The organism is Nocardioides mangrovi, from assembly GCF_020073815.1.
Classification (GTDB): Bacteria; Actinomycetota; Actinomycetes; order Propionibacteriales; family Nocardioidaceae; genus Nocardioides; species Nocardioides mangrovi.
Genome location: NZ_JAIQZJ010000020.1, coordinates 1 through 55,265 on the forward strand (window position 1 = coordinate 1; position 55,265 = coordinate 55,265).

The following is a 55,265-nucleotide window of genomic DNA, read 5'->3' on the forward strand; positions in this document are numbered from 1 at the left end:
GGACTGTTCATCGACACCGCCCTCGTCGACCGCTACCGCGCCTGGATCCGCGCCGCTTGACACCCATAGGAGCTTCACTGAGATGCTCAGAACCCTTGTTTTGACCGGGATGTGGACAACTGTCGAGATCGTTACCTTGAGGTGTGCGCCGATTCGCCGACAGTCCCGTGACGCACACCAGACGCCGCCCGGCTCACCGGGTTTCGAGGCTCGGCGCTGGCGCGCCTCACACCTCAACCAGCGGACATCGGATGGCGCGCCTCACACCTCAACCAGCGGACATCGGTTGGCGCGCCTCGCACCTCAACCAACGGACGTCGACACCGAGCACTGGCAGGGTGGGGGCATGGGAGACCTGGAGGAGCGCGTCGCACGGCTGCCGGTGGAGCGGAAGGTGCGGCTGCTGACGGGCGCGAGCATGTTCACGTTGCGCGGGGACGACGAGATCGGGCTGCGGGAGATGGCCTTCTCGGACGGGCCGACGGGGGTGCGCGGGCTCGACTTCACGGGCGGGCCGCTGACCTGCCTCTTCCCCAACGCGACCCTGCTGGCGTCGTCGTGGCGCACCGAGACGGCCGAGGAGGTGGGTCGGCTGCTGGCCGAGGAGGCGGAGCGGCAGGAGATCCACGTCGTGCTCGGCCCGACGGTCAACCTCCACCGCACCCCGCTCGGCGGGCGGCTCTTCGAGGCCTACTCCGAGGACCCGTTGCTCACCGGCCACCTGGCGGCGGCGTACGTCAGAGGCCTGCAGGCACAGGGGATCGGCGCCTGCGTGAAGCACCTCGTCGCCAACGAGGCGGAGACCGAGCGACACACGGTCGACAGCGTCGTGGACGAGCGGACCCTGCGCGAGCTCTACCTGCTGCCCTTCGAGATCGCCGTCGAGGACGCCGACCCGTGGTCGGTGATGGCGGCGTACAACGACGTCAACGGCGTGCCCGCCACCGAGCACCAGCACGTCAACAACGAGGTCCTCAAGCAGGAGTGGGGCTGGGACGGGCTGCTGATGTCGGACTGGTTCGCCACGAAGTCGGCCGGCCCCGCCGCCAACGGCGGCCTCGACCTCGTCATGCCCGGCCCCGTCGGCCCCTGGGGGCCGGCCCTCACCGCAGCCGTCGAGAGCGGCGAGGTCGCCGAGGCGACGGTCGACGACCACCTCCGACGGCTCCTCGGCCTCGCCCAGAAGGTCGGCGCGCTCGACAGCACCCGGACGTGGCGCACCGACCTCCCCGCGCCGGACAGCGACGTACGCCGCGAGCAGCTCACCCGCCTCGCCGCCGAGGGCATGACCGTGCTCAGCAACGACGGCACCCTCCCGCTCACCCCGGACCGGACGGCGGTCCTGATCGGACGCCCCGTCCGCGAGACCACCTGCATGGGCGGCGGGTCCGCGTCGGTGCGCGCGCCGCACCAGGTGAGCATCGCCGACGCGATGCCGGAGGTGACGGTCGTCGACGGCGTCGCCGTCCGCGCTCGCCCCCGGGCCGGCCGGACGACCATGCGCGTGCAGCGGTACGGCGCCTCCGGGGCCCAGCTCTCCGACGAGGTCTCGGCCGAGGCGAAGACCGTGGGCGCGATGCCGGACCAGGAGCTCGCCGAGCCCGTGACCCGGGTCGTCATGTCCACCGAGGTCCCCGCGGGCGCGATGCGCGTGGGCTTCCTCGGCGTCGGCACCGCCACCCTCTCCATCGGCGACGAGCGGCACGAGGTCACCCTCGGGTCCGAGTCCGACGACATCGGCGGCGACTTCCTGCGGCCGCCGGGCTGGCAGACCGACGTCGTCCTCGACCACCCGACCGAGCTGGCCGTCGACATCACCCTGGGCGCGTGGTCCGGCCTCGGGCTCGTCGTCGAGCCGACCCCGCCGACCGACGACGAGGCGATCGCGGCCGCCGCCGCCGCAGCCGCGGCCGCCGACGTCGCCGTGGTGGTCGTCGGGCTCACCGAGGAGCAGGAGACCGAGGCCTTCGACAAGTCCACGCTCGCGCTGCCCGGCCGCCAGGACGAGCTGGTCTCCGCGGTCGCCGCTGCGGCCCGCCGCACCGTCGTGGTCGTCAACGCCGCCACCCCGGTCCTGATGCCGTGGCGCGACGAGGTCGCCGCGATCCTGTGGGCCGGCCTGCCCGGCCAGGAGGGCGGCCACGCCGTCGCCGCCGCGCTGCGCGGCGAGGTCGAGCCCGCGGGCCGGCTGGTCACCAGCTTCCCCGTCGCCGACGGGGCCTCCCCCGCCTGGGACGTCGTCCCGACCGACGGCCGCCTCTCGTACGACGAGGGCGTCTTCGTCGGCTACCGCGGCTACGCCGCCCGCAAGGCCCCCGCGCCGGCGTACTGGTTCGGCCACGGGCTCGGCTACGGCGAGTGGGAGTACGGCGACGCCGCCCTCGACGGCGACACGCTGACCGCAGACCTCACCAACGTCGGCGCCCGTCCGTCCCGCGAGGTCGTGCAGGTCTACCTGCAGCCCGACGACACCGACGAGCCGATCCGCCTGGTCGGCCGGACGACCGCCGACCTCGCTCCCGGAGAGCGGCGCCGGGTGGACGTGACCCTCGACCGGCGCGCGATGCGCACCTGGACGGACGCGGGCTGGCGTCCGATCACGAGCGGCACGCTCCACGTCGCGCGCGGGCTCGGCGACCTCCGCGGCGAGGTGCGGCTCACGCCACCGAGCCGGTGAGCGTCCCGATCCCCTCGACCTCCATGGTGACCACGTCGCCGGGCTCGAGGGGCGGCGGGACCTGGGCGCCCGCGCGACCCCAGAGCTCGGCGAGGCACCCACCGCCGCCGGTGGTGCCGGAGGCGAGGAGGTCGCCGGGCACGACGACGGAGTCGCGCGAGGCGTAGGCGATCATCTCGGCGAACGACCAGTGCATGTGCGAGAGCCGGTCCGAGCCAACGGGCACACCGTTGACCGACACGCGGCAGAGCAGGTCGAGCGACGGGAGCTCGTCGGCGGTGACGATCCACGGCCCGATCGAGGTCGCGAAGTCCTTGCCCTTCGCGGGCCCCAGCCCCACCTGCATCTCGCGCGACTGGAGGTCGCGGGCCGACCAGTCGTTGACGATCGTGTAGCCGAAGATGGCGTCCGCGGCCTCGGTCACCGACAGCGACGACCCGCCCGAGCCGAGCACCACGCCGACCTCGAGCTCGAAGTCCAGCGCCCGACAGGTGGCGGGCCGCGGGATCGCGGCGCCCGGGCCGTAGAGGGCGTGCGGGTTGGTGAAGTAGAAGGTGGGCGCGTCGTACCACGCCGCCGGCACGCCGCTCGCGTTGTCGACGCTGCGGCGCACGCCCTCGACGTGCGACTCGAAGGTGACGAAGTCCCGGACCGCCGGCGGCTTGTAGGGCAGCAGCAGGTCGGCCTCGGCGTACGGCGTCGACGGGTCGAGCAGCGCCGCCGACCCCACCTCGAGGGCGCGCGGCAGTCCCAGCGCGATCAGCTCGTCGAGCGGCATCGGCAGCGGGTGGGCGCCGTCCTCGGAGAGCACGACCGCCCCCTGGGGCAGCGTCGCGAACCTCACGCCGTCGCCTCCGGCGGTCGCGTCGCGTCGGCGATCCGCTTGTGGGTGACGTGCGCGGCCATGCCGCCGTCGATGACGATCTCGGCGCCGTTGTAGTACGACGAGTCGTCGGAGACGAGGAAGACGATCGTCGGCGCGATGTCCGCCGGCGTCCCCACCCGCGCGAGCGGGATCTCGGCCAGCGCGGCGTCGAAGAACGCCGGCGGCGCCGACTCCATCAGCGGGGTGTCGACAAGCCCGGGCATCACCGCGTTGACCCGGATGCCACGCGTCGACCCGAGCTCCAGCGAGGCCGACCGGGTCAGCCCGCGCAGCGCCCACTTCGAGGCGGTGTACGCCGCGGCTGCGTGACCCGAGACCGCCGCGACCGAGCAGATGTTGACGATCGAGGATCCCGGGGGCATCAGCGGCACCAGCGCCTGGATACCGAGCATCGGCCCGGTGACGTTGATGTCGAAGGTCCGCTGCCACACGTCGAGCGACACGTGCGGCAGCCGTTCGCGGGCGGCCACGCCGGCGTTGTTGACCAGCGCGTGCACCGCGCCGTACTCGTCCCGGAGCGAGGCGGCCAGGGCCGCCCAGTCCTCCGGCGACGTCACGTCGAGGTGCCGGCCCTCCCCGTCGGGGAAGGGCAGCACGTCGGTCGCGACGACCGTCGCCCCCGCCGTCCGGAGCGCCTCGGCCTCGGCCGCGCCCTGGCCGCGGGCCGCGCCGGTGACGACGACGACCTTGCCCGTGAGATCCCGCATGTCAGACGGGCGGTGCGACGAAGAGGCCCTTGTCGGGGTCGTTGAAGGAGTCGCGCGCGATGAACTCGCTCATCGGGTCGGCGGTGCCCCACAGGTCCTGGGTCATCGGGTCGGCGATGTCGTAGACGCTCGGGTGCCACTCGTCGGTGGTGAGCCGCTCGAGCTCCGTCGTGTACTCCATCGTGTTGCCCGACGGGTCGAGGAAGTAGGTGAAGGTGTTGTTGCCCGCGTGGTGACGGCCCGGGCCCCAGATCTTCTTGATGCCGGCGCGCATCACGCGACCGGTGCCGTACATGTACTCGTCCAGGCCGCGCATCTCGAAGGAGACGTGATGGACCGACGTGTGCGGGCCGCGCGCGATCGCCAGGCTGTGGTGCCAGTCGTTGCACCGCATGAAGTGCATCATCTCGCCCATGTGCTCGCCCCAGAGCGTGTCGGAGAGCTTGAAGCCGAGCACGTTGGCGTACCAGTCGCGGGTGCGGTTGGGGTCCTGGGAGTTCATCACCGCGTGCGAGAGGCGGACCGGGATGGCCTCCTTCTCCTCGATCTCGCGGTGCTGGCGGGTCTCGACGTCGCTGGAGAGCTCGACGGTGCGGCCGTCCACGTCGAAGAAGCGGAAGCCGTAGCCGCCGCCCGCGGTCTGGAGCTCGCCGGGCTCGCTGACCAGCTGGACACCGGCCGAGCCGAGCTTCTGGGCGAAGGCGTCGACGGCGGCCGCGTCGGTCATGCCGAAGGCGAGCAGGTCGAGACGCTTCTCCTCGGACTCGCGCAGCCGCACGATGTACTGCTCGGGAGAGCCCTCGGCGGCGAAGTAGGAGACGTTGCCGTCCTTGCCCTGCTCCGTCAGGCCCCAGGTGTCCTTGTAGAACGACCGCTGGACCTCGAAGTCCGGCACCGCGAGGTCGACGTGGCGCAGGTGGGTGATCCCGTGCTCGTTGAGGTGACTCATGTGCTCTCTCCTTTGCTCAACCGAGGACGGACGCGCCGCCGTCGATGACGATGTTGGTGCCGCTGATCCACGCCGACTCGTCGGAGGCGAGGAAGACCGCCGCGTTGACGACGTCCTCGGGCCGGCCGTGGCGACCGAGCGGGATCCGGTCGAGGACGACCTTCCGCATCCGCTCGGGCGGGTCCGCCAGCAGCGGGGCGGTGTTGGGGGTCTCGGTCATGCCGGGGCTGATCACGTTGGCGCGGATGCCGTGCGGCCCGCCCTCGACGACCAGCTGCAGGGTCAGCGAGATGACGCCGCCCTTGGCCGTGCTGTGCGCGTTCTGCGCCATGAACTCCACGCCGCGCAGCGCCGCGATCGAGCCCACGTTGATGATCGAGCCGCCGCCGTGGTTCTTCAGGTGTGGCCACGCGGCCTTCACCGTGTAGAAGACGAGGTCGAGCTCGTTGCGCATGGTGAAGTCCCAGTCCGCCACCGACAGCTCCTCGAGCGGCGCGAAGCGCTGGGTCGAGGCGTTGTTGTAGAGGACGTCGATGCCGTCGTACGTCGCGACCGCGGCGTCGACCCACGCACGGGCAGCGTCCGCGTCGCCGAGGTCGACCCCGCCGAAGCAGGAGATCTCGCCGCCCTCGGCGCGGACCAGCTCCTCGGTCTCCTTCGCGCCCGCGTCGTGGAGGTCGCAGCCGACGACCTTGGCGCCCTCGGCCGCGAAGCGTCGCGCTGCCGTGACACCCATGCCGCCGCCGACGCCGGTGATCAGCGCGATCTTGCCGTCCAGCCGTCCGGTCATCGCACGGCCGCCGTCCGGTCGAGGAGCTCGACGAGGTTGCCCTCGGGGTCGGCGACGTAGGCCATCCGCACCCCCGGCTCCGGCGAGGGGCGCGGCGACATCCGGTCCTCGGCGCCGAGCGCCACCAGGGCGTCGTACGCCGCGTCCACGTCGGGGACGTCGAGCGCGAGGTGGCCGAAGCCGCGGGTCAGCGCCGCCTCGACCGGGTTGGCCGCCTGGAGGCCCGGCTGCGAGTCGGGTCGACGGAGAAGCTCGAGCCGCCAGCCGTCCGACGACCTGAGCATCGCGCCGCGGAAGTCGACGTGCTCCAGGGCGAACTCGAACTCGATGGCGAGGTCGAGCGCCTTGCAGTACCAGGCCGACATGGCGTCGAGGTCGGCGACGTTGAGACCGACGTGGTCGAAGTTCATGCGACCACCATGGTCCGGACGTTGGTGAACTCGCGCACGCCCTCGGCGGAGAGCTCGCGGCCGTAGCCGCTGCGGCCGGTGCCACCGAAGGGGAGCCGGGGGTCGGAGGCGACCATCGCGTTGACGAAGAGGGCTCCGGACCTGATCCGCCGGCCGACCGCGAGCGCGTGGCCGGGCGCACCCCAGACCGAGGCACCGAGCCCGAAGGTGGTGGCGTTGGCGAGCTCGACGGCGTGGTCGTCGTCGCGGGCCACGGTGATGGTCGCGACCGGACCGAAGGTCTCCTCGTCGAACGCGGTCATCCCCGGCTCGACGTCGACCAGCAGCGTCGGCTCCATGTGCCAGCCCGGCGCGTCGATCGCGCGGCCGCCGGTCACGAGCCGGGCGCCCTGCGCGACGGTGGCCTCGACCTGGCGGACGATCTGGTCGCGGAGGTCCTCGCGGGCCATCGGCGCGACCTCGAGCAGGCTCATGTGGTCCACGAAGCGCGCGGTGAACTCCTCGGCGACGTCGGCATGGACGACGAACCGCTTCGCGCACACGCACGACTGGCCGGTGTTGGTGAACCGCGCCTTCACCGCGGTCGCCGCGGCGGCCTCGACGTCGGCGTCGGCGAGCACCACGAACGGGTCGGACCCGCCGAGCTCGAGGACGGTCTTCTTGATCGCGGCACCGGCGGCCGCGGCGATCGAGGCACCGGCGCGCTCGCTGCCGGTCAGCGTGACCGCGGCGACCCGCGGGTCCGCGACGATCCGCCGGGAGACGTCGGCGACGTCCTCGGCGGCGATCACCAGCGACCGGAAGAGCCCGTCGGGTGCGCCGGTCATCTCTCCGGCGTCGGCGAAGAGCTGCTCGATCGCGAGCGCGGAGCCGGTCACGTCGGGACTGTGCTTGAGGAGGGCCGCGTTGCCGGCCGCCAGCGCGGCCGAGGCGAAGCGGAGCACCTGCCAGAAGGGGAAGTTCCACGGCATCACCGCGAAGACCACGCCGAGCGGCTCGTAGGACAGCCACGACCGCGCGGCGTCGGAGGCGATCTCGTGGTCGGCCAGCCAGCCGGGCGCGAGGTCGGCGACGACGTCGCAGTTCCACGCGCACTTGTCGACCTCGCCCAGCGCCTCGGCGAGCGGCTTGCCCATCTCGGCGGTGATCAGCGCGGCGTACTCCTCACGCCGCTCGGTCAGCAGCTTCCCGACCGACCGCAGCAGGCCCAGCCGCTCCGCGAGCGGCGTGGCGGCCCAGACCTGCGCGGCGGCGTACGTCGCCGCCAGCGCGGCCTCGACGCCCGCCTCGTCGTGCGCGGCGTACGACGCGAGCACCTCGCCCGTGGCGGGGTCGCGGGTGACGACCTCCCCGGACGACAGCGCGGTCATGCCGACGCCTCGAGCCGGGAGCGGCGACGGGCGGGGGCGACCGGCGCCACCGACTCCTCGCGCGGGCCGACGGTGTTGCGGATCGTGCCGAGCCGCTCGATGGTCATCTCCACGACGTCGCCGACCTGCAGCGGCGGCGGGGTCAGCGACCCGTTGCGACCCCACGACTCGGCCAGCGACCCGGTCGAGCAGGTCCCGGACGCGAGCACCTCGCCTGCCTTGACCCAGGACGCCCGGGACGCGTGGGAGACCAGCTGCTCGAAGGACCAGCCCATGTTGCCGGACCGGTCGGTGCCGACCTCGACGCCGTTGACCTTCACGCTCATCTTCAGGTCGAGGAACCCGTCCGCGTCGCGGCAGTCCTCGAGCTCGTCGGGGGTGACCACCCATGGTCCGATCGTGGTGGCGAAGTCCTTGCCCTTCGAAGGTCCGAGCTTGAGGCTCATCTCCTTGCCCTGCACGTCGCGCGCGGACCAGTCGTTCATCACGCAGTAGCCGCCGATCGCGGACCGGGCCTCCTGCGGGGTGACGTCCGAGACGTCGCGCACGACGATCGCGGCGACCTCGAGCTCGAAGTCCAGCCGCTCGGTGTCGGGCGGCATCGCGACGTCGTCGTACGGCCCGGTCACCGCGTGCGGCGCCATGAAGAGGAAGACCGGCGCGTCGTACCAGGCGTCCGGGACCCCGGGGCTGCCGTGCCCGCGCTCCATGCCGTCGACGTGCGCCTCGAAGGTGAGGAAGTCGCGCATCGCGACCGGGTAGACCGGCGGCAGCAGCAGGATCTCGTCGAGCGCGAGCCCGTCGCCGGCGGCGGCGACGTCGGCCTGCGAGTCCCGCCACTCGGCCGACTCGGCGAGCAGCTCGACGAGGTCGAAGCCGGCGTCGAACGGGTGCACGCGGACGTGGTCACCCTGCCCGAGGACGAGGCCGACCCGACGGACGTGCGACTCGTCGTCGCGCCCACGGAAGGTGGCGAGACGCACGATCAGCCGCCGATCGTCTCGTAGAAGGCGCGCTCACGGGAGGCCAGCACCGGGATCGCCTGCTCGAGGGCGTACTGCTTGAAGTGCTCGGAGGCCCAGTGCGCGTCCGCGGCGTCCTGGTCGTCGTAGATCTCGAACAGGCGGAAGACGAGCGGCTCCTCGGGGTCCTGGAACGCCTGGTAGACCCGGTTGCCCGGCTCCTCGCGCGAGAGCGGCCCGAGCTTCTCGATCGCGTCGAGCACGACGCCCTCCTGACCGGGCTCGGCGGTCCAGACGGCGCTGACGACAAAGGCCATGGAAGGCTCCTCAGAATGGTTCGCGGGTGGTTCGTGAGTGGTTCGGGCACGGTGGTTCGTGACGGTCCTCTCACGCTAGGCGCGAGGGACAGCCCCGGGGAAAGCACAGGATCCGATGGCTGGCATCAGGTCCCATGAGGCGTCAACCCCGGGCTCGGCGACGGATCCCGAGATAGGTCGAGAAGCCGACCGCGACGAGCAGGGCGGCGCCGTTGAAGACGTACTGGACGGCCGAGTCGACGCCCGAGAGCGTCAGGCCGCTGACCGAGAACGACACGAAGAGGACCCCGATCATGGTCCCGACGACGTTGAAGAACCCGGGGCGGATCGCGGTCGCGCCCAGGAAGACGGCGGCGAGGGCGGGGAAGAGCAGCGAGGTGCCGGAGTCGGAGGTCGCGCTGCCCTGGACGGCGAGGCGCAGGAGCCCGGCCGCGCCGGCGATCGTGCCGCCGAGGACGAAGGTCAGCATCACGTTGCGCCGCACCGGGAGGCCCACGAGCTTGGCGGACTCGGGGTTCGACCCGATCGCGTAGAGCGAGCGACCGAAGGGCGTCTGCGCGAGCAGGTACCACGCCACCACGGCGATCACGACGACGATGGCGGTGACCTGGGGCAGCCCGGCGATCTTGGAGTAGCTGAAGTCGGTCAGGGTGGTCGAGATGCCTTGGTAGATGGTCTGGCCACCGGTGTACCACTGGATGACACCGCCGAGCAGGGTGGCGACACCCAGGGTGGTCACGAAGGGGTCGAGCCGGAAGCGCGTCACCATCACGCCGTTGAACAGCCCGACCAGAGCGCCGAAGGCCACGCACACCACCACGCAGACGAGCAGGGGCGTGCCGTGGTTGGACATCAGGCCGGCCGAGAGCACCATGGACGACGCGCAGGTCGCCCCGAGCGAGAAGTCGATGTTGCCGGTCACCAGCGGGAAGACGGCGGCCAGGGCGATCATCGCGACCGCGGTCTGCCCGCGCAGCACCGCGTTGACGTTGTTCATCGACGCGAAGACGTCGCCGCTGGTCGGGTTGAGCGTGAAGACGATGCAGATCAGCACGAAGAGACCCAGCAACGCGTAGCGCTCGGCGAACCCGAGGAACGAGTGGGAGCTCGGTCGGTGTCGACCGGTGCTCGTCGCGGCGCTCTCGGCCGGGGTGCTCTGCTCGGTGTTCGTCATCGCCGCCGCCTCCTGGGTCACGGGCTCGTTGGTGATGCTCATGCGGTCTCGTCCTCCTGACGCACGCTCGTGGCGCGCAGCAGCTTGCGGGTGAGGTCATCGGGGTCGAGGGTCTCGGCGTCGAGGTCCTCGTCCACCCGGCCCTCGCGGATGATCACGATGCGGTCGCACAGGGCCAGCAGCTCGCTCGCGTCCGAGGAGGCGACGAGGACGGCCGTGCCGCGGCGCGCGGCCTCGCGGACGGTGCGGTAGATGTCGACCCGGGACATCACGTCCACGCCCTGGGTCGGCTCGTCGAGGAGAAGGACCGCCGGGTCCCGCTGGAGCCAGCGGGCCAGGATCACCTTCTGCTGGTTGCCGCCCGACATCGAGGTGAACGGTGCGGCCGGGCCGGAGGCCTTGACCCTGAAGTCGGAGATCAGCCGGCGGCTGACGTCCTGCTCGGCCCGCGCGTTCATCCCGCGCCACGACCAGTAGGTGCGCAGTCGCGTCATCGACAGGTTGTCGGCGATGGTCAGGTCGGCGAACGCCGCCTCGCGACCGCGGTCCTCCGGCACGAGGGCGACGCCGTCGCGCATCGCGCCGGCGACGTCCCGGGGTACGTGCGGGCGGCCGTTGATGCTCATGGTGCCGGCGCGCGGGCTGAGGTCGCCGAAGATCGTGCGCAGCAACGAGCTGCGGCCCGAGCCGACCAGGCCGGCGACGCCGACGATCTCGCCGCGGCGGGCCTGGAGGTCGATGCCGGCGAGCGGGCCGCTGACCAGGCCGCGGACCTCGAGGCGCAGCTCGTCGGCGGCGCTGCTGGCGGCGACCGGCCGGAGCGCGTCGACCGCGCGGCCGGCCATGAGCTCGACCAGCTCGTCCTCGGTCGGCGAGGCGTCGACCAGGGTCGCGACGGTCCGCCCGTCGCGGAAGATCGTGAAGTCGTCGGCCACGGAGAGCACCTCGCTCATCCGGTGGCTGACCAGGACGACGGTCTGACCCTGGTCGGCGAGGCGCCGGATCCGGGCCAGCAGCAGGGCCGACTCGTGCTGGGCGAGCGAGGCTGTCGGCTCGTCCAGCACGAGGATCAGGGACTCGCCGTCGGCGCTGGTGTCGGCGTCCTGGAGGGCGCGCGCGATGGCGACCATGGTGCGGTCGGCCGGCCGCAGCTCGTTGATCGGCGTCCGCGGGTCGACGTGCAGCTCGTAGGAGTCGAGCACGCTCGTGACCCGCTCATGCAGGTGGGCCCACCGGATCCGGGTGCCCGCCTGCAGAGGGAAGCCGGCGTCCAGGGCGAAGTTCTCGGCGATCGACAGGCCGTCGAAGAGGCCGAGGTCCTGGTGGACGAACCGCAGGCCGGCGGCCCGCGCGTCCACGGAGTCGAAGGAGCGCAGGTCGTACTCCCGACCTCCCACCGTGAGCTGACCGGCGTCGGCCTGGTGAACGGCCGCGAGCACCTTGATCGACGTGCTCTTCCCCGAGCCGTTGCCGCCCAGCAGGGCGTGCACGGTTCCGGGTCGGACGGCGAGCGAGGCCTCGTCGAGGGCCAGCGTGGCCCCGAAGCGCTTGGTCAGCCCCGAGATCGAGAGCGCCGTGGCGCCCTCGGTCACGGTCGGGAGGTCGGGAGCGGCCGTCATGTCAGCTGACTCCCCAGGTCTTGAGGTAGTCGGCCTTGAAGTCGACGCCGCCGCCGACGTAGTCACCCTCGGCCGGCATGTTGTGGTCGGCGTCGACCATCTGGAAGCCATCGCCCTCGACGACCGGGTCCTCGCCGTTCAGCACGCGGATCGCCTCGTCGACCGAGCCGTAGGATCCCCACTCGGTCGCGTAGCCGAGGGCGGCGTTCAGGCCGCCGTCCGAGCGGATCAGGTCCATCGTCGACGCGTCGCCGAAGCCGGAGGCGACCACCATGTCGTTCGCGCGCCCGCTGGCCTTGACCGCGGCGCCGAACCCGGTGGACATCCAGCCCCCGACGGGCACGTAGACCGCGTTGGCGTCGGTGTACTTCTGCAGCGCTGCGGTGAACTTGTCCGTGGCGGCCGTGCCGGCGAAGTCCTCGTTGGCGATGTCGATGCTGCCGACCACCTCGCAGTCGTCGCAGGTGGCCAGCTCGGTCTCGAAGCCCTCGGTCAGCCAGGGTCCCCAGATGGGCGAGGTGAACTTGAGCTCGAGCACCTTCGCCTTGCCGTCGGTCGACCCGATCAGGTAGTCGGCCACGGTCGCGCCGGCCTTCTTCCAGTACTCGTCGATGGTGGTGTCGGGCAGCTGGAGCCGCTCGGTGTCGAAGACCTGGCTGCCACCGGTGGACGCACAGTCGGCACCGCCGGCTCCGATGATCGCGACGCCTGCGGCCTTGGCCTGCTCGAACGGCTTCTGGATGCTCGCGCAGTCGATCCCGACCGGGAACACGACGTCCGCCTTCGCGGTCGTGGCCTGGTCGACGCAGGTCGCCCACCCGTCAGGGTTCAGCTGGCCGTCGCAGACCTTGGTGGACCAGCCGATGGCCTTGGCGGCCTCGACGATCCCGGCCACCGGAGTGGCGCAGGAAGGAACCTGTTGGCCGCACGAGATGACCCACGCGTTGACACCGGACTTCGGCGTCGTCGCCTCGGTGGGCGGCGTGCCGGTCTCGCCCTTGTAGGCCGCCTCCAGCGCCTGCTTGGCGGTGTCGCTGGTGGCCTCGGTCGCCGCGGAGTTGTCGGACGACGACCCGCTCGAACACCCGGCCGCCAGCATCGCGAGGATCGCGATGGCGACCAGCGCCACGGCCCTCGGGGCCGCCGTGGACTTCTGGCTCATGTGCCTCTCCTTCGTCATCGACGGCCCTCGCCGCCTGTCCAGGGTCTTGTGACCCCGATCACCTCGGAAGACTGACCCACCCCGGCGGCGAAGGGAAAACGCTCGTGCGAATGCCAGGCATTCGCCTCTGCCGGACCGAAGCCGAGCCACCACCCGTGCGCCGCCGCCGTGGGACCGGACGGTCGCGGCGTCGGCTGTGCCGTGACGGTGGGAACCCTGTGCACCACCTGTGGCGCGGGATCGACCGATGGCTGGCATCAGCGCGAGCAGGGTTCCGCCGCGTCGACCTCACGGGTTTCCTGTGACCGACCACACAGGCAGAAGGAGCCCCCATGTCCGAGTCCCCGTCCTCCACCGTCGACCGCGTCCTCGTCGTCGGGGGCGGCATCACCGGCGGCGTCCTGTCGCTGGCCCTGGCCCAGAAGGGCGTGGAGGTGGTCCTCGTCGACCTGCGGCCCTCACTCGGCGGGGTCGGGCACGGGATCACGCTCCAGGGCAACGCGCTCAAGGCGTTCCGGAGCGTGGGGATCTACGACCAGCTGGCCGAGCGCGGCTTCGTGTTCAACCACCTGCGGCTGAAGACCGCCGACGGCCAGGTGATCGCCGAGATCCAGACGCCGCCGATGGGCGGTCCGGACCTGCCCGGCACCATGGGCGCGGTCCGCGGCGACCTGGCCGACATCCTCGCGGCGGAGGTCGTGGCGGCCGGCGTCGACGTACGCCTCGGCACGACGCTGACCGCCATCGACGACCACGGCGGCTCGGTCACCGTCACCCTCTCCGACGGCACCCGGGAGACGGTCGACCTCCTGGTCGGCGCCGACGGCATCCGGTCGAAGGTGCGCGGCATGATCGGCATCACCGACGAGCCGGAGCGGGTGGGGATGGGTATCTGGCGGACGATCGCGAAGCGACCGGCCGAGATGGACTGCTCGGAGATGTACTACGGCGGCCCGAAGTACAAGGCCGGCTACACCCCGATCTCCGAGGATCTCTGCTACGCATTCCTCCTGGAGGAGAACCTCGACCCCGAGTACCTGGGCGAGGGCCCGCGCGGCAAGGAGCTGAAGGAGCGCAGCGAGGGCTACGGCGGCGTGTGGGGCGAGATCCGTGCCAGCCTGGCCGACGACGCGATCGTCAACTACCAGTGGATCGAGGCGATCTGCGTGGAGAGCCCGTGGTTCCGCGGACGCACGATCATCATCGGCGACGCCGCGCACGCGTGCCCGCCGCTGATCGCGCAGGGCGCGGCGATGTGCGCCGAGGACGCGGTGATCCTGGCCGAGATGGTCACCGGCGGTGACAAGGTGGAGGACGTGCTCCCGGCCTTCATGGAGCGCCGCTTCCCCCGGGTGAAGATGGTGCTCGACAACAGTCTCACCCTGGCCGACTGGGAGATCCACCCGGACACCCCGGGCGCGGACCCCGGCCGGATCATGGGCCAGACCCTGCACGCGCTGGTGGAGCCCGCGTGATGGAGGTCCCCCTGATCACCCGCGACGAGGAGGGTTTCGAGGAGGCGCGGTTCGACCGGATCTTCAACCGTCGCCTCCCCGATCGCCAGCCGGCCGCGGTCGTGCGGGCCGAGACCGAGGCGGACGTGCAAGCTGCCGTCCGTCTCGCGCACGACCGCGGTTGGCAGGTGGCTGTCCGCTCCGGCGGGCACAGCTGGGCGCAGTGGTCGGTGCGCGACGACGCGCTCGTCATCGACCTCGGCGGCCTGAGGGAGATCTCGTACGACGAGGAGAGCGGCATCGTGACCGCCTCCCCGTCGACCCAGGGCGGCGCCGAGCTGGCGCCGTACCTCGCCGAACGCGGCCGCTTCTTCCTCGGCGGCCACTGCCCGACGGTCGGCATCGGCGGCTTCCTGCTCCAGGGCGGCCAGGGCTGGAACGCCCGCGGCTGGGGTTGGGCCGCCGAGCACGTCGTGGCGATCGATGTGGTGACCGCGTCGGGGGAGCTGGTGCGCGCTGACGCGACCCAGAACTCCGACCTCTTCTGGGCCGCGCGCGGCGCCGGGCCCGGCTTCCCCGGCGTGGTCACCCGCTTCCACCTGCAGACCCGGCCGCTGCCGGCGCACTTCGCGCACACGGTGCAGGGCTTCCACCTCGACGACTTCGACGAGGTGATGACCTGGCTGCACGACACCCACGGCTCGATCGCCGACACCGTCGAGATCGTTGCGCTCACCAAAACCGACCTGACCGTGTCGGCCGAGCCGATCCTCCTGGTCACCGCGCTGGCCATGGTCGAGTCCGAGGACGAGGCCGAGGCGGCGCTCGCTCCGTTCCGCGCGAACCCGGCCCTCGACCGGGCGCTCTTCGTCGTCGACAACCAGCCCACCACGCCGGAGAAGGAGCGAGCCCGCCAGCTCGAGGACAACCCCGAGGGCCACCGCTGGGCGGTCGACAACGCCTGGCTGTCCGGCACCGCTGCCGAGGTGGTCCCGGCCATGCGTCGCGCCTACACGACGCTGCCGAACGACAAGGCTTTCACGATCTGGTTCTCGATGGCGCCGCTGCGCGAGCTGCCCGACATGGCCTTCTCGGTCCAGTCCGAGATCTACCTGGCGTCGTACGTGCTCTGGGAGTCGCCCGACGACGACGAACGCTGCCAGTCCTGGCTCGCCGGCGCGATGGCCGACCTCGAGCCGGTCACCGTCGGTCAGTACCTCGGCGACAGCGACCTCTCGCGACGCCAGCTGCGCTTCATGTCGGACGAGGCATGGGCGCGGATGCAGCAGGTGTACGCCGACCGGGACCCCGACCGGCTGTTCGTCTCCTACCTGGCCGGGCCGGGCGGCGCGACCAACCGCAACTACTGGCTCGCCAGCGAGGGGTGAGGCCGGTTCCGCTCGGCGAGCTCGGCCGCGGCGGCGTCCAGTCGGCCGAAGAGCCAGCGGTGCGCGGGATCGGCGAGCCGGTTCTCGGCGAACCAGTAGGCCTCCGCGAGGACGGCGATGTCGCCGAAGGCCGGCTCGACCTCGACCAGGCGACTGTTGGCCCGCAGGTGCTGGTGGGCCAGGAGCTCCGGGACCACGGCGACCATGTCGGTTCCCTCGATCACGAAGAGGAGCGGCAGGAAGCCGTAGACGTGCAGGGCGATCCGGCGCTCGACCCGCGCCTCGCCGAAGACCCGGTCCACCGGCGTCAGCACACCGTGCCCGAAGGAGCCGACGGCGTGCGGCAGTGCGGCGAGGTCCTCCAGGCTCAGCTGGCCGTCCGCGAGGCGCGGGTTGTCGCGGTCGGCGATCACGACCATCCGGTCGCTCCACAGCGGACGGGAGAGCCCGGGGAAGCCGAAGCCCGCGGGAGCCACGATCACGTCGTTGTCGACGAGCACCCGGTCCGAGGAGCGGCTGTCCGGCCCCAGGTGACCGATGCTCAGCCGCACCCCCGGCGCCTCCTCCTCCACCAACCGGACCAGCGGTTCGTGCAGCACCGCGATCGCGTAGTCGCTCATGGTGAGGCGGAAGGTGCGCTCGCTGGTGCCCGGGTCGAAGCCGTCCTCCAGCCGGAGCGCGGAGCTGACCAACGTGACGGCGTGCTGGACGTCCGGCAGCAGGTCGCGGGCGAACGGCGTCAGCTCGTAGTCGCGACCGGCACGGACGAGGAGCTCGTCGTCGAAGCGCCGACGCAGCCGGGCCAGGGCGGCGCTCATCGCGGGCTGGCTGAGCTGCAGCCGCTGACCCGCGCGGGTCACGTTCGCCTCCTCCAGCAGCACCTTGAGCGGCAGCAGCAGGTTGAGGTCGGAGCCTCCCAGTGCCATCACTCCCACCTTTCCCACCGGACCGACGTCACCACTACAGTCTGGGACCACCGGGTGAGCACGGTCACAGAGGGGGTCGGGTGAAGGAACGGCTGCGCGAAGTCGACGCCAATCTCCTGCTCACCCTCCACGCCCTGCTGGAGGAGCGCAACCTCACCCACGCCGGCGAGCGGATGACGATGAGCCAGCCGGCCATGAGCGGTGCCCTTGCCCGGCTGCGCAAGCACTTCGACGACGAGCTCCTGGTGCGCTCGGGCCGCGGCTTCGAGCTCAGCCCCCTGGCCGAGCAGATCCGGCCCGCGGTAGCCGAGGCGGTCGAGGCCGCCGAGCTGCTGTTGGGCAACCAGCGCGACTTCGACGCGGCCACCAGCAAGCGCCGCTTCTCGGTCAGCATGTCGGAGTATGCCATGACCGTGCTGGCCGAGCCGCTCACCCGCATGGTCGGCGAACGGGCGCCCGGGTGCACCGTCGCGCTCGACCCCGTCGACGTGCGACCCGACCAGGTCGAGACCCAGCTGATGCGACGCGACCTGATCATCGCCCCGCTGGGCTTCGACTTCCCCGGGCGGATCCAGCCGGTGTTCACCGACCACCTGGTCTGCCTGGTCGCGCGCGACCACCCGCGGCTGCTCGATGGAGGACTGTCGCTCGACGACCTGCGCACCACTCCGCACGTCGTGGCGGAGTTCGCCCCAGCCGGACGGCCACGGCCGCTCGAGATCGAGCTCTCGGACAAGGGCGTCGAGGGACGGCCGGTGCTGGTCCAGGTGACCAGCCTGCTCACCCTCCCGTTCGCCATCGCCGGCACCGACATGTGCGGTTTCGTGCCATCGCGGCTGGCCCGCCGCTGCCTGGCGAGCCTGGACCTGGTCGTGGCCACCACGCCGCTCGACCCTGTGCGCATCACCGAGGCCGCACACTGGCACCCCCGGCGCGAGAAGGACCCGGCGGTCGTGTGGCTCCGGCACCTCCTGCACGACGTGGCCATCGAGGTCGAGGACGACCAGGGCTGACCCGGACGACGACGCCGGGTTCGCGGATGGCTGCGATCGGAGGCCGCGATGGCTCGATCCCTTGTGACCACCGCCACCGTGCGGCTGACTTGGCCCCATGACATGGAACGACGGAACGGCGTACCTGGACGAGCTGGCTCCGGGCGTCCATGCCTACGTGCAGCCCGCCGGTGGGTGGATGGTCAACAACTGCGGCGTGATCACCGACGCCTCGGGCGACGCGGTCCTGGTCGACACCACCTCGACCGAGAAGCGCAACCGTGCGCTGCTCGCCGAGGTCTCCCGGGTCGCGCCCCACGGTCCGCGGCTCGCGGTGAACACCCACCACCACCCGGACCACACCTACGGCAACGGCTTCCTGCCGGCGAGGACCACGATCATCGGCCATCACCTGTGCCGCGAGGGCGTCCGCCGCGCCGGTCTCGCCGCGACGCAGGAGCTGCCCGCCGACTACGGCGACCTCACGGTGCGTCCACCGGACCTCACGATCGGGGGCGACGTCACGCTGCACCTCGACGGCTTCCCGGTGGAGCTGCGGGTCCTGGGACCCGCCCACTCGACCCACGACGTCGGTGTCTGGCTGCCGGAGCAGCGCGTCATGTTCGCGGGCGACCTCGCCTTCTCCGGGGGCGGTCACCCGATCTTCCTGGAGGGCTCGATGCACGGGTTCCGCGACGCCGTACGCCGGATGCGCGAGCTGGCACCGGAGGTGCTGCTCCCCGGTCACGGACCGGTCTGTCGGGGCGAGGAGGTGGGTCGGGTCCTCGACGAGCTCGAGGCCTACGTCGACTGGACCGAAGCCGTCGCCCGGGAGTCGATCGCCGCCGGGCTCAGCCCGCTCGAGGCCGCCCTGGAGCACCGGGACGGCCCCTACCGCGCGTGGGCCGAGGGCGAGCGGGTCGTGTGCAACCTGCACCGGGCCTACGTCGAGCTCTCGGACCTCGAGCCGTCGGTCCCCCTCAGCATCCCGGCGCTGTGGTCCGAGATGGTCGCGCTCCACGGCGGCCCGATCGTGAGCCACGCATGAGCGCCCCCGGGAGCGCACCGCGCCGCGTCGTCACGGGCCACACGCCCGAGGGCGTGTCGGTCGTGCTGTCCGACGGACCGGTCCCGGTCAGCCGGGAGATCCCCCAGGACGGCGTCCACTTCCACGAGATCTGGAACACCGAGGGCGCACCCGCCGTCGTGCGCGCCGTCGAGCCGGACGAGCCGACCGAGCGCACCCTCGCCGTGCCCCCGCCCCCGCGGGGCACGAAGATCCGGATCAACGAGTTCGCACCTGGCTTCCTCGACGAGCGCGGCCTGCAGTCACCGGTGCACCGCACGGCGTCGATCGACTACGGCATCGTCCTCACCGGCGAGATCACGCTGGTCCTCGACGACTCCGAGGTGGTCCTGCGGGCCGGCGACGTCGTCGTCCAGCGGGGCACCGACCACGCCTGGGCCAACCGCGGCTCCGAGGTCGCGACGGTGGTGTTCGTGCTCGTCGACGGGGAGTTCGACCCGGCACTCGTCGAGACGATCGGCGGCCTGGACGGTCTGATGCACGGCGGTCCGCGGGACTGACCGCCGCGCCGCGATCCGCCGGCGGATCGGGGAGCGCCGTCTCGTCACGGGAGGGAACGGGGCCGGATGGGTACTCGCTCCCCATGCGGATCTTCTTCACCGGTGGCAGCGGCAAGGCCGGGCGGCACGTGGCGCCCTTCCTCGCCGCCCAGGGCCATCACGTCACCAACGCGGACCTCCGACCACTCGACCATCCCGGCGTCGCCGACCTGCGGGTCGACCTGACCGATGCCGGCGAGACGTACTCAGCGCTCGCCGGTCTCGCCACCTTCGAGGAGCTCGACCTCCCGGAGAAGCCCGCGTACGACGCGGTGGTCCACTTCGCCGCGGTCCCCGCGATCCTGCTGCGCTCCGACGCCGCGACGTACGCCACCAACACGCTGAGCACCTATCACGTGCTCGAGGCCGCCACCCGTCTCGGCGTCCCGAAGATCGTCTTCGCCTCCTCGGAGACCACCTACGGCATCTGCTTCGCCCAGGGCGAGCGCCGGCCGCTCTATGTCCCGGTCGACGAGGAGCACCCCACGGTGCCCGAGGACTCCTACGCGATGTCCAAGGTCGCGAACGAGGTGACGGCCCGGTCCTTCCAGGCGCGGACCGGCTCCGACATCTACGGCCTGCGCATCAACAACGTCATCGAGCCGCACGAGTACGTCGAGCTCTTCCCCCCGTTCCTCGAGGAGCCTGCGCTCCGACGCCGCAACCTCTTCGCCTACATCGACGCGCGCGATCTCGGACAGATGGTGCAGCGGTGCCTGGAGACCGACGGCCTGGGCTACCAGATCTTCAACGTCGCGAACGCCGACATGTCGGTCGCGGCCTCCACGCAGGAGGTGCGGGAGCGCTTCTACGACGGGGTCGAGGTCCGGCGCGAGATGGCGCCCGACGAGACCTTCTACGCGATCGACAAGGCACGCGACATGCTGGGCTTCGCCCCGCAGCACTCCTGGCGCGAGGTGCTCGCCCCGCACGACGGCCGGCGCTGAGCCCGGGCGGGCGGGCGCGGGGTCCCTCAGCGCTGCTGGGCGAAGAAGTCCCCGAGCAGTGCCGCGGCCTCGGCCTCGCGCACACCGGCCCGCACCTCGGGCCGGTGGTTGAGCCGGCGGTCGCGGACGACGTCCCAGAGGCTGCCGAGCGCGCCGGCCTTGGGATCCCAGGCGCCGAAGACGACCCGTTCGACCCGGCTCAGCACGGCGGCGCCGGCGCACATCGTGCAGGGCTCGACGGTCACCACGAGCGTGTGGCCGTCGAGGCGCCACCCACCCCGGGCCGCGGCGGCCGCGCGGAGCGCGACCACCTCGGCGTGCCCGGTCGGGTCGTGGTCGGCCTCGCGGACGTTGCGGCCGCGCGCCACCGGCGTCCCGCTGGGGTCGAGGACGACGGCACCGATGGGGACGTCGCCGGTCGCCAGCGCCGCGCGCGCCTCGTCGAGGGCGACGCCCATCGCGTCGTCCCAAGGGCTGGTGCTCACGCGGAGGTCAGGCCGACGGCGTCGTCGAAGAGCTCGCCGAAGCCGAGCCTGCGGGCCACGTCGGAGAGCATCTCGTCGGGGTAGAGGTCGACGTCGTCGAGCAGCACGCCCATGTCCATCGCGTGCATGCCGAGGTCGCCGAGCAGGTCGAGGTCGCCGGCCGGGACCTGGTCGTCCTCGTCCTCCGGCGGCGGCAGGCCCAGGAAGTCGACGGCGGAGCTCGCGAGCTCCCACTCGTCGGCGGCGGTGATGTCGGAGAGCAGGATGCGGGTGGAGGCGCCGGCGACCCGGACGATCACGAAGAAGTCCTCGTCGACCGCGACCATGCCGACGGCACCGCCGTCACCGGGGAAGCGACGCAGCGCGTGGGACAGGGTCTCCACGTCCTCGATGACGTCGTGGGCGAGCTCCTCGACCGTCCACTCGCCGTCCTCGCGGTAGGCGGCGAGGGCGAAGTCCACAGCCTCGAGCTGCTCCTCGGTCATGGCACTCCTCCGATCTGTCGCCTCACCGCGGTCGTCGGTCGCTCTCCAGACTGTCAGACCGGGCGGGAGCGGCCAACCCCCTTTCGCCCCGAGCCCACTAGGGTTTGCGCATGCGCACCCACGTCGTGGACCACCCGCTCGTCGCCCACAAGCTCACGCACCTGCGCGACGAGCACACCGACTCGCCGACGTTCCGGCGCCTGGCCGACGAGCTGGTCACGCTGCTGGCCTACGAGGCCACCCGTGACGTGCGGGTCGCGCCCTACGACATCGTCACGCCGGTCGCCCCGACCACCGGAGTCTCGCTGGCCACGCCCAAGCCGCTGGTGGTGCCGATCCTGCGCGCCGGCCTCGGCATGCTCGACGGGATGATGCGGCTGCTGCCGACCGCCGAGGTCGGCTTCCTCGGCATGGTGCGCAACGAGGACACCCTCGAGGCGTCGACGTACGCCGAGCGGCTGCCCGACGACCTGTCCGGCCGCCAGTGCTACGTGCTCGACCCGATGCTCGCGACCGGCGGCACCCTCGCGGCCGCGATCAAGTTCCTCACCGACCGCGGCGCCGACCACATCACCGCGATCTGCCTGCTCGCCGCGCCCGAGGGCTGCGCCCGGCTCGAGAAGGAGCTCGAGGGCCTCGACGTCCCGGTCACCGTCGTCACCGCCGCGATGGACGAGCACCTCAACGACAAGGGCTACATCGTCCCCGGTCTCGGCGACGCCGGCGACCGGCTCTACGGCGTGGTCGGCTGAACCGGATCTCGCTGTCGCGCCTGCCGGGTGACCGAGCGCTGGTCACCGCCGGCGGGAGCGAGCTGACGATCGCGCTGGCCGACCTGCCGGCGTACGTGCGCGAGCGGGAGCCGGACGCACCGCGCTGGGTGTGGGACGACACCGCCCGGTGGTACCCGCCCCTGCTCGCGGCCGGCGTCCGCGTCGAGCGCTGCCAGGACCTCCGGCTGACCCACCACCTGCTGACCGGGGCACCCGCGGTCGACGCGACGCTCCTGGCGGGCGAGCAGTCGGAGCACTGGGACCGCCTCGGCCCGACGGTCCCCGGCGACCCCGCCCTCTTCTCGGCCGACGACACCGCCGAGCACCTGCGCGCCGACCTCGAGGACGCCCGGCAGCTGGCCGCGGTGGCCGCCTCCCCCGAGGCCGGGCGGCTGGGCCTCCTGCTCGCCGCCGAGTCCTCGGGCGCGCTGGCCGCCGCGGAGATGACGTACGCCGGGGTGCCCTGGCGGGTCGACCTCCACGAGCGTCTGCTCACCGAGCTGCTCGGACCCCGGCCGCTGCGCGGCACCCGGCCGACCGGGCTCGAGGCGGTCGCGGTCGAGGTGCGCGAGGCGTTCCACGCGCCCGGTCTCAACCCGGACTCGCGACCCGAGCTGCTGGCCGCGCTGCGCCGGGCCGGGCTCGAGGTCGCCGACACCCGCGCGTCGACGCTGCGCGGTCTGGAGCACGACGGCATCGAGCCGCTCCTGCGCTACAAGCAGCTCTCCCACCTCTTCTCCACCTTCGGCTGGGCGTGGATGGACCAGTGGGTCCGCGACGGCCGCTTCCGGCCGTCGTACCAGCCCGCCGGCTCGACCACCGGCCGGTGGGCGTCGAACGGCGGGGGTGCCCTCTCGTTCCCGGCCCAGGTCCGACCGGCAGCGGTCGCCGACGACGGTTGGCTGCTCGTGGTCGCCGACGTCGCCCAGCTCGAGCCCCGCACCCTGGCCGGGATGAGCGGGGACCGGGCGCTGGCCCGCTCCGCACGCGGCGCCGACCTCTACCAGGGCATGGTCGACGACGGCGCGGTCGCGACCCGCGCGGACGCCAAGCTCGGGCTGATCGGCGCGATGTACGGCGCCACCACCGGCGAGAGCGGCCGGATGGTCGCGGGACTCACCCGGCGCTACCCCGCCGCCTTCGGCCTGGTCGAGGAGGCCGCCCGGGCCGGCGAGCGCGGCGAGGTGGTGCGGACGCTGCTGGGACGAGGCTCCCCCCGACTCGTCGCGGACTGGGACCGCGACCCCGACGAGGCCCCGGCCGACCGGGACGGCCAGGACCGCTACCGCCGCGCCTACGGCCGCTTCACCCGGAACTTCGTCGTGCAGGGCACCGGAGCCGAGTGGGCGCTGTGCTGGATCGCCGACCTGCGCAACCGCCTGTGGCGGCTCGGCACGGGGCCGCTCGACGCCCGGCCGCACCTGGTCTTCTTCCTCCACGACGAGGTCGTCGTGCACACGCCCGCCGACCTCGCCGACGCCGTGGTCACCGAGCTGGAGGCCGCCGCGGCGACGGCGTCCCGGCTGCTCTTCCGCACCCTGCCGATCGACTTCCCGCTCTCCACCGCCGTGGTCCGGTCGTACGCCGAGGCCGCGAAGGCGTAGGCAGGCAGCAAACATGTAACGCGGAGTTACGGGGCCTGCCGTGGCGTTATGACGGCTCAGCAGCGCCCGTAACTCCGCGTTACATGCCCGGCCGGGGGCAGCGCTCGGAGCGTCAGCCCGGGAAGATCTGAACCTTCCCGGTGGCGATCAGGATCATCAGCACGATCACGAGGATGCCGAGCACCCCGTAGACCCACTCCTTGCTGACCCGGGTCTCCTCGGACTCGGGGGCGTCGTAGCGGTGCCCGTCGGGACGGCCGCGACGGTCGTCGTCTTCCTCTGTCATGCCCACCTCAACGACCGACCGGCCCCGGGGTCACAGCGCCTTCACGGCGTTGAGCAGCTTGCCGAGGGAGTCCTTCGCGTCGCCGAAGAGCAGCGTGGTCTTCGGGTCGAAGAGGAGCTCGTTCTCGATGCCCGCGAAGCCGGGCCGCATCGACCGCTTCATGAAGACGATCTGCTTGGCCTCGTCGGCGTTGAGGATCGGCATGCCGTAGATCGGGGCGCCGGGCGTGGTCTTCGCGGCCGGGTTGACGACGTCGTTGGCGCCGACGACGAGGACGACGTCGGTGTGCTTGAAGTCGCCGTTGATCTCGTCCATCTCGATCAGCTGCTCGTAGGGCACCTGCGCCTCGGCCAGCAGCACGTTCATGTGGCCGGGCATCCGGCCGGCGACCGGGTGGATCGCGTAGTCGACCTGGGTGCCGCGCGCGCCGAGCACGTCGACGAGCTCGCGCAGCGTGTGCTGGGCCTGGGCGACCGCGAGGCCGTAGCCGGGCACGATGATCACCCGGTCGGCGTACCCGAGCAGGATCGCGACGTCCTCCGGCCCGGCCGACCGCACCGGGCGGTCCGAGGCCTCGCCCGCGCCGAGCGTCGAGCCGCCCTTGAGCGCGCCGAAGAGGATGTTCGTGACCGAGCGACCCATCGCCTTCGCCATCAGCAGGGTGAGGAACGTGCCCGACGAGCCGACCAGGGTGCCGGCGACGAGCAGCACCACGTTGGAGAGCACGTAGCCGCCGGCGGCGACGGTGAGACCGGTGAAGGCGTTGAGCAGCGAGATCACGATCGGTACGTCGGCGCCGCCCACCGGCAGCACGAGCAGCACGCCGATCAGCAGGCCGAGCAGGGCGAGGACGATGCCGACCGTCATCGACGGCCCGGTCACCGTGAGGACGCCCAGCACGATCGCCGCGATGCCGGCGCCGCCGAAGACGATCGGCAGGCCGGGGAAGACCACCGGCCGCGAGGTCATCAGCTCCTGGAGCTTGGCGAAGGTGATGATCGAGCCGGCGAAGGAGATCGAGCCGACCAGGATCGTGAACGCCGTCGCGGCCAGCGTGAACCACGAGACGTCGTCGGCGTGCGGGATCATCTCGTCGAGCTCGAGCAGGGCGACCAGCGCGGCCGCGCCGCCACCGACGCCGTTGAAGAGCGCGACCATCTGCGGCATCTGGGTCATCTGCACGCGCTGGGCGCCGATGACGCCGCCGACGGTGCCGACCGCGATCGCCGCGACGATCAGCGGCACGTGGTCGAGGTCGAGGTAGATGAAGGGCACGATCACCGCGACCACGGCCGCGGCGGCACCGACGAGGTTGCCGGCTCGGGCGGTCTTCGGCCCGGAGAGGCCCTTGAGCGCGAGGATGAAGCAGACCGCGCAGGCGAGGTAGACGAGCTGCACCCAGGTCGGCATCAGGCGGCGCCCCCCTCGTTGGTGGGAGCGGCAGGCTTCTTCTTCCGCACGAACATCTGCAGCATCCGGTCGGTGACCACGAAGCCGCCGACCATGTTGACCGCGGCGAGCACGATCGCGACGAGCCCGACGACGAGGGCGACGTCGCTGTCCGTCGTACCGGTCACCAGGACCGCGCCGAGCAGGATGATCCCGTGGATGGCGTTGGCGCCGGACATCAGCGGGGTGTGCAGCGTCGAGGACACCTTCGAGATCACCTCGATGCCCACGAACACGCTGAGGATGAAGATCGTCAGCCAGACGACGGCCTCGTCCATCAGTTCTCCTCCGTCTCGGTGGGGCCTTCCAGGGCGAGTCGCGTGGGTTCGTGCCGGATCGCGCCGTCGTGCGTCACGCAGGAGCCGGCGACGATCTCGTCCTCGAAGTCCGGCGCGAAGCCGGCCTCGCCGGTCATCAGGGTCACGATGTTGACGATGTTCTGGGCGTAGAGCCGCGAGGCCGGGCCGGGCATCTGGGACGGCACGTTCTGCCCGCCCCACACCTGCGCGTTGCCGATCCGCACGACCTCGCCGGCGACCGCGCCCTCCACGTTGCCGCCGGTCTCGGCGGCCAGGTCGACCACGACCGAGCCGGGCTTCATCTGCTCGACCATCGCCGATGTCACCAGCAGCGGCGCCTGCCGGCCGGGGACGGCGGCCGTGGTGATCAGCGCGTCCGCGGCGGCGACGTACGGCGCGAGCCGCTCCATCTGCAGCGCGGCCCGCTCCTCGGTCATCTCGCGGGCGTAGCCGCCCGCGCCCTCGAGCGTGTCGAGCTCGAGGTCGATCGCCTGCGCGCCCATCGAGCGGATCTCCTCGGCGGCGGCTGCGCGGACGTCGTACGCCTTGACGACGGCGCCGAGACGCTTGGCCGTCGCGATCGCCTGGAGGCCGGCGACGCCGGCGCCGAGCACGACGACCTCGGCGGGCGGGACGGTGCCCGCCGCGGTCATGTTGAGGGGGAAGAAGCGGCGCAGCATGCCGGCCGCGACGATGGCGCAGCGGTAGCCCGACACCAGCGCCTGCGAGGACAAGGCGTCCATCGACTGGGCGCGGGAGATGCGGGGCACCAGCTCCATCGCGAAGGACGTGATCCCGCCGTCGCGCAGCGCGGCGACCACCTCGGGCTCCGAGCCGGTCGGCAGGAACGACACCGTCGCCGCACCCGGCCGGAGCCGCCGGACCACGTCCGTGCCGGGCGGCTGCACCGACACGAGGACGTCCGCGGCCTCGACGGCCCCGCTGTCGAGCACCGCGCCGACGGCGGCGTACTCCTCGTCGGCGATCAGTGCGTGCCGGCCCGCGTCGGGCTCGACGAGCACGTCGTACCCGAGGCCGGTGAGCTTGGCGACGAGCTCGGGCACCATCGCCACGCGCGCCTCGCCGTCCCGGGTCTCCCTGGCTACCGCGATCTTCACGCGTCGCAACCTAGGACAGATCCCGGCGCCTGACGAGGGTGACTTGGTCGACACCTGTGGGCTGTTGACACCGCCACCCCTCTCAGGCGGGTCCTACCTTTCCCACCTACGGTGGACCGGTGCCGACGACGCCACCCGTGCTGGACGACGACTTCCGACGCTTCATGCTCGAGCACCGGTTCGGCATGGAGGAGATCGTCACGAAGCTGACGATCCTGCGCGACGAGTTCGCCCACCTGCACGAGTACAACCCGATCGAGAGCGTGTCGTCGCGGCTGAAGTCCCCCGAGAGCCTGATCGAGAAGATGGCCCGCAAGGGGCTCCCCTTCGACGAGCAGCCGTCGTACGACGAGGTCCGCAAGCGGATCACCGACATCGCCGGCGTGCGGGTCGTGTGCAGCTTCCCCTCCGACGTCTACCGCGTCTTCGACCTGCTCACCCAGCAGGTCGACATCACGGTCGTCGAGGTGCGCGACTACATCAGCGACCCGAAGCCGAACGGCTACCGCAGCCTGCACACGCTGGTCGAGGTGCCCGTCTTCCTCTCCGGTGGCGCGGTGCCGGTGGTGGTGGAGGTGCAGCTGCGCACGATCGCGATGGACTTCTGGGCGAGCCTCGAGCACAAGATCTACTACAAGTACCGGCGCGATGTGCCGGCACGGCTGCTCGACGGGCTGCACGAGGCGGCCGAGACGGCCTACTCCCTCGACGAGACGATGGAGCACCTCCACGAGGAGGTGCGCGGCCTCGAGGGGCTCTCGCCCGACGTGGTCGACGCGCTGCGTCGCATCAACCAGGGCGGCGCGGGTCAGCCGCCGAGCGGGAGCTCCGCCACCGACTCGTAGCGCGGCCGGCCACGCGGGCCCTCGCCGAGGTGCGACGCGACCAGCGTGATCCGGTCCGCGGTCCACCGCGGTCCGGCGTACCCGTCGAGCAGCCGCACCCAGTGCGACACCTCGCCGGGCACCCGGGTGCGGCCGATCGTCAGGTGCGGCCGGAAGCGCTGCCCGTCGACAGCGATCCCGGCCCGGCCCGCCGCGGCCCGGCAGCCGGTGGCGAGGTGGTCGAGCTGGGTGCGGCCGTCGTCGTCGAGGTCGAGCCCGGCCCAGACGACCCGGGCGCGGGCGGCGTTCGGGAAGGCCCCGCCGCCGGCGATCGCCGCCTCGAACGCCGTACGCCGGGCCGCGGCGCGCTCGAGCCGCTCGACCAGGTCGTCGAGCCGCCGGTCCTCGACCTCGGCCAGGAAGGCGAGCGTCACGTGCACCTGCGCGGGGTCGGTCCAGCGCAGGTCGCCGACGTCGCGGCGCGGCTCGAGCAACCGGTCGAGATCGGCGACCGCCTCGTCGGGCGGCACCAGGGCCACGAACATCCGCTGACCGACCACCCGTGAATCCAAGCCCGGCGGGGCCGCATGTTCAACGCGATTCGCACCGCCGAACCGGACCTCGGGTCCCGACCTCGGGGGCAGTCCTCTCACCTCGGGGGCGGTGCAACACCCCCGAGGCGCAGGAATCCCCGGCTCACCGGGTAATCATGCGCGCGCCGCGCAGGCGCAGGCGCTAGCCGATCTGGGTGCCGAGGAGCGATCCGATCACGTAGGTCACGGCCATCGCGAAGAGGCCACCGGCGATGTTGCGGAGGACGGCCCGGCGCGGGTCGGCGTACCCGAGGCGGGCGCTGACGAAGCCGGTGACGGCGAGCGCGGCGACGACCGCGACGACGGTCAGCCAGATGCGGATGCTCTCGGCGCCGAGGGTCATGGTGAGCAGCGGCAGCAGGGCGCCGACGGTGAAGGAGAGCATCGACGCCCAGGCGGCGTGCCAGGGGCTGGAGATGTCGTCGGGGTCGATGCCGAGCTCGGCCTCGGCGTGCGCGCCGAGCGCGTCGTTCTTGGTCAGCTCGACGGCGACCTCGTGGGCGAGCTCGGGGTCGAGGCCCTTCTCGACGTAGATCGCGGTGAGCTCGGCGAGCTCCTCCTCCGGCATGTCGCGGAGCTCCTGCTTCTCCTTCGCGAGGAGGGCGAGCTCGGAGTCGCGCTGGGTGCTGACCGAGACGTACTCGCCCGCACCCATGCTCATCGCACCGGCCGCGAGGCCCGCGACGCCGGCGATCATGATCGGCGAGCTGTCGCTCGTCGCCCCGGCGGCGCCGATCACGATGCCGGCGGTCGAGACGATGCCGTCGTTGGCGCCGAGGACGGCAGCCCGCAGCCAGTTGAGCCGGTTGTTGAGGCCGGCCGCGTGCGGCTCCCCCTCGTGCGGGCCCGTCGGCACCTCGGCGTCACTGATCTCGCTGGTGGCCATGGACGAATCCAAGCCCTCAGCCCGCGCTGCCCGCAACCAAGGGAAGGCTCGGCTGCTCACGGGGTCCCCGGGCACTGAGCCCGAGCGTCCCGGCGGTGAGGCAGGCGATCGCGACGGCCAGCGAGAACCACGGGAAGACCGCCTCCAGGCCCCAGGTCGTCGCCGCCCAGCCGGCCAGGATCGTCGGCACGATCATCGCGATGTAGCCGAGCACGTAGTAGGCCGACATCACCTGGCCGCGCTGGCCCGCGGGCACCACGCTGCCGAGGTGGCGCAACGAACCGCCGAACGCGAGCCCGAACGAGAGGCCCATCAGCGCGGCGGCGGCACCGACCAGCACCGCGTGGCCGCTGTCGAGGGCGAGGACGCTGAGCCCCAGCGCCACGGCGGTGCCGAAGTCGCCGATGATCGCGGCCCGCTTGGCCGCCAGCCGACCGCCGACGGCCTGGCTCAGCGCACCCGAGCCCGCCATCGCGGCGACGACCGCGCCGCCGAAGACCAGGCTGTGCACGCCGGTCTTCTGCCCGGCGAAGGTCGGGAAGAGCGAGAGGTAGACGCCGAGCACCGACCACGCCGCCATGATGCCGAGCACGGCGAAGCGGAAGTCGGCCGCGATCGACGACGGGACGTGCGGCCGGGTCAGCCGCAGCCGCCCGGAGGCGCGACCGGTGCGCGCGGCGTGCGGCTCGATCATCGCGAGCAGGCCGACGAGCAGCACCAGGATCACGGTCGCGACCGCGGCGTACGGCGCGACGTACGGGTGCGGGGCGAACTGCGCGAGCACCGAGGCCGCCAGGACCGTCACCGCGATGCCGGCGTTGAGCATGATGCCGGTCAGGTGCCCGGTGCGGGCGCCGCGGGCGGGACGCAGGTCGAGCAGTGCCGCGCTGCCGACCACGACGGCGGTGCCGACCGCCGCGCCGTGCAGCGCGCGGGCGACGAAGAGCGCGGCCACGCCGTGCGCGGTCATGAAGACCACGAGGCCGGCGATCATGCCGGCGGCGGCGCCGAGCAGCAGGGGCTTGCGGCCGTACTTGTCGGAGGCCTGGCCGGCGACGAGGACGGCACCGAGCGCCGCGACGGCGTACGCCGCGAAGACGAGCGTGGTGGTGATCGGGGCGAGGTGCCAGCGCACCTCGTAGAGGCCGTAGAGCGGGGCCGGCGCGCCCGAGACGCCCATGGCGGCGGCGAGCAGCGCGATCAGCAGCGGGTACGCCCACCGCTGGCCGGTGGTGTGGTCGGTCTCGATCGTGCTCATCGCGTCCTCCTGCGTGGTAGGTTCGACGTAGATCGAACGGCTTCACTCTAGGACCAAGTTCGATGATCATCAAACCGATGTGAGGAGGCGCACGTGCCCGAGACCGAGGTACGGGCCGAGGTCGGCAGCCTGCAAGAGGTGCTCGCCGCGCTCTCCGACCCGGTGCGCCTGGAGATGGTCCGGCGGATGCACGCCGCTGGGGCGCCCGCCGCCTGCGCCGTGCTGTACGACGACGTCAGCAAGTCGACCGCCAGCCACCACTTCAAGATCCTGCGCGAGGCCGGCGTGACCCAGCGCAGCGTGATCGGCGGGCAGACCCACCAGGAGCTCCGCCTCGAGGACGTCGAGGCGGTCTACCCGGGCGTGCTCAGCTCGATCCTGGCTGCCCCTCGCTGACCGCGTCGACAGCTGGCGCGACGGCCGGCGCGGCGGTCGGCTCGCTGATCCGGCGCGGCATCAGCGCCCCGACGGCCAGCAGCGCCACCGCGATCACGGCGGAGACCACGAACACGTCGTGGATCGCGGGGTCGAGGACGTCGCCGGTCACGCTCGAGACGTCCGGGACGCCGCGCCCCAGCCGCTGCGCGATCTCGTGGTTGACGATCGCGCCGAAGACCGCGACGCCCACCGCGCTGCCGACCGACCGGGCGAACATCGTCGACCCGGTGGCCACGCCCCGGTCCTGCCAGGTGACCGCCGTCTGCGCGGCCACGATCGACGGGCTCGCGATCAGGCCGAAGCCGAGGCCCATCACGAAGCTCGGCAGCGCCAGCATCACGAAGGGGCTGTCGGGCCCGATGAGCAGCAGCAGCGAGGTGCCGGCCGCGCCGATCAGGCCGCCCAGCAGCATCGTCGTGCGGAAGCCGACGGTGAGGTAGAGACGCCCGGAGTTGGACGCGGCGATCGGCCAGCCCAGCGTCATCGCCGCGAGCGCGAAGCCGGACACGACAGCGCCGTACCCGAGGACGTTCTGGGCGTAGAGCGGGATGTACGTCGTCAGCCCCATCATCAGGACGCCGACGACCAGCGAGGTGGCCATCGCGGCGACGACGACGCGGTGGCGGAAGAGCCAGAGCGGCAGCACCGGCTCGACCGCGCGTCGCTCGACCAGCACGAAGCCGGCGAGCAGCACCGCGGCGACCACGAAGAGCGTGATGCTGGTCGGCGAGTCCCAGGCCCAGCGGACGCCGCCCTCGAGCAGGCCGAGCAGGAGCAGCAGCGCGCCGCCGGTGAGCAGCACCGACCCGGCGTAGTCGATGCGGTGCGGGCGGCGCTCGACGCGCTCGTCGAAGTTGCGCCAGATCATCGCGGCCGCGAGCAGGCCGAGCGGCAGGTTGATCAGGAAGATCCAGCGCCACGAGGCGTAGTCGGCGAAGACGCCGCCGAGGGTCGGGCCGATCACCGCCGAGAGCGCCCACACGCTGGCGACGTACCCCTGGACCTTGGCACGCTCCTCCAGCGTGTAGATGTCGCCGACGATCGTCATGCTCATCGGCTGCACCGCGCCGGCGCCGAGGCCCTGGACGGCGCGGAAGGCGATCAGCGCGCCCATCCCCCAGGCCAGGCCGCACAGCAGCGAGCCGAGCACGAAGAGCCCGATGCCCGCGAGCATCACCGGCTTGCGGCCGTACTGGTCGGCGAGCTTGGCGTAGACGGGGACGGTGACGGCCTGCGCGAGCAGGTAGATCGAGAACAGCCAGGGGAACTGGGTGAAGCCGCCGAGGTCGTCGACCACCGCGGGCACGGCGGTGGCGAGGATGGTCGAGTCGATCGCGACCAGGCCGAGGCTCAGCATGACCGCCAGCAGGATCGGGCCGCGCTCGCTGCGCAGGCCCACGCTCGCCCGGGACACCTCGTTGACCGTCACAACCATCATCGAACCCGACCGCCACGGGATCTGTTCCCTCATTTTCGCTCAGCGTTCTCCTGGGCAGTTGCTTCCTCGACGGTTCGGGGTACCGCCAGGCGGGTACGCCTGCTTTGATCGATCCAAGGGGAGGACTGTCGGGTGACGGACGGGGAGCACGTGATGCAGGTCTGGCCGGGGGCGGCGTACCCGCTGGGGGCGACCTTCGACGGGAGCGGCACCAACTTCGCGCTCTTCAGCGAGGTCGCCGAGCGGGTCGAGCTCTGCCTCTTCGACGCAGAGGGGACCGAGACCCGGATCGAGCTGACCGAGGTCGACGCCTACGTCTGGCACTGCTACCTGCCGGCGGTGCAGCCCGGCCAGCGCTACGGCTATCGCGTGCACGGCCCGTGGGACCCCGCCCAGGGCCTGCGCTGCAACCCGAGCAAGCTGCTGCTCGACCCCTACGCCAAGGCGACGGCGAGGGAGATCGACTGGGACCAGGCGCTCTTCTCCTACACCTTCGGCGACCCCGACTCCCGCAACGACGAGGACTCCGCGCCGCACATGACCTACGGCGTCGTGATCAACCCGTTCTTCGACTGGGAGGGCGACCGCCGGCTCGACTATCCCTACAACGAGTCGGTGATCTACGAGGCCCACGTCAAGGGCCTCACCGAGCTCCACCCCGACGTCCCGGAGGAGCTGCGCGGCACCTACGCCGGCATCGCGCACCCGGCGGTCACCGAGCACCTCGGCAAGCTCGGCGTGACCGCGATCGAGCTGATGCCGGTGCACCAGTTCATCCAGGACAGCACTCTGCTCGACAAGGGTCTGCGCAACTACTGGGGCTACAACACGCTCGGCTTCTTCGCCCCGCACGCGGCGTACGCCGCCGCGAGCCGCGACGGCCAGGCCGGCCTGGGCCAGCAGGTCCAGGACTTCAAGTCGATGGTCAAGGCCCTGCACGCGGCGGGCATCGAGGTGATCCTCGACGTGGTCTACAACCACACCGCGGAGGGCAACCACCTCGGGCCGACGCTGAGCTTCAAGGGCATCGACAACGCGGCGTACTACCGGCTCGTCGAGGACGACCAGCGCTACTACATGGACTACACCGGCACCGGCAACAGCCTCAACGTCCGGCACCCGCACTCCCTCCAGCTGCTCATGGACTCGCTGCGCTACTGGGTGACCGAGATGCACGTCGACGGCTTCCGCTTCGACCTGGCCGCGACGCTGGCGCGGGAGTTCTACGAGGTCGACCGGCTCGCGACCTTCTTCGAGCTCGTGCAGCAGGACCCCGTCGTCAGCCAGGTGAAGCTGATCGCCGAGCCGTGGGACATCGGGCCCGGCGGCTACCAGGTCGGCGGCTTCCCGCCGCAGTGGACCGAGTGGAACGGCAAGTACCGCGACACCGTCCGCGACTTCTGGCGCGGCGAACCGTCGCTCGGCGAGTTCGCCTCCCGGCTCGCGGGCTCCGCCGACCTCTACGAGCACTCGGGCCGCCGGCCCTTCGCGAGCATCAACTTCGTGACCGCCCACGACGGCTTCACGATGCGCGACCTCGTGTCCTACGACGAGAAGCACAACGACGCGAACGGCGAGGACGGCAACGACGGCGAGAGCCACAACCGGTCCTGGAACCACGGCGTCGAGGGCCCCACCGACGATCCCGAGATCCTCGCCGACCGGGCGCGCTCGCAGCGCAACTTCATCGCCACCCTGCTGCTGAGCCAGGGGGTGCCGATGCTGCTGCACGGCGACGAGCTCGGCCGCACCCAGCAGGGCAACAACAACACCTACGCCCAGGACAACGAGATCTCCTGGGTGCACTGGGACGAGGCCGACAAGCCGCTCATCGAGTTCACGGCCGCGGTGTCGCGACTGCGGCGCGACCACCCGACCTTCCGCCGCAAGCGCTTCTTCACCGGCGGCACCGTGCGGGTGCCCGACGGGGGCGACGGCGACCGGCTCAACGACATCGTGTGGCTGCACCTCGACGGGCGCCCGATGGAGGACGAGGACTGGGACGATGGCGCCAAGGCGATCGGGATGTACCTCAACGGCCACGGCATCGCCGGGCTCGACGAGCGCGGGCAGAAGATCGTCGACGACCACTTCCTCCTCTACTTCAACGCCGACGGCCCGGCCGACGTGACCCTCCCGCCGGACGAGTACGCCGACGGCTGGGACGTCGTCATCGACACCGGCGGCTCGGCCGACGAGGCCGAGACCCGCACCGCCGGCAGCACCTTCGCGATCGCCAGCCGCAGCGTGGTGGTGCTCCGCGAGCACCGCGAGCCCAAGGTCGAGCCCGACCACTCGGTGGCGGCCTCGGTCGCGGCGTCCCAGGCGCGGAAGGGATAGCCGTGCGCGTCCCGACCTCGACGTACCGCCTCCAGATCACGCCCGACTTCGACCTCTTCGAGGCGGCCCGGCGACTCCCCTACCTGCACGACCTGGGCGTCGACTGGGTCTACCTCTCGCCGCTGCTGGCCTCCGAGCCCGGCAGCGAGCACGGGTACGACGTCGTCGCGTTCGACCACGTCGACCCGCTGCGGGGTGGCATCGAGGGCCTGGCCACCCTGTCGGCGGAGGCGCGGCGGCTGGGCATGGGCGTGCTCGTCGACATCGTGCCCAACCACGTCGGCGTGGCGACGCCGAGCGAGGACCCGTGGTGGTGGGACGTGCTGCGGCTGGGCCGCGACTCCGACCGCGCGACCGCCTTCGACGTCGACTGGGCGGCCGGCGACGGACGGATCCTGATCCCGGTCGTCGGCGACGACGACGAGGACGCGATCGAGATCGTGGGCGACCACGTCGAGTACCACGACCACCGCTTCCCGCTGGCGCCCGGCACCACCACGCTCGAGGAGCAGCACTACGAGCTGGTCAGCTGGCGGCGGGCCGACGACGACCTCAACTACCGGCGCTTCTTCGCGGTCAACACCCTCGCGGCGGTCCGGGTCGAGGACCCCGAGGTCTTCGCCGAGACGCACGTCGAGGTGCGGCGGTGGTTCGCCGAGGGGCTCGTCGACGGGCTCCGCGTCGACCACCCCGACGGCCTGCGCGACCCGCAGCGCTACCTCGACGACCTGGCCGCCCTGACCGGCGGCGCCTACGTCCTCGTCGAGAAGATCCTGGAGCCCGGCGAGGCCCTGTCCTCGTCGTGGGCCACCGCCGGGACGACCGGGTACGACGCCCTTGCGCTGGTCGACCGCGTGCTCACCGATCCGGCCGGCGAGAAGCCGCTCGACGATCTCGAGACCCGGCTGCGGGGCGCGCCGGTCGACTGGGCGCGGATGGTCCACGACAACAAGCGCGCGGTCGCCGACGGCATCCTGCACAGCGAGGTCCGCCGGATCACCCGCGAGGTCCTCTACCTCGCCCCGACCGCCGACGAGCCGCGCATCGAGGACGCGGTCGCCGAGCTGCTCGCCTGCTTCCCGGTCTACCGCTCCTACCTCCCGGAGGGACGCGAGCACCTCGACGAGGCGTTCGCGCTGGCGCGGCGTACCCGTCCCGACCTGGCGACCGCCTTCCACCTGCTGCTGCCGATCCTCACCGACGAGTGGGCGGCGCCGGCGCGGCGCTTCCAGCAGACGTCGGGGATGGTGATGGCCAAGGGCGTCGAGGACTGCTCCTTCTACCGCTGGTCGCGGCTCACCTCGCTCAACGAGGTCGGCGGCGACCCGTCGGTCTTCGCGATCGACGTCGACGACTTCCACCACGCGATGACCCTGCGGCAGCGTGACTGGCCGCACGCGATGACGACCCTCTCGACCCACGACACCAAGCGCGGCGAGGACGTGCGGGCCCGGATCGCGGTGCTCGCCGAGCTGCCGTCGGTGTGGGAGTCCGCGCTCGACGACCTTCTCGGTCTGGCACCGCTGCCCGACCCGGGCTTCGGGTCGCTGCTCTGGCAGGCCGCGATGGGCGCCTGGCCGATCTCGCGGGAGCGGCTGCACGGGTACGCCGAGAAGGCGATGCGCGAGGCCGGTGACCGCACCACCTGGACCGAGCCCGACGAGGCCTACGAGGCCGCCGTGCACGCGGCCGTGGACGCGGCGTACGACTCCCCCGACGTCGCGCGCGCGCTGGCCGGGCTCGGCACCCACGTCGACGAGCCGGCGCGGTCCAACGCGCTGGCGGCCAAGCTGGTCGCGATCACGATGCCGGGCGTGCCGGACGTCTACCAGGGCAGCGAGCTCTGGGAGCAGTCGCTGGTCGACCCGGACAACCGGCGGCCCGTGGACTTCGACCACCGCGCGGCGGTCCTCGCAGGCGCGGGCGACGACGACGCGGTGACCAAGCTGCACGTCACCTGCTCGGCGCTCACCCTGCGCCGCGACCGGCCGGAGCTGTTCACGTCGTACGCACCGGTGCTCGCGACCGGGGCCGCCGCGGACCACGTGCTCGCCTTCGACCGCGGCGGCGCGATCACCGTCGCCACCCGGCTGCCGGTCGGCCTCGGTGCCGCGGGCGGCTGGGGGGACACGGCGCTCGACCTGCCGCCGGGTCGCTGGCACGACGTGCTGACCGGGACGGCCACGGACGGCCGGCTCGCCGACCTGCTCGCCGTGCACCCCGTCGCCCTGCTGGTCCGGGAGGACGCATGACGACCCGCGGGCCGTTCGACGTCTGGGCTCCCGTCCCCGAGCGCCTGCGGCTCGTCATTGACGACCGTGGCGTGTTCGGGATGGAGCGCATCGACGACGGCTGGTGGACGCCGACCGAGGAGATCGTCTGGCGACCCGGCGAGGACTATGGATTCGTGCTGGATGACGGCCGCGACTACCCCGACCCCCGGTCGCGTCGCCAACCCGGCGGCGTGCACGCGATGTCGCGCACGTTCGACGCCTCGGCGTTCGCCTGGACCGACGACGCCTGGACCGGGCGGCAGCTGGCCGGGTCGGTGGTCTACGAGCTGCACATCGGGACCTTCACCCCCGAGGGCACCTTCGACGCCGCGCTCGGCAAGCTCGACCACCTACGCGACATCGGGGTCGACCTGGTCGAGGTGATGCCGGTCAACGCCTTCAACGGCACCCACAACTGGGGCTACGACGGGGTCGGCTGGTTCGCCGTCCACGAGGGGTACGGCGGCCCCGCGGGGTATCAGCGGTTCGTCGACGCGTGCCACGCCGCTGGTCTGGGCGTGGTGCAGGACGTCGTCTACAACCACCTCGGACCCTCGGGCAACTACCTGCCGCTCTTCGCGCCCTACCTCAAGCAGGGTTCCAACACCTGGGGCGACCTGGTCAACCTCGACGGCGACGGCTCGGCCGAGGTGCGGCGCTACATCCTCGACAACGTGCGGATGTGGTTCGAGGACTACCACGTCGACGCGCTGCGGCTCGACGCCGTGCACGCACTGAGCGACTCGTCGCCGGTGCACCTGCTCGAGGAGATGGCCGTCGAGGTGGCCGCCCTCTCGGCCCACCAGCGCCGGCCGCTCACGCTGATCGCGGAGTCCGACCTCAACGACCCGCGACTCATCCGCCCCCGGGAGGCGGGCGGCTACGGCCTCGACGCGCAGTGGAGCGACGACTTCCACCACGCGGTGCACGTCGCGCTGACCGGGGAGACGTCCGGCTACTACGCGGACTTCGAGCCGCTCGCGGCCCTGGCCAAGGTGTGCGAGCGGGCGTTCTTCCACGACGGCACGTTCTCGTCGTTCCGCGGGCGCGCGCACGGCCACCCGGTCGACCGCGCGACCACGCCGACGTGGCGCTTCGTGGTGGCCAGCCAGAACCACGACCAGATCGGCAACCGCGCCCGCGGCGACCGCATCACCGAGGTGCTCAACGACGACCAGCTCGGGTGCGCGGCGATGCTGACCCTGCTCGGGCCCTTCACGCCGATGCTCTTCATGGGCGAGGAGTGGGCGGCCTCGACGCCCTTCCAGTTCTTCACCTCCCACCCCGAGCCGGAGCTGGGCCGGGCGACGGCCGAGGGCCGGATCGCCGAGTTCGAGCGCATGGGCTGGGACCCCGACGTGGTGCCGGACCCGCAGGACCCGGCGACGTACGAGCGCTCGAAGCTCGACTGGGACGAGCCCGCCACGGGCCGGCACGCCCGGCTGCTCGACGTCTACCGCCGCCTGGCCCGGCTGCGGCGCGAGCTCCCGCAGGTGACCGACCCGGCCTTCACCGCGACGACCTGCACCGCCGACGAGGACACCCGGGTCTTCACGATGCGCCGCGGCGACCTGCTCGTCGCGATCAACTTCGGCGACGCCGAGGCCCGCCTCGACGCCGACGGCGAGCTGCTGCTCGAGACCGGCGGCGGCGCGACGGTCACCGAGGGCGCGCTCGTGCTGGCGCCGCACGTCGGCGCGGCCGTCCGAACAAACTCGACAGCCTCTCCTGACGCCTGACAGCCGTTGCAACGGCTGTCATCTGCAGGGATCCCCGGTCGACCGGGTATCCCTGCACCCGGGCCCCCGGCTCAGCTCCCGAGGCTGTTCAGGTCGACGACCTCGTCGTCGGCGGGGGCGGAGACGTCGACGTCCTCGTCGAAGTCGGTGAAGGTCACGGTGCCGCTGCTGTCGCCGCCGGTCTTGTCGATCTTCACGAGGTAGTGCGGCGAGTCGACGAGGACGTAGCCGGTCGAGGTGCCGTCGTCGCTCTCGTCGTCGACCGCCACGACCGTGTCGCCGTCGATCTCCGAGGTGTCCTTGGTGGTGTACGTCGACGCCGACGAGTCGTCGCTCGTGAGCATCTGGTCGAGCAGCTCGTCGAGGTCGCAGAACTGGTTGAAGGAGTCCTCGTCGCTCGGGATGACGACCCACTTGTCGCCGACCGCGGCCATGATCTGGTCGGCGGTGTCGCCGGCGAAGGAGGTCCAGAAGGCCTCGTCGGGGCGCATCCAGGTCTGGCCGTCGACGCCGAGCAGCTCGGTGCTGCCGCCGCCGATGCCCAGGCTGCCGGTGCAGTCGCCCTCGGTGCTGACCTGGAGGTCGAGGTCGATGTCCTGGTCGCCGCTGGTGATCGTGCCGCCCACGCGCACGGACTTCAGGTCGCCCATGTCGGCCTTGGCCGCGTCGGCGATGTCCTCGCCCTTCTTGCTGGCGAAGTCGTCGTCGCCACCGCCACAGGCGCTCAGCAGCGCCGCCATGCCGACACCGGCCGCCATCAGTCCCACTCGCATCATGCGGTCAGCCTCGCATCACCGCGACGACCTCGTCGACCCACGCCGGGACCAGCGCCGTCGCCGGCCCGTGCCGGGCCTCGTCGAAGAGGTGGGTGCCCTCGCTGGGCAGCAGGTTGAGCTCGAGGGTCCGCGCACCGCGGCGGGCGGCGTACTGCACGAAGCCAGCGGCCGGGTAGACCGCGCCCGAGGTGCCGATCGAGACGAAGAGGTCGGCCCGGTCGATGACGCCGGAGATGCGGTCCATCTCGTAGGGGACCTCGCCGAACCAGACGACGTCGGGTCGCAGCGCGGCCGCGCCGCAGGCCGGGCACGGCGGCAGGTGCCCGAGGTCGTCGCGCCAGGTCGACCGTGCCCCGCACGCCGCGCAGAGGGCCGAGCGGAGCTCGCCGTGCATGTGCAGCACGCGCGTCGAGCCGCCCCGCTCGTGGAGGTCGTCGATGTTCTGGGTGACGACGAGCAGGTCGTCGCCGAGGTGGTCCTCGAGGCGGGCGAGGGCGACGTGCGCGGCGTTCGGCTCGACCGCGGCGAGCGCGGCCCGGCGGGCGTCGTAGAAGCGGTGCACGACGTCGGGCTGGGCGGCGTAGGCCTCCGGGGTCGCGACGTCCTCGACGTGGTGGCCCTCCCAGAGGCCGTCGGCGTCGCGGAAGGTCGGGACGCCGCTCTCGGCGGAGATGCCGGCACCGGTCAGGACGACGACCCGCATCAGCGCCGCGGCTCCGCGTAGAGGGTGACGGCGTAGCCGCCACCGGGCTCGAAGGCGTCACCGTCCCAGCTCGCGTAGCGCGCGACGGCGTCCAGACCGTGGACGCCGAACGCCGCGTCCACGTCGGCCAGGTCGGTGACCGGGCAGTCGCCGGGCAGGTGCTCGGCGTCGAGGCCGAAGCCGCACACGACCACCCCGCCGGACGCGACGTGCTCGGCGAGCCGCTGCGCCACGTCGAGCAGGGTGCCCGGCTCGAGCAGCGGGATGATGTTGCCGGCCAGCAGCACCAGGTCGAACGTCTCGCCGAGCTCGAACGACGCGAGGTCGCCATCGCGCCAGTCCAGGCCGGGGTGCTCGCGCCGGGCGACGGCGAGCATGGTCGTGTCGACGTCGACGCCGACCACGTCGTAGCCGAGCTCGGCGAGCCGGACCGTGATCCGGCCGGTGCCGCAGCCCGCGTCGAGGACCCGTGCTGGGGCGGGCACCAGGTCGGCGACGAACGCCGCCTCGCCGTGGATGTCCTCACCGCGCTCGGCGCGGGCGCGGAAGCCCTCGTAGTAGCGGGTCGCGTAGTCCTCGCCGGCGCCCGCGACGGCGATGCGCTGCCACCGGGTGGTCATCGACTGGGCAGCTTCCGGCTCGCCTGGGCCTTGAACTCGCTCATGAAGACCTGGTGGATCGCGTCGCTGTCGAGCGCTCCGCCGACCGCGCGCAGCTCGCCGCGGGCGAGCCGCTCGCAGACCCGTAGCCAGGCCTGGCCCATCGCGTAGGTGAAGGTGCCGGCGATGGTGGCGTTGATGGTGCCGGCCACCGCCGTGCCCGCACCCGGGACGAACTTGATCAGGTTGCCGACGAGCGACCGGCCGGCCGTGGTCGCGGCGGCGGTCGCGGCGATCGAGGCGGCCGTCGAACGCTCGATCGGGATCCCGTAGGTGACCGCGATCGAGGCCATCATCGTCAGCTGGAGGGGGACGAGGATGGCGGCGTCGGAGAAGGGGATCGGGGAGGCCCCGGCGGTGGTGGCGGCTCCCGTCGCCACCTTGATCGCAGCCTCCGCGCGCTCGCGCTTGCGGTCGAAGTCAATGCGCTGAGCCGACGTGAGAGCGTGGGCGACGCCCGCAGGCGCGCCGCGAAAGGTGGCATCGAGGACTTCCTGCAGCCCGTACGCCGTCTGCCCGGTGAAGTCGTCCGCCTTCGCCATCGTGTAGTGGATCAGCCCGTCCACGATCGGCAGGTCCAGCGCGGCGATGCTGGCCGCGAGCGCCTCGGCGTCCGGGTGGACCCGGCTGCCTCCCCCGGATCCGGCGCCGCGCGGCACCTGGGTCATCACCAGGATCACCGGCAGCCCGAGGTCGTGCAGCGCGCGGATGAACTCGCCCTCGGTCGGCTCGAAGCGCCGGTCGCCGGCGCGTACGCAGTACCACGCGACGTGGACCTGCTCGGCCAGCGGCTTGCGGCGCATGCCGTGCAGGTAGTCCTTGAGCTCGCCGAGCAGCCGGTCGTTGTCCTGCCCGACCTCGAGTCCGCGGGTGTCGAGCACGCCGAGCGTCCCGGACTGGTGGAGGTAGAGGTGCTCGGCGCGGGTGACGGGCTCGCCGATCCCGGTCGCGGCGATCTCCTCGCCGAAGATCGCGTTGACCAGCGTCGACTTGCCGACCCCGGTCTTGCCGAAGATGGCCAGGTTGAAGCGGCCGATCTCGTCGGCCTTGTCCTTCCACGCCTTCCCGAAGGCCTGGCCGAACCACGCGTCCGTGGGCTTCGCCATACCCCTATCTAACCCGGTGGGGCGGGCGCGCATGCTCCGCGCCGGGTCAACCCGGTCAGCCCTTGGTCGCGCCGGCCGTCATGCCGCTGACGAGGAAGCGCTGGGCGACCAGGAAGATCACCAGCACCGGCGCCGCCGACACCAGGGTGGCGAGCACCAGCTCGGGCGGCGAGACCTCGGCGTTGGCGCCGACCACCGGGTTGAAGTTCGGCGTCGACGTGAGCATCTGGGTGAGGCCGACCTGCATCGGGTAGGCGTCGCTGCCCGGCAGCATCACGTAGGGCAGGAAGAAGTTGTTCCAGTTCTGCACGAAGCTGAAGAAGCCGACCAGGGCGACGACCGGCGCCGCGAGCGGGAGCGCGATCGAGATGAACGACCGGACCTCGCCGCACCCGTCGATCTTCGCCGCCTCGAGGAGCTCGCTGGGCAGCGCGTCGGCGAAGTAGATGTAGGTGAGGTAGACGCCGAACGGGAAGAAGGAGTAGGGCAGCACGACCGACAGCGGCGTGTTGACCAGGGACGCGTAGTTGATCTCGAGGAACGTCGGCAGCACCAGCGCCGCGGTCGGCATCAGCATCACGACGAGGGTGATCACCAGCAGCGGCCTGCGGCCCTTGAAGTCGAGCTTCGCGAGGGCGTAGCCCGCCGGGACGGTGACCACGAGGGTGAGGACCAGGGCCAGGACGGAGTAGATGACGGAGTTCTTCATCCAGGTCTTGACCGCGCCGTCCTGGTAGGACAGCAGCGCGTCCCAGTTCGCCTTCAGGTCGTGCAGGCTGCCAAAGGAGAAGGGGTTGTTGTGCACCAGGTCGTCGTTGGACTTGGTGCCGGCGAGCAGCAGCCAGACCACGGGGAGGAGGAAGAAGACCGCGAAGAGGGCCAGGAGCACGGTCGTCAGCGAACGGCCGGCGGCGCGCTGGGCGGTGGCGGTGGAGGACATCGGGCTTCTTCCTCAGTCGGTGTCGAACAGGCGCCCGCGGGCGACGAACAGGCTCGTGGTGATCAGCGAGACGACCAGCAGGTCGAGCGCGATGGCCGCGGACCCGTTGAAGTCGTTCTGCGTGAAGGCGAACTGGTAGGCCAGCTGGTTGACGCTGTAGTCGTTGGGTACGACGCCGAAGCTCGCCTGCGAGATCAGCTGTGGCTCGACGAAGAGCTGGGTGCCCGCCGCGAACGCGAGGATCAGGACGTAGGTGATCGACTTGCGGATCATCGGGAGCTGGATGCTCAGCGCGATCCGGACGGGGCTCGCCCCGTCGACCCGGGCCGCCTCGATCACGTCGCTGGGAATGGTGTTGAGCGCGCCGTAGAGCACGAGCACCCAGCCGCCGGCACCGGTCCAGAAGGCGATGACCGCGAAGATCCACGGCAGGTGGCTCGGGGCGATGACCTCCGCGAAGTGGTCACCGGCGATCAGCTTGAGGATCGGCGCGACCGGGCTGACCGTCGGGTCGAGCACGAAGAGCCAGAGCAGCACGCTGGACGCACCCGCGAGGGCGCCGGGGATGTAGTAGGCGAACCGGATGAAGGTCTTGGTCCGCCGGGAGGCGATCTGGTGGACCATCAGCGTCAGGCTCACGACCAGGACCGTGAGCGAGACCAGCCAGATGACCAGGTAGACGGCCACGTGACCGACCGCCGGCCAGAAGCGGTAGTCGGAGGCGGTGCGGGTGAAGTTGGAGAAGCCCGCAAACGCGCCGTCGACGTCGGTGAACGCGAGGTACACCGAGTAGAGCACCGGGATGATGCCGAAGAGCACCAGCAGCGAGACGTACGGGAGCACGAAGAAGTGACCGGCGCGAGGCCTCCAGGAGCCGGCGGTGCGCCGGCTCCCGGAGGCCTCTACCTCGGAGGAGGTCGCTCGCTCGTGGGCGAGAAGGGTCACTTCGAGACCTCGTAGCCCAGGGTCTTGGCCTGGTTCTCGATCTCGGTCTGCCACGCGGGCAGCAGGGACTCGATGGTCTTGCCCTGCGTCATGCCGGCCTGGACGACCTTGGCCCAGATGGCCTCCTGGCTGAACGCCGCGGAGCCCCAGCCCGACCACACCTCACCGGCCGCCTGCTGGAACGGCTCGGAGATGTCGTTGGCGTAGTAGCCGCTCTTCTGCGTCTCGGCCACCCAGTCGGACGCCGCCGACGAGAAGGCCGGGTACGTCGGGGCGAGGGTGCCGTCGAAGGAGGACTGGCTGGTCACCCAGGTGGCGAAGTCGGAGGCCGCGGCGAGGTTCTTGCTGTGCGAGGAGATCCACCAGGCACCGCCACCGACGTTGCCGGTCGAGGTGTCGGAGGCGTCCGACCACTTCAGCGGAGCGGCGGCGGCGATCTCACCGGCCGGGGTCTTCAGGGTGCCCTGGAAGACCGAGCCGCCGTACCACGACGGGCCGGGCAGCATGAGGACCTTGTCGCCCTCGGTCTTGGCGAACTCCGGGCCGAAGAGCGACAGCGTCGACATCGTCTTGTTGGCGATGAGCTTGTCGAGCATCTGCGCGGCCTTCACGCAGTTCGGGTCGGAGGTGTCGACGGTGACCGAGGTGGCGCCGGTGACGTCGTTGGCGGGGCACTCGGCGGCCCACATGTAGATCTCGGGGGTCCAGGCGTCGCCGGCCGTGCCGACGATGTAGCCGGGGTGCTCGGTGGCGACCTTGTCGGCGAGCGCCTCGTAGTCCTCCCACGTGGTGGGGACGGTGTAGCCGAACTGGTCCATGAGCTTCTTGTTGTACCAGAGCACGTTCTGGGCCAGGTCGTTGCGCAGGCAGTAGGAGACGCCGTCGATGGTGCACACGTCCAGGGCGCCGTCGGCGAAGCCGCTGAGGGTGTCGTCGGGGACCAGGCCCTTGTTCATCGCGGCCAGGTCTCCGGTGCCGTCGAAGGAGCCCCACGACGCCGAGTTGTTGTCGGTGGTGAACACGACGTCGGGCCAGCCGGAGCCGGCGCGGTCGAAGAGCTGGAACTTCGTCTTGAAGCTGTTGGACCCGTTCGCGTTGCCGTCGTAGGTGACGATCTTGACCGGGTTGTCCGGGTGCGCCTTGTTGTAGGCCTCGGCGGCCGGCTGCCGGGTGGAGTCGACCCAGACCGTGATCTGCGAGTCACCCTGGGTCTCGGCCTTGAAGCCGTACTGGCTGTCGGAGTCGGCGATGTCCTTGCTGCCGCCGACGCTCGTCCCGCCGCCACAGGCGGCGAGGGCGAAGGCGCCGACGACCACGCCGGCGAGCGCCGCGGCCCGTACGCGGCTGGCTCGGCGAGGACGCCGTCCCGGGGTGAGGTTCGTGGGAACCATCTCCATGCTGCTTCCTTCTCTCGATCTCTTTCGATGAGGCGTTCCGGCGGGCTGCGGGCCAGGAACCTGTGATGGGGATAACATCATACATGTGACGTATGCGCAAGCACCTGACGAGACCTCGTCCCCGACCCCCCGATCCACCCCGTCCGCGATCGCCCGGAACGCCCCCGCGGGCCGTCGGCGACGCCGCAGCCTGGCGACGATCGTGGTGGCCGAGCTGGTCGACGACGTCGTCGGGGGCCGGTACGCCGCGGGCTCGGCGCTGCCCAACGAGGCTGACCTCGGCGCCCGGTTCGGGGTCTCGCGCACCGTCGTGCGCGAGTCGGTCAAGCTGCTGCAGGACCGGGGCCTGGTGCGCAGCCACCAGGGCGTCGGCACGGTCGTGCGGGAGTTCGACGCCTGGGACCTGATCGACGACGACGTGCTGTCCGCGCTGGTCCGCCACGACGAGTCACGCGCCATCCTCGACGAGCTCGTGGCCGTCCGCGCGGGGCTCGAGCGCGACATGGCCGCCGCGACGGCAGGGTCGGGGACGGACGTCGCCGAGGTGCGCGCGGCGTACGAGCGGATGGCGGCGCTGCGCGAGGACCCGATCGCCTTCGGGCTGGCGGACGTCGCCTTCCACGACGCCGTCATGCGGCTCTCGGGCAACCGGCTCGGGCGGGTGATCGTGAACCGGATCCACGACAAGGCGAGGACGACCGAGCGCTACCACGGCGCCGTGACGCCGGAGGCGGTGACGCGGACGCTGGCCGAGCACGCGGCCGTCCTCGCGGCGCTGGAGGCGGCCGACGCCGACGCCGCCGGGACGGCGATGCACGCTCACATCACCGGCTCCTGGGCGCGGCGCCGGCCGGCTCAGACGCTGCGCGACATCAGGAGGTCTGCTGCACCGTCCTCGGACGCAGGTGGGTGATGCCGCCGTCCACGTCGAGCGCGGTGCCGGTGGTCGAGCCCGAGCGCGGGCTGGCCAGGTAGGCCACCGCGTCGGCGACCTCCTGCGGCGTCACCATCCGCCCGGTCGCCTGCCGGGCGTCGAGGGCGGCCTTCTCCTTCACCGGGTCGGGGAACTTCGCGAGCATCCGGTCCACGAAGCCGGTGTGCACGGTGCCGGGCGAGACGCAGTTGACCCGGATGCCCTCGCCGACGTAGTCGGTGGCCATGGCGTACGTGAGCGCCAGGACCGCGCCCTTCGAGGCGTTGTAGGCCACCCGCTGGGGCAGCCCGTTGAGGGCACCGATCGAGCACATGTTGACGATCGCGGCGTGCTCGGAGCCGCGCAGGTGCGGCAGCACAGCGGCCGAGCTGCGCGCGATGCCGACCACGTTGACGTCGAGGACGCGGTGCCAGTCCTCGTCCGAGAGGTCCTCGACGGTCCCGACCGCGCTGATGCCCGCGTTGTTGACGAGCACGTCGATGCCGCCGAGCTCGGCGACCACCTGCGCGACCGCGGCGTCGATCGAGGCCCGGTCCGTCACGTCGCAGGTCACCCCGAGGATCCCGTCGGGCAGCTCGCCGACGTCGAGGTCGAGGGCCGCGACCCGTGCCCCGCGCTCGCCCAGCTCCTCGGCGATCGCGAGGCCGATGCCGGCCGCGCCTCCGGTGACGACGGCGACCAGGCCGTCGTACTCCGCCGGCCGGGTCATCACGCCTGCCCGAAGGTCTGCCGGGCCGAGCCGAGCCCGGTGATCGAGAGCTCGACGACGTCCCCCGCGCGCAGGTAGGGCTTGTCGGCCTGGCCCATCGCGACGCCCGCCGGAGTGCCGGTGTTGATGAGGTCGCCGGGCTCGAGGACCATGAACTGGCTGAGGTACCAGACGACGTGCGCGACGCTGAAGACCATGTCGGCGGTGGTGCCGTCCTGGCGCTGCACGCCGTTGACGGACAGCTCGAGGCGCAGGTCCTGCGGGTCGGGCACCTCGTTGGCGGTGACCAGCTCGCCGCCGAGCGGGTTGAAGGTCTCGCAGCTCTTGCCCTTGTCCCACTGGCCGCCGCGCTCGATCTGGAACTCGCGCTCCGAGACGTCGTGGGAGAGCACGTAGCCGGCGACGTGGTCGAGCGCCTGCTCCGGCGACTCGAGGTAGCGGGCCCGGGTGCCGATGACGACCCCGAGCTCGACCTCCCAGTCGGTCTTCACCGAGTTGCGCGGCACCAGCACCGTGTCGAAGGGGCCGACGACGGTGGAGGGGTCCTTCATGAAGACGACGGGCTCGGCCGGGATCTCGGCGTTGGTCTCCGCCGCGTGGTCGCGGTAGTTCAGGCCGATGCAGACGATCTTGCCCGGGCGTGCGAGGGCGGGACCGACCCGCAGGTCGGCGGCACCGTCGAGCGGCTCGAGGCTGCCGGCCGCGACGGCGTCGGCGACGCGCTCCAGTCCGCCGCCGGCGAAGAACGCCGGGCCGAGATCCTGCGTCAGCGGGCGCAGGTCGAGGTGGGTGCCGTCGACGACGACGGTCGGGATCTCCGAGCCGGCGTCGCCGAGTCGTGCGAGTCGCATGGTGTCTCCTTCGTGCGGTTGCGTTCAGCGGACCACGGGGTCCGAGTGGTCGAGGGTGTCGAGATCGGGTCGGGAGGGCAGCCCCTCCCAGTCGCCGGGCGCGAGGCAGGCGAAGGCGCCGCAGCGCACGGCGGTCCGCAACCGCTCCTCCGGCGGCCTGCCGCCGAGCAGCTCGGCGAGGTAGCCGGCGACGAAGGCGTCCCCGGCCCCGACGGTGTCGACCACCGGGACCGGGACGGCGGGCACGTCGTATGTCGTCGCGGCGAGGCGGGCGACGCAACCGGCGGCACCGCGCTTGAGCACCACGTCGCCGGCGGTCGTCTCGGCGAGCTCGGCGAGCAGCGCGTAGGGGTCGGTCGTCGGGGTGCCGGTCAGCAGGCGCGCCTCGTCCTCGCCCGCGAAGACGACGTCGGCGCGGGCGGCCAGGTCCCGGTAGACGGCGGCGGCGTCCCGGTCGCCCCAGACACGGGCCCGGTGGTTGACGTCGAACGCGACGACCGTGCGGGCGCCGGCCAGGTCGAGCGCGGCGTGCGTTGCGGCTCGCGCGGTGTCGGAGAGACCGGGGGTGATCCCGGTCAGGTGCAGCACGTCGGCGGCGGCGAGAGCCGCGGCCGGCAGGTCCTCGGGGCGCAGCCGGCTCCCGGCGCTGCCGTCGCGGTAGTACCAGACCCGGGCGCGGCCGGGCGAGGTCGTCTCCTTGACCATGAGCGCGGTCGGGGCCGTCTCGTCCGCCTGCGCGAGCACGGTGACGTCCTCGGCGCGCAGCTCGCGCAGCACCCGGGAGCCGAGGGAGTCCCTGCCGACGCGGCCGATCCAGGTGGCCGGCGCACCGAGGCGGCGTACGCCGATCGCGACGTTGCTCTCGGCCCCGCCGATCCCGACGCCGGCGGTCGTGGCGTGGGCGAGGGGGCCGGCGGACACCAGGGCGAGGGTCTCGCCGACCGTGACGAGCCCGCTCACGGCCGCCGCCAGCTGCCGCTGACCGCGAGCACCGTGGGCCGCTCGAGGTAGACGGGAACCAGGTCCGGGGTGATGCCGCCGCTCGGGACGACCCGGACGTCGGGGAAGGGGCCGGCGAGCGCGTCGACCATGGCCGGGCCACCGAGGACCGCGGCGGGGAAGAGCTTCACGGTGCTCAGCCCCACCGCGACGGCGGCCATCACCTCGCCGGGGGTGGCGACACCGGGGAGGACGTCGACGCCGCGGTCGAGGCACCGCGCGACCACGTCGGCCCGGAAGCCGGGTGTCACGACGAAGCGTGCGCCCGCGTCGACGACGGCGTCCACCTGCTCGGTGGTGGTCACGGTGCCGGCCCCGACCAGCACGTCGGTCCGGCCGCCGACCCCGGCGATCGCCTCGACGGCGGCGTCGGTGCGCAGCGCGATCTCGACCAGTCCGTGCCCGGCCGCGGCGATCTCGTCGACCAGCGCCGGGGCCTCGGCGGCGTGGCCGACGACCGCGAGCGGGAGGAACCGCTCACGGGCGAGGACGTCGAGCAGGGTCATCGGCCGAGCCAGCCGCCGTCCACGGGGAGCACGACGCCGTCGACGTAGTCGGAGGCCGGGCTGGCGAGGAAGACCGTGGCGCCGGCGAGGTCGTCGGCGCGGCCCCAGCGGCCGGCCGGGATCCGCTCCAGGATGGAGCGCGAGCGGTCGGGGTCGTCCTGCAGGGCCTGGGTGTTGTCGGTGGCGATGTAGCCGGGCGCGATGGCGTTGACGTTGACGCCACGCGGTGCCCACTCATTGGCGAGGGCCTTGGTGAGACCGGCGATGCCGGACTTCGACGCGGCGTAGCCGGGCACGTTGATGCCGCCCTGGAAGGAGAGCAGCGACGCGGTGAACACGACCTTCCCGGACCCGCGCTCGAGCATGGGGGCCGCGAGCGCCTGGGTGAGCGCGAACTGCGAGGAGAGGTTGACCGCGATCACCTCGTCCCACAGCTCGCGGGCGTGCTCGACCGCCGGCTGGCGGCGGATGGTGCCGGCGTTGTTGACCAGGATGTCCGGCGCCCGCTCGGCGAGCTCGGCACCGAGGGCGGCGACGGCGTCGGTGTCGGCGAAGTCGCAGCGACGGCCCTCGAAGGTGCGACCGGCGGCGGTGACCGACCGGCCCACCTCGCTCGCCCCGGGATCGGCCTCGAGCTGGGCGCTGACCCCGATGACGTCCGCGCCGGCCTCGGCCAGCGCGACGGCCATCGCCAGGCCGATGCCGCGGCGCGCGCCGGTGACGACGGCGAGGCGGCCGGTGAGGTCGAAGGGGCTCACCGGTCCGCCACCTGGCAGTCGACGAGGATCTTCATGGCCCGGCCCGACTCGAGCGCGGTGAACGCGTCGGCCACGGCCGTCAGCGGCACGACCTCGGAGATCACCGCGTCCGCCGGGACCACGCCGCTGGCGAGGAGCTCGACCGCGCGCTCGAAGTCGGTGCGCTCGTAGACACGGGCCCCCAGGAGGCGCAGCTCGCGCCAGAAGACCCGCTGGAGGTCGACCGGCTTGGGCTGCGGGTGGATCGCGACGACCACGACCGTGCCCCGCACCTTGGCCACCGCGGTGGCGCTCAGCACCGCCGCGGCCGCGCCGGAGACCTCGAAGACGACGTCGGCACCGGCACCGCCGGTCCACGACTCGACGACGCCGACGAGGTCGGTCTCGCCGGGGTCGACGGCGCGCAGGCCGAAGCCCTCGATCATCGCGCGGCGACCAGGATCCGGCTCGACGACGAGGACCTCGGCACCCGCGTCGCGGGCGACGACCGCGATGAGCACGCCGATCGGGCCGCCCCCGAGGACGACCGCGCGGTCCCCGGCCGCGAGCTCCGAGCGGCGTACGTCGTGAACGGCCACGGCGACCGGCTCGACCAGCGCGGCATGCCGGAGCGAGAGCCCGGCGGGGAGGCCGACCAGCAGGTCGGCGCGGACGTTCCACCGGCCCTGCAGTGCACCCGGGGAGTCGATGCCGACGAAGTCGAGGTGCTGGCAGACGTGCTGGTGACCCGCGCGGCAGGCCGGGCAGGTGCCGTCCCACACGAGCGGCATGACGGTCACGGCGTCGCCGACGTCCCACCCCCCGACGCCCGCGCCCACGGCGGCGACCAGGCCGGACATCTCGTGGCCGATCACGGCCGGCGTGGCGACCCGGGCGTCCATGTCGCCGTGGAAGACGTGGAGGTCGGTCCCGCAGATGCCGGCGTACGCCACGGCGATCTGGACCTCCCCCGGTCCGGGCGGCAGGACGGCCGCCTCGCCGACCTCGATGGTGCGGGGGGCGACGTAGGACGCGCTGAGCATGGGTGTTCTCTCTCGGTCGGAGGGTCAGGAGTCGAGCTCGGCCCACGCCGGCGCGGGCACGGTGGCGTCCCGGCGGGCCACTAGCTGGGCGACCTGCTCGGGGTCGCGCAGTCCGGCGACCACCGACACGACGGCGGGGTGCCGGAGCGGGAACTGCACGGCCGCGTCGGGGAGGGTCACGCCCCACCGCTCGCAGACGTCGGCGAGGCCGTTGACCCGCGCGAGCAGCTCGGCGCTCGCCGGCTGGTAGTCGTACATGGCGTCGGCGGTCGGTCGCGGCCGCGCGAGGAGCCCGGAGTTGAACGGCGCGGCGGCCACCACGGACACGCCCCGCTCAGCGCAGGTGTCCACGAGCTCCTGCCCGCTGCGGTCGAGCAGGGTCCAGCGGTTCGCGAGCATGACGACGTCGAGGTCGGTCTCGAGGACGGCGCGCAGCGGCACGGCCACCTGGTTCATGCCGATGCCGACGGCGCCGATCACCCCGCTGTCGCGCAGCTCGACCAGCGCGGGGATCGCCTCGGCGATCGCCTGGTCGGCGTGGTCGTCGGGGTCGTGGACGTAGACGATGTCGATCCGGTCGAGCCCCAGGCGCTCCCGGCTCTCCTCGAGGCTGCGCCGGACGCCGGCCGCCGAGAAGTCCCACCGGCGCACCAGGGCGTCGGGCACGTCGAAGCCGCCCGCGGCCAGGTCGGACCCCGTCGGCGCCGGGTGCGGGTCGAGCGCGCGCCCGACCTTCGTCGAGACGGTGAAGGTCGCACGCGGGTAGTCCGCGAGGGCGCGCCCCAGCCGGAGCTCCGAGAGGCCGAGCCCGTAGTGCGGCGCGGTGTCGAAGTAGCGGATGCCGGCGTCGTACGCCGCGGCGACGGCGGCCCGCCCCTCCTCCTCGGTGGTCGCCCGGTAGAGGTTGCCGAGCGAGGCGCCGCCGAAGCCGAGGTCGGTCACCCGGACGTCGGTGCCGCCGATCGGGACCGGGACCGGCGCCACGGTCGGGCCCGTCATGCCGACTCCAGGTCGTACCAGCGGGCGGCGGTGCCGCCCTCGACCTCGGCGCGCTCGTCGTCGGAGAGGCCCGCGACCAGGCGACCGCCGATGCTCGCGACGAGCTCGTACTCGGCGCCCGCGAGCAGGCAGACCGGCCAGTCGGAGCCGACCATGGTGCGCGCGGCGCCGAAGCGGTCCAGGACGGTGTCGGCCGCGGGCTGCAGGTCGGCGAGCCGCCACCGGCTCCAGGACGCCTCGGTGACCAGTCCGGAGAGCTTGACCGCGACGTTCTCGAGCGCCGCCAGGGCGGTCAGGTCGGCGCGCCACTGCGTCAGGTCGCCGCGCGCGATCGGCGGCTTGCCGGCGTGGTCGAGGACGAAGGAGACCTCCGGCAGCTCGGCGACGGCCCGGGTCACGGCGGGGAGCTGCTCGGGCGAGACGACCAGGTCCCAGACCAGGCCGTGCCGGGCGAGGACGCGCAGGCCGCGTCGGACGGCGGGCCGGTCGAGCCAGGCCTTGTCCGGCTCGACCTGGAGCTGGTGCCGGGCGCCGACCAGGTGCCGGCCGCCGGGCAGCTCGCGAGCGGCGGCGACCGTCTCGTCGAGGTCGGGAGCCTCCAGGTCGAACCAACCGACGACGCCGAGCACCAGCGGCTCGGCCGCGGCCAGCGCGAGGAGGTCACGGGTCTCGTCCGGGTCGGCCACGGTGTGCACGACGACGGTGCCGTCGACCTCGGCCTCGGCGAGCTGCGTCGCGAGCTCGGAGAACCGGAACGACCGGCGCAGCACCGGGAGGTCGTCGGTCCAGGGCTGGGGCCGGTCGCGGAGGTCCCAGACGTGGTGGTGCGCGTCGATCCGCATGGCGGCCGGCTCAGTCGCGCGGGGGGATCGAGACGGTGCCGAGGGTCGGCGCGAACGGGTGCGGCTCCGGGGCCAGCAGCCGCTTGCCGGCGCGGTCGGGGCGGACGTGGGGGCCGCCGGTGCTGCCCCAGTCGGCCGACTCGGCGAGCGCCGCGATCGCGGCCTCGTCGACGCGGAGGCCGAGGCCGGGCTCGTCGCCGAGCACGATCGCGCCGTCCGCGATCTCCTGGTCGACGGCGACGCCGACCGGCTCGCCGAGGTCCTGCACCTCGGTGCCGATGTGGTTGGGCACGGCGGCCGCCGCGTGGGCGAGCGGGTTGGCGTTGTAGCCGACCGGGCTGACGGGGAGGTCGAAGGCGTGGGCGAGCGCGGCCACCCGGAGGAAGTGGGTCACCCCCCAGACGCTGCCGGTCTGGACGACGTCGACGGCGCCCGCCTGCAGCAGCGGCCGGAACTGCTCGAGCCCGGTGAGGTTCTCGCCGGTCGCGACGGCGGCTCGGACGGCGCGGGTGATCATGGCGTGACCGTCGGCGTCCCAGCGGCGCACCGGCTCCTCGATCCAGGCGAGGTCGACCTCCTCCTCGATCCGGCGCACGTAGCCGATCGCCTCCTTGCGCGACCACGACTCGTTCGCGTCGAGCATCAGTCGCGGCGCGCCGCCCGTGGCCTCGGCGTAGACGTCCCTGACGAGCGCCAGCCGGCGCAGGTCGCCGTCGAGGTCGAGGCCGCCCTTGACCTTCGCGGCGCGGAAGCCGCGCTCGGCGAAGGCCCGCTGGACCCGGAGCAGCTCGTCGTCGTCGAGCGGTCCGTCGAGGCCCGAGGCGTACGCCGGCACCACGCGGTCCCGTGCGCCGAGGAGGCGCCACAGCGGCTGGTCGGCCGCCTTGGCCTTGAGGTCCCAGAGCGCCATGTCGAGCGCGCCGATCGCTCCGAAGGTCGAGCCGGCGTGGCCGGACTTGAAGACCGCGGCCAGCATCCGGTCGTAGAGGGCCGTGACCGACCGCGGGTCCTCGCCCTCGAGGGCGCCGAAGACGGCGTCGAAGCCGTCGCTGGCGCCGAGCCCGACACCGGTCAGGCCGGCGTCGGTGTCGACGAGCACGATCGGGATGCTGGTGACGCCGGAGGCGACGTACCCGTTCACGTCACCGATCGGGCGGCCCCAGCGGTGCAGGGTCGTCAGCGTCCGGTAGCCCGTGATGCGCATCCGTGCACGTCCTCCCGGCCGCGGTGCGGCGTCGTGTCCAGGGCCGGTCGTTCCGGCCTGGGAAGCACATCATCAAACATATGATGTCTGATGTCAATGCGGACGAGTCCAGTCCGGCGGCCGATCGCCGCCCGCCAAAGGTCTGACGTCCTACACTCCTGCGCATGGCGAGGGAACGCGAGCAGGGTCAGGTCCTGGCCCAGAACCGGACGCCCACCCCGATGCTCGGCGTGGCGGTGGTCGAGGACCTGGTCGACGCGATCGTGTCGGGTCGTCTCGAGCCCGGCGACTCGCTGCCGCCCGAGGGCCCGCTCAGCGAGCAGTTCGGCGTGAGCCGCACCGTGATCCGCGAGTCGGTCAAGCGGGTCGAGGAGAAGGGCCTGGTCACGATCGCCCGCGGCCGCGGCACCCAGGTGCGCCCGACCGCGTCCTGGAACATCCTCGACCGCGTGGTGCTCACCGCCCTGATCAAGCACGACGACACCCTCGGCGTCCTCGACGAGCTGAGCGTGGTGCGTGCCCAGCTCGAGTCGGTGATGGCGGCCGAGGCCGCCCGGACCCGCGACGACCAGGAGCTGGCCCGCCTCGACGCGGCGCTCGAGCGGATGCGCTCGACCATCGACGACCAGGCGGAGTTCCGCCGGGCCGACATCGAGTTCCACGAGCTGGTGATGTCGATGTCGGGCAACCGGCTCGCCGAGTCCATCGCCCGCATCCTCATGGAGCGGGCGCTCGAGAGCTGGCGCTACCACGGCGTCGACACCCCGGACGCGTTCGCGATCACCCTCGGTGAGCACGTCGCGATCCACGCCGCGATCACCGAGCAGGACGCCGTCCGCGCCCAGGACTCCATGAACGGCCACATCCTCGAGTCCTGGCGGCGGCGCCGGCTCCCCGACCACGCAGGGAAGCCGGGTCGCTCCTGACCGCAGCTCAGCCGGTCCGGCCGAAGCGGAAGACCGACGCGTAGCGGCGCTCCTCGCCGTGCTCGAGCCAGATCATGCTGCCGTCCTCGCGGGCGGCGGCGTCGCCGGCGACGTGATGCGTCGACGGCTCCAGGCCGACCGCCCAGGCGCCCTCGCGCAGGTTGAGCCACTCGAAGAAGCAGGGGAACGCCGTCGCGTCGACGTCCACCTCGAAGTAGCGGCCCAGCGCGGGGTTGACCAGGCCGACGCGGTGCCGCCCGTCGGGGTCGGCCGCCAGGTGGTGCTCGTAGACCTGCTCGACGAACCCGGGCTGCGGCTGGTGGAAGACGAGGTGGTCGGCGCCCT

General features: G+C 72.3%; 55 protein-coding genes (1 of these 55 running past the window's edge). 16 read left to right on the plus strand and 39 right to left on the minus strand.

Annotation, left to right across the window (positions count from 1 at the left end):
• The first annotated feature begins 346 nt into the window (after positions 1-346).
• Entirely contained in the window at positions 347-2,677 is a 2,331-nt protein-coding gene (locus K8U61_RS22365) for a glycoside hydrolase family 3 protein (RefSeq protein WP_224125227.1), read from the plus strand.
• Here K8U61_RS22365 and K8U61_RS22370 read toward each other — a convergent pair.
• The 11 genes from K8U61_RS22370 to K8U61_RS22420 all read right to left on the minus strand — a co-directional run bounded on the left by K8U61_RS22370 (position 2,658) and on the right by K8U61_RS22420 (position 13,023).
• On the minus strand, positions 2,658-3,521 hold the full coding sequence (locus tag K8U61_RS22370; RefSeq protein WP_224125228.1) for a fumarylacetoacetate hydrolase family protein: 864 nt from the start codon (positions 3,519-3,521) through the stop codon (positions 2,658-2,660). The two genes, K8U61_RS22365 and K8U61_RS22370, sit on opposite strands and share 20 nt — an antisense overlap.
• Positions 3,518-4,270: an SDR family NAD(P)-dependent oxidoreductase gene (locus K8U61_RS22375; RefSeq protein ID WP_224125229.1), complete on the minus strand. Its 753-nt coding sequence runs from the start codon at positions 4,268-4,270 to the stop codon at positions 3,518-3,520. The genes K8U61_RS22370 and K8U61_RS22375 overlap by 4 nt, the downstream gene beginning before the upstream one ends.
• 1 nt (position 4,271) lies before the next feature.
• Complete coding sequence (locus K8U61_RS22380; protein WP_224125230.1) at positions 4,272-5,219, minus strand: VOC family protein; 948 nt, start codon at positions 5,217-5,219, stop codon at positions 4,272-4,274.
• Between the two features lie 16 nt (positions 5,220-5,235).
• Positions 5,236-6,009: an SDR family NAD(P)-dependent oxidoreductase gene (locus K8U61_RS22385; protein WP_224125231.1), complete on the minus strand. Its 774-nt coding sequence runs from the start codon at positions 6,007-6,009 to the stop codon at positions 5,236-5,238.
• A complete protein-coding gene (locus K8U61_RS22390; protein ID WP_224125232.1) occupies positions 6,006-6,419 on the minus strand; it encodes a VOC family protein in 414 nt (137 codons plus the stop codon). The genes K8U61_RS22385 and K8U61_RS22390 overlap by 4 nt, the downstream gene beginning before the upstream one ends.
• On the minus strand, positions 6,416-7,789 hold the full coding sequence (locus K8U61_RS22395; protein WP_224125233.1) for an aldehyde dehydrogenase family protein: 1,374 nt from the start codon (positions 7,787-7,789) through the stop codon (positions 6,416-6,418). Before K8U61_RS22395 ends, K8U61_RS22390 begins: the two co-directional genes overlap by 4 nt.
• The gene (locus K8U61_RS22400) at positions 7,786-8,772 is read right to left on the minus strand and encodes a fumarylacetoacetate hydrolase family protein (RefSeq protein WP_224125234.1); all 987 of its coding nucleotides are present in this window, start codon (positions 8,770-8,772) and stop codon (positions 7,786-7,788) included. The genes K8U61_RS22395 and K8U61_RS22400 overlap by 4 nt, the downstream gene beginning before the upstream one ends.
• 2 nt (positions 8,773-8,774) lie before the next feature.
• Positions 8,775-9,068, minus strand: a complete 294-nt coding sequence (locus K8U61_RS22405) for a putative quinol monooxygenase (RefSeq protein ID WP_224125235.1) — start codon at positions 9,066-9,068, stop codon at positions 8,775-8,777.
• Positions 9,069-9,210: 142 nt separating this feature from the next.
• Positions 9,211-10,284 carry an ABC transporter permease gene (locus K8U61_RS22410; RefSeq protein ID WP_224125236.1) on the minus strand — a complete coding sequence of 358 codons (1,074 nt, stop codon included), beginning with the start codon at positions 10,282-10,284 and terminating at the stop codon, positions 9,211-9,213.
• On the minus strand, positions 10,281-11,861 hold the full coding sequence (locus K8U61_RS22415; protein ID WP_224125237.1) for a sugar ABC transporter ATP-binding protein: 1,581 nt from the start codon (positions 11,859-11,861) through the stop codon (positions 10,281-10,283). The genes K8U61_RS22410 and K8U61_RS22415 overlap by 4 nt, the downstream gene beginning before the upstream one ends.
• A 1-nt stretch (position 11,862) precedes the next feature.
• A complete protein-coding gene (locus K8U61_RS22420; protein WP_224125238.1) occupies positions 11,863-13,023 on the minus strand; it encodes a sugar ABC transporter substrate-binding protein in 1,161 nt (386 codons plus the stop codon).
• 332 nt (positions 13,024-13,355) lie between these two features.
• On the opposite strand from K8U61_RS22420, the gene K8U61_RS22425 reads away from it, so the two are divergent.
• Positions 13,356-14,498 carry an FAD-dependent monooxygenase gene (locus K8U61_RS22425; RefSeq protein ID WP_224125239.1) on the plus strand — a complete coding sequence of 381 codons (1,143 nt, stop codon included), beginning with the start codon at positions 13,356-13,358 and terminating at the stop codon, positions 14,496-14,498.
• Complete coding sequence (locus K8U61_RS22430) at positions 14,498-15,865, plus strand: FAD-binding oxidoreductase (protein ID WP_224125240.1); 1,368 nt, start codon at positions 14,498-14,500, stop codon at positions 15,863-15,865. Before K8U61_RS22425 ends, K8U61_RS22430 begins: the two co-directional genes overlap by 1 nt.
• Here K8U61_RS22430 and K8U61_RS22435 read toward each other — a convergent pair.
• A complete protein-coding gene (locus K8U61_RS22435) occupies positions 15,841-16,791 on the minus strand; it encodes a LysR family transcriptional regulator (RefSeq protein ID WP_224125241.1) in 951 nt (316 codons plus the stop codon). The genes K8U61_RS22430 and K8U61_RS22435 overlap by 25 nt on opposite strands.
• Before the next feature lie 80 nt (positions 16,792-16,871).
• Here K8U61_RS22435 and K8U61_RS22440 point away from each other — a divergent pair, with 80 nt between their 5' ends.
• The 4 genes from K8U61_RS22440 (at position 16,872) to K8U61_RS22455 (ending at position 20,356) form a co-directional block, all read left to right on the plus strand.
• Positions 16,872-17,804, plus strand: a complete 933-nt coding sequence (locus K8U61_RS22440) for a LysR substrate-binding domain-containing protein (RefSeq protein ID WP_224125242.1) — start codon at positions 16,872-16,874, stop codon at positions 17,802-17,804.
• Between the two features lie 97 nt (positions 17,805-17,901).
• Positions 17,902-18,831: an MBL fold metallo-hydrolase gene (locus K8U61_RS22445; protein WP_224125243.1), complete on the plus strand. Its 930-nt coding sequence runs from the start codon at positions 17,902-17,904 to the stop codon at positions 18,829-18,831.
• On the plus strand, positions 18,828-19,370 hold the full coding sequence (locus tag K8U61_RS22450; protein ID WP_224125244.1) for a cupin domain-containing protein: 543 nt from the start codon (positions 18,828-18,830) through the stop codon (positions 19,368-19,370). The genes K8U61_RS22445 and K8U61_RS22450 overlap by 4 nt, the downstream gene beginning before the upstream one ends.
• A gap of 83 nt (positions 19,371-19,453) precedes the next feature.
• Positions 19,454-20,356 carry an NAD-dependent epimerase/dehydratase family protein gene (locus tag K8U61_RS22455; RefSeq protein ID WP_224125245.1) on the plus strand — a complete coding sequence of 301 codons (903 nt, stop codon included), beginning with the start codon at positions 19,454-19,456 and terminating at the stop codon, positions 20,354-20,356.
• 26 nt (positions 20,357-20,382) lie between these two features.
• Here K8U61_RS22455 and K8U61_RS22460 read toward each other — a convergent pair whose 3' ends face one another.
• Positions 20,383-20,814, minus strand: a complete 432-nt coding sequence (locus K8U61_RS22460; protein ID WP_224125291.1) for a nucleoside deaminase — start codon at positions 20,812-20,814, stop codon at positions 20,383-20,385.
• A gap of 23 nt (positions 20,815-20,837) precedes the next feature.
• Positions 20,838-21,326 carry a tRNA adenosine deaminase-associated protein gene (locus tag K8U61_RS22465; RefSeq protein ID WP_224125246.1) on the minus strand — a complete coding sequence of 163 codons (489 nt, stop codon included), beginning with the start codon at positions 21,324-21,326 and terminating at the stop codon, positions 20,838-20,840.
• A gap of 110 nt (positions 21,327-21,436) precedes the next feature.
• On the opposite strand from K8U61_RS22465, the gene upp reads away from it, so the two are divergent.
• Together upp and K8U61_RS22475 are read left to right on the plus strand one after the other, a co-directional pair.
• Complete coding sequence (gene upp / locus K8U61_RS22470; RefSeq protein ID WP_224125247.1) at positions 21,437-22,078, plus strand: uracil phosphoribosyltransferase; 642 nt, start codon at positions 21,437-21,439, stop codon at positions 22,076-22,078.
• 74 nt (positions 22,079-22,152) lie between these two features.
• Entirely contained in the window at positions 22,153-23,703 is a 1,551-nt protein-coding gene (locus K8U61_RS22475) for a bifunctional 3'-5' exonuclease/DNA polymerase (RefSeq protein WP_224125292.1), read from the plus strand.
• 112 nt (positions 23,704-23,815) lie between these two features.
• Here K8U61_RS22475 and K8U61_RS22480 read toward each other — a convergent pair whose 3' ends face one another.
• From K8U61_RS22480 to K8U61_RS22495, 4 genes are read right to left on the minus strand one after another with little or no spacing between them, the layout of a single operon-like run.
• On the minus strand, positions 23,816-23,989 hold the full coding sequence (locus K8U61_RS22480) for a hypothetical protein (RefSeq protein WP_224125248.1): 174 nt from the start codon (positions 23,987-23,989) through the stop codon (positions 23,816-23,818).
• Positions 23,990-24,019: 30 nt separating this feature from the next.
• A complete protein-coding gene (locus K8U61_RS22485; protein WP_224125249.1) occupies positions 24,020-25,399 on the minus strand; it encodes an NAD(P)(+) transhydrogenase (Re/Si-specific) subunit beta in 1,380 nt (459 codons plus the stop codon).
• Positions 25,399-25,716, minus strand: coding sequence for an NAD(P) transhydrogenase subunit alpha part 2 (locus K8U61_RS22490; RefSeq protein ID WP_224125250.1), 318 nt, complete (start codon positions 25,714-25,716; stop codon positions 25,399-25,401). The genes K8U61_RS22485 and K8U61_RS22490 overlap by 1 nt, the downstream gene beginning before the upstream one ends.
• Positions 25,716-26,855 (minus strand): NAD(P) transhydrogenase subunit alpha, encoded by a 1,140-nt coding sequence (locus K8U61_RS22495; protein WP_224125251.1) that lies wholly within the window; start codon positions 26,853-26,855, stop codon positions 25,716-25,718. Before K8U61_RS22495 ends, K8U61_RS22490 begins: the two co-directional genes overlap by 1 nt.
• A 119-nt stretch (positions 26,856-26,974) precedes the next feature.
• Here K8U61_RS22495 and K8U61_RS22500 point away from each other — a divergent pair, with 119 nt between their 5' ends.
• Positions 26,975-27,700, plus strand: a complete 726-nt coding sequence (locus K8U61_RS22500; RefSeq protein WP_224125252.1) for a GTP pyrophosphokinase — start codon at positions 26,975-26,977, stop codon at positions 27,698-27,700.
• Here the strand turns inward: K8U61_RS22500 and thpR are convergent.
• The 3 genes from thpR to K8U61_RS22515 form a co-directional block, all read right to left on the minus strand.
• A complete protein-coding gene (thpR, locus tag K8U61_RS22505) occupies positions 27,664-28,239 on the minus strand; it encodes an RNA 2',3'-cyclic phosphodiesterase (protein WP_224125253.1) in 576 nt (191 codons plus the stop codon). The two genes, K8U61_RS22500 and thpR, sit on opposite strands and share 37 nt — an antisense overlap.
• Positions 28,240-28,414: 175 nt before the next feature.
• The gene (locus tag K8U61_RS22510; RefSeq protein ID WP_224125254.1) at positions 28,415-29,158 is read right to left on the minus strand and encodes a VIT1/CCC1 transporter family protein; all 744 of its coding nucleotides are present in this window, start codon (positions 29,156-29,158) and stop codon (positions 28,415-28,417) included.
• Positions 29,159-29,174: 16 nt separating this feature from the next.
• Positions 29,175-30,416, minus strand: coding sequence for an MFS transporter (locus tag K8U61_RS22515; protein ID WP_224125255.1), 1,242 nt, complete (start codon positions 30,414-30,416; stop codon positions 29,175-29,177).
• Positions 30,417-30,509: 93 nt separating this feature from the next.
• On the opposite strand from K8U61_RS22515, the gene K8U61_RS22520 reads away from it, so the two are divergent.
• Positions 30,510-30,812 (plus strand): ArsR/SmtB family transcription factor, encoded by a 303-nt coding sequence (locus tag K8U61_RS22520; RefSeq protein WP_224125256.1) that lies wholly within the window; start codon positions 30,510-30,512, stop codon positions 30,810-30,812.
• Here the strand turns inward: K8U61_RS22520 and K8U61_RS22525 are convergent.
• Positions 30,784-32,289 (minus strand): MDR family MFS transporter, encoded by a 1,506-nt coding sequence (locus K8U61_RS22525; RefSeq protein ID WP_372454338.1) that lies wholly within the window; start codon positions 32,287-32,289, stop codon positions 30,784-30,786. The genes K8U61_RS22520 and K8U61_RS22525 overlap by 29 nt on opposite strands.
• Before the next feature lie 156 nt (positions 32,290-32,445).
• Between K8U61_RS22525 and glgX the strand changes: the two genes are divergently transcribed.
• From glgX to treZ, 3 genes are read left to right on the plus strand one after another with little or no spacing between them, the layout of a single operon-like run.
• Positions 32,446-34,632 (plus strand): glycogen debranching protein GlgX, encoded by a 2,187-nt coding sequence (glgX, locus tag K8U61_RS22530; RefSeq protein ID WP_224125293.1) that lies wholly within the window; start codon positions 32,446-32,448, stop codon positions 34,630-34,632.
• A gap of 2 nt (positions 34,633-34,634) precedes the next feature.
• Complete coding sequence (gene treY, locus K8U61_RS22535) at positions 34,635-36,884, plus strand: malto-oligosyltrehalose synthase (RefSeq protein ID WP_224125258.1); 2,250 nt, start codon at positions 34,635-34,637, stop codon at positions 36,882-36,884.
• Positions 36,881-38,644, plus strand: coding sequence for a malto-oligosyltrehalose trehalohydrolase (gene treZ, locus K8U61_RS22540; RefSeq protein WP_224125259.1), 1,764 nt, complete (start codon positions 36,881-36,883; stop codon positions 38,642-38,644). The genes treY and treZ overlap by 4 nt, the downstream gene beginning before the upstream one ends.
• Positions 38,645-38,715: 71 nt before the next feature.
• On the opposite strand, the gene K8U61_RS22545 is transcribed toward treZ, so the two are convergent.
• Genes K8U61_RS22545 through K8U61_RS22575 form a run of 7 tightly spaced genes read right to left on the minus strand, consistent with a single transcriptional unit; the run spans position 38,716 to position 45,170 of the window.
• Positions 38,716-39,420: a hypothetical protein gene (locus K8U61_RS22545; protein ID WP_224125260.1), complete on the minus strand. Its 705-nt coding sequence runs from the start codon at positions 39,418-39,420 to the stop codon at positions 38,716-38,718.
• A gap of 4 nt (positions 39,421-39,424) precedes the next feature.
• Complete coding sequence (locus tag K8U61_RS22550; RefSeq protein ID WP_224125261.1) at positions 39,425-40,123, minus strand: NAD-dependent deacylase; 699 nt, start codon at positions 40,121-40,123, stop codon at positions 39,425-39,427.
• Positions 40,123-40,743 carry a class I SAM-dependent methyltransferase gene (locus tag K8U61_RS22555; protein ID WP_224125262.1) on the minus strand — a complete coding sequence of 207 codons (621 nt, stop codon included), beginning with the start codon at positions 40,741-40,743 and terminating at the stop codon, positions 40,123-40,125. The genes K8U61_RS22550 and K8U61_RS22555 overlap by 1 nt, the downstream gene beginning before the upstream one ends.
• On the minus strand, positions 40,740-41,888 hold the full coding sequence (locus tag K8U61_RS22560; protein ID WP_224125263.1) for a GTPase family protein: 1,149 nt from the start codon (positions 41,886-41,888) through the stop codon (positions 40,740-40,742). The genes K8U61_RS22555 and K8U61_RS22560 overlap by 4 nt, the downstream gene beginning before the upstream one ends.
• 55 nt (positions 41,889-41,943) lie before the next feature.
• A complete protein-coding gene (locus tag K8U61_RS22565; protein ID WP_224125264.1) occupies positions 41,944-42,828 on the minus strand; it encodes a carbohydrate ABC transporter permease in 885 nt (294 codons plus the stop codon).
• A 12-nt stretch (positions 42,829-42,840) separates the two neighbouring features.
• A complete protein-coding gene (locus K8U61_RS22570; protein ID WP_224125265.1) occupies positions 42,841-43,773 on the minus strand; it encodes a carbohydrate ABC transporter permease in 933 nt (310 codons plus the stop codon).
• Positions 43,770-45,170 (minus strand): ABC transporter substrate-binding protein, encoded by a 1,401-nt coding sequence (locus K8U61_RS22575; RefSeq protein WP_224125266.1) that lies wholly within the window; start codon positions 45,168-45,170, stop codon positions 43,770-43,772. Before K8U61_RS22575 ends, K8U61_RS22570 begins: the two co-directional genes overlap by 4 nt.
• 205 nt (positions 45,171-45,375) lie before the next feature.
• On the opposite strand from K8U61_RS22575, the gene K8U61_RS22580 reads away from it, so the two are divergent.
• Positions 45,376-46,083: a FadR/GntR family transcriptional regulator gene (locus K8U61_RS22580; RefSeq protein ID WP_224125267.1), complete on the plus strand. Its 708-nt coding sequence runs from the start codon at positions 45,376-45,378 to the stop codon at positions 46,081-46,083.
• Here the strand turns inward: K8U61_RS22580 and K8U61_RS22585 are convergent.
• The 9 genes from K8U61_RS22585 to K8U61_RS22625 are packed head-to-tail and all read right to left on the minus strand — an operon-like array spanning position 46,043 to position 53,994.
• Complete coding sequence (locus K8U61_RS22585) at positions 46,043-46,813, minus strand: SDR family NAD(P)-dependent oxidoreductase (protein ID WP_224125294.1); 771 nt, start codon at positions 46,811-46,813, stop codon at positions 46,043-46,045. The genes K8U61_RS22580 and K8U61_RS22585 overlap by 41 nt on opposite strands.
• A complete protein-coding gene (locus tag K8U61_RS22590) occupies positions 46,813-47,664 on the minus strand; it encodes a fumarylacetoacetate hydrolase family protein (RefSeq protein ID WP_224125268.1) in 852 nt (283 codons plus the stop codon). Before K8U61_RS22590 ends, K8U61_RS22585 begins: the two co-directional genes overlap by 1 nt.
• A 24-nt stretch (positions 47,665-47,688) precedes the next feature.
• Positions 47,689-48,624: a sugar kinase gene (locus K8U61_RS22595; protein WP_224125269.1), complete on the minus strand. Its 936-nt coding sequence runs from the start codon at positions 48,622-48,624 to the stop codon at positions 47,689-47,691.
• On the minus strand, positions 48,621-49,169 hold the full coding sequence (eda, locus tag K8U61_RS22600) for a bifunctional 4-hydroxy-2-oxoglutarate aldolase/2-dehydro-3-deoxy-phosphogluconate aldolase (protein WP_224125270.1): 549 nt from the start codon (positions 49,167-49,169) through the stop codon (positions 48,621-48,623). Before eda ends, K8U61_RS22595 begins: the two co-directional genes overlap by 4 nt.
• The gene (locus K8U61_RS22605; RefSeq protein WP_224125271.1) at positions 49,166-49,927 is read right to left on the minus strand and encodes an SDR family oxidoreductase; all 762 of its coding nucleotides are present in this window, start codon (positions 49,925-49,927) and stop codon (positions 49,166-49,168) included. Before K8U61_RS22605 ends, eda begins: the two co-directional genes overlap by 4 nt.
• Positions 49,924-50,949, minus strand: coding sequence for a zinc-dependent alcohol dehydrogenase (locus tag K8U61_RS22610; RefSeq protein WP_224125272.1), 1,026 nt, complete (start codon positions 50,947-50,949; stop codon positions 49,924-49,926). The genes K8U61_RS22605 and K8U61_RS22610 overlap by 4 nt, the downstream gene beginning before the upstream one ends.
• A 24-nt stretch (positions 50,950-50,973) precedes the next feature.
• Complete coding sequence (locus K8U61_RS22615; RefSeq protein ID WP_224125273.1) at positions 50,974-51,948, minus strand: aldo/keto reductase; 975 nt, start codon at positions 51,946-51,948, stop codon at positions 50,974-50,976.
• Entirely contained in the window at positions 51,945-52,790 is an 846-nt protein-coding gene (locus tag K8U61_RS22620; protein WP_224125274.1) for an amidohydrolase family protein, read from the minus strand. The genes K8U61_RS22615 and K8U61_RS22620 overlap by 4 nt, the downstream gene beginning before the upstream one ends.
• A 10-nt stretch (positions 52,791-52,800) precedes the next feature.
• Positions 52,801-53,994, minus strand: a complete 1,194-nt coding sequence (locus tag K8U61_RS22625; RefSeq protein WP_263427591.1) for a mandelate racemase/muconate lactonizing enzyme family protein — start codon at positions 53,992-53,994, stop codon at positions 52,801-52,803.
• A 164-nt stretch (positions 53,995-54,158) separates the two neighbouring features.
• Here K8U61_RS22625 and K8U61_RS22630 point away from each other — a divergent pair, with 164 nt between their 5' ends.
• Positions 54,159-54,920 carry a FadR/GntR family transcriptional regulator gene (locus K8U61_RS22630; protein ID WP_224125275.1) on the plus strand — a complete coding sequence of 254 codons (762 nt, stop codon included), beginning with the start codon at positions 54,159-54,161 and terminating at the stop codon, positions 54,918-54,920.
• A 7-nt stretch (positions 54,921-54,927) separates the two neighbouring features.
• On the opposite strand, the gene K8U61_RS22635 is transcribed toward K8U61_RS22630, so the two are convergent.
• Positions 54,928-55,265, minus strand: partial view of an aldose 1-epimerase family protein gene (locus K8U61_RS22635; RefSeq protein WP_224125276.1) — the 3' end only. It continues 730 nt past the right edge of the window; the window shows 338 of its 1,068 coding nt (coding positions 731-1,068); the start codon falls outside the window, past its right edge — the gene reads right to left on this strand; it ends in the stop codon at positions 54,928-54,930.

Coding starts and splice junctions, on each gene's coding strand:
- K8U61_RS22560 (WP_224125263.1), bottom strand. CDS start 41,888: ATGGCGAAGCCCACGGACGCGTGGTTCGGCCAGGCCTTCGGGAAGGCG.
- K8U61_RS22465 (WP_224125246.1), bottom strand. CDS start 21,326: ATGACCGAGGAGCAGCTCGAGGCTGTGGACTTCGCCCTCGCCGCCTAC.
- K8U61_RS22620 (WP_224125274.1), bottom strand. CDS start 52,790: ATGCGGATCGACGCGCACCACCACGTCTGGGACCTCCGCGACCGGCCC.
- K8U61_RS22510 (WP_224125254.1), bottom strand. CDS start 29,158: ATGGCCACCAGCGAGATCAGTGACGCCGAGGTGCCGACGGGCCCGCAC.
- K8U61_RS22415 (WP_224125237.1), bottom strand. CDS start 11,861: ATGACGGCCGCTCCCGACCTCCCGACCGTGACCGAGGGCGCCACGGCG.
- K8U61_RS22575 (WP_224125266.1), bottom strand. CDS start 45,170: ATGGAGATGGTTCCCACGAACCTCACCCCGGGACGGCGTCCTCGCCGA.
- K8U61_RS22485 (WP_224125249.1), bottom strand. CDS start 25,399: ATGCCGACCTGGGTGCAGCTCGTCTACCTCGCCTGCGCGGTCTGCTTC.
- K8U61_RS22365 (WP_224125227.1), top strand. CDS start 347: ATGGGAGACCTGGAGGAGCGCGTCGCACGGCTGCCGGTGGAGCGGAAG.
- K8U61_RS22390 (WP_224125232.1), bottom strand. CDS start 6,419: ATGAACTTCGACCACGTCGGTCTCAACGTCGCCGACCTCGACGCCATG.
- treZ (WP_224125259.1), top strand. CDS start 36,881: ATGACGACCCGCGGGCCGTTCGACGTCTGGGCTCCCGTCCCCGAGCGC.
- K8U61_RS22545 (WP_224125260.1), bottom strand. CDS start 39,420: ATGATGCGAGTGGGACTGATGGCGGCCGGTGTCGGCATGGCGGCGCTG.
- K8U61_RS22380 (WP_224125230.1), bottom strand. CDS start 5,219: ATGAGTCACCTCAACGAGCACGGGATCACCCACCTGCGCCACGTCGAC.
- eda (WP_224125270.1), bottom strand. CDS start 49,169: ATGACCCTGCTCGACGTCCTCGCCCGTGAGCGGTTCCTCCCGCTCGCG.
- K8U61_RS22455 (WP_224125245.1), top strand. CDS start 19,454: ATGCGGATCTTCTTCACCGGTGGCAGCGGCAAGGCCGGGCGGCACGTG.
- K8U61_RS22630 (WP_224125275.1), top strand. CDS start 54,159: ATGGCGAGGGAACGCGAGCAGGGTCAGGTCCTGGCCCAGAACCGGACG.
- K8U61_RS22375 (WP_224125229.1), bottom strand. CDS start 4,270: ATGCGGGATCTCACGGGCAAGGTCGTCGTCGTCACCGGCGCGGCCCGC.
- K8U61_RS22385 (WP_224125231.1), bottom strand. CDS start 6,009: ATGACCGGACGGCTGGACGGCAAGATCGCGCTGATCACCGGCGTCGGC.
- K8U61_RS22565 (WP_224125264.1), bottom strand. CDS start 42,828: ATGTCCTCCACCGCCACCGCCCAGCGCGCCGCCGGCCGTTCGCTGACG.
- glgX (WP_224125293.1), top strand. CDS start 32,446: ATGCAGGTCTGGCCGGGGGCGGCGTACCCGCTGGGGGCGACCTTCGAC.
- K8U61_RS22420 (WP_224125238.1), bottom strand. CDS start 13,023: ATGAGCCAGAAGTCCACGGCGGCCCCGAGGGCCGTGGCGCTGGTCGCC.
- K8U61_RS22555 (WP_224125262.1), bottom strand. CDS start 40,743: ATGACCACCCGGTGGCAGCGCATCGCCGTCGCGGGCGCCGGCGAGGAC.
- K8U61_RS22395 (WP_224125233.1), bottom strand. CDS start 7,789: ATGACCGCGCTGTCGTCCGGGGAGGTCGTCACCCGCGACCCCGCCACG.
- K8U61_RS22625 (WP_263427591.1), bottom strand. CDS start 53,994: ATGCGCATCACGGGCTACCGGACGCTGACGACCCTGCACCGCTGGGGC.
- K8U61_RS22525 (WP_372454338.1), bottom strand. CDS start 32,289: ATGGTTGTGACGGTCAACGAGGTGTCCCGGGCGAGCGTGGGCCTGCGC.
- K8U61_RS22550 (WP_224125261.1), bottom strand. CDS start 40,123: ATGCGGGTCGTCGTCCTGACCGGTGCCGGCATCTCCGCCGAGAGCGGC.
- K8U61_RS22515 (WP_224125255.1), bottom strand. CDS start 30,416: ATGAGCACGATCGAGACCGACCACACCACCGGCCAGCGGTGGGCGTAC.
- K8U61_RS22460 (WP_224125291.1), bottom strand. CDS start 20,814: ATGGGCGTCGCCCTCGACGAGGCGCGCGCGGCGCTGGCGACCGGCGAC.
- K8U61_RS22430 (WP_224125240.1), top strand. CDS start 14,498: ATGGAGGTCCCCCTGATCACCCGCGACGAGGAGGGTTTCGAGGAGGCG.
- K8U61_RS22585 (WP_224125294.1), bottom strand. CDS start 46,813: ATGACCCGGCCGGCGGAGTACGACGGCCTGGTCGCCGTCGTCACCGGA.
- K8U61_RS22435 (WP_224125241.1), bottom strand. CDS start 16,791: ATGGCACTGGGAGGCTCCGACCTCAACCTGCTGCTGCCGCTCAAGGTG.
- K8U61_RS22480 (WP_224125248.1), bottom strand. CDS start 23,989: ATGACAGAGGAAGACGACGACCGTCGCGGCCGTCCCGACGGGCACCGC.
- K8U61_RS22405 (WP_224125235.1), bottom strand. CDS start 9,068: ATGGCCTTTGTCGTCAGCGCCGTCTGGACCGCCGAGCCCGGTCAGGAG.
- K8U61_RS22425 (WP_224125239.1), top strand. CDS start 13,356: ATGTCCGAGTCCCCGTCCTCCACCGTCGACCGCGTCCTCGTCGTCGGG.
- K8U61_RS22445 (WP_224125243.1), top strand. CDS start 17,902: ATGACATGGAACGACGGAACGGCGTACCTGGACGAGCTGGCTCCGGGC.
- K8U61_RS22490 (WP_224125250.1), bottom strand. CDS start 25,716: ATGGACGAGGCCGTCGTCTGGCTGACGATCTTCATCCTCAGCGTGTTC.
- K8U61_RS22590 (WP_224125268.1), bottom strand. CDS start 47,664: ATGCGACTCGCACGACTCGGCGACGCCGGCTCGGAGATCCCGACCGTC.
- K8U61_RS22615 (WP_224125273.1), bottom strand. CDS start 51,948: ATGACGGGCCCGACCGTGGCGCCGGTCCCGGTCCCGATCGGCGGCACC.
- K8U61_RS22410 (WP_224125236.1), bottom strand. CDS start 10,284: ATGAGCATCACCAACGAGCCCGTGACCCAGGAGGCGGCGGCGATGACG.
- K8U61_RS22450 (WP_224125244.1), top strand. CDS start 18,828: ATGAGCGCCCCCGGGAGCGCACCGCGCCGCGTCGTCACGGGCCACACG.
- K8U61_RS22610 (WP_224125272.1), bottom strand. CDS start 50,949: ATGCTCAGCGCGTCCTACGTCGCCCCCCGCACCATCGAGGTCGGCGAG.
- upp (WP_224125247.1), top strand. CDS start 21,437: ATGCGCACCCACGTCGTGGACCACCCGCTCGTCGCCCACAAGCTCACG.